General features: G+C 44.2%; 48 protein-coding genes and 1 tRNA gene. 27 read left to right on the top strand and 22 right to left on the bottom strand.

What is annotated here, in order from left to right; all coding sequences use genetic code 11:
• Positions 1–1,031: alkene reductase (locus tag GPLA_RS16045; RefSeq protein WP_040515084.1), on the bottom strand; the 1,031-nt coding region annotated here is incomplete at its 3' end.
• A gap of 335 nt (positions 1,032–1,366) precedes the next feature.
• On the opposite strand from GPLA_RS16045, the gene GPLA_RS23525 reads away from it, so the two are divergent.
• Complete coding sequence (locus tag GPLA_RS23525) at positions 1,367–1,537, top strand: DUF6435 family protein (RefSeq protein ID WP_007106003.1); 171 nt, start codon at positions 1,367–1,369, stop codon at positions 1,535–1,537.
• A gap of 64 nt (positions 1,538–1,601) precedes the next feature.
• On the opposite strand, the gene GPLA_RS16040 is transcribed toward GPLA_RS23525, so the two are convergent.
• Genes GPLA_RS16040 through GPLA_RS16030 form a run of 3 tightly spaced genes read right to left on the bottom strand, consistent with a single transcriptional unit; the run spans position 1,602 to position 3,670 of the window.
• Positions 1,602–2,285 (bottom strand): SCO family protein, encoded by a 684-nt coding sequence (locus GPLA_RS16040; RefSeq protein WP_007106002.1) that lies wholly within the window; start codon positions 2,283–2,285, stop codon positions 1,602–1,604.
• The gene (locus tag GPLA_RS16035; protein ID WP_007106001.1) at positions 2,260–2,772 is read right to left on the bottom strand and encodes a toxin-antitoxin system YwqK family antitoxin; all 513 of its coding nucleotides are present in this window, start codon (positions 2,770–2,772) and stop codon (positions 2,260–2,262) included. The genes GPLA_RS16040 and GPLA_RS16035 overlap by 26 nt, the downstream gene beginning before the upstream one ends.
• 52 nt (positions 2,773–2,824) lie before the next feature.
• Complete coding sequence (locus GPLA_RS16030) at positions 2,825–3,670, bottom strand: YHYH protein (RefSeq protein ID WP_007106000.1); 846 nt, start codon at positions 3,668–3,670, stop codon at positions 2,825–2,827.
• Between the two features lie 489 nt (positions 3,671–4,159).
• Here GPLA_RS16030 and GPLA_RS24075 point away from each other — a divergent pair, with 489 nt between their 5' ends.
• A complete protein-coding gene (locus GPLA_RS24075) occupies positions 4,160–4,510 on the top strand; it encodes a hypothetical protein (RefSeq protein ID WP_007105999.1) in 351 nt (116 codons plus the stop codon).
• The gene (locus tag GPLA_RS16025) at positions 4,486–5,244 is read left to right on the top strand and encodes a hypothetical protein (RefSeq protein ID WP_007105998.1); all 759 of its coding nucleotides are present in this window, start codon (positions 4,486–4,488) and stop codon (positions 5,242–5,244) included. The genes GPLA_RS24075 and GPLA_RS16025 overlap by 25 nt, the downstream gene beginning before the upstream one ends.
• A gap of 53 nt (positions 5,245–5,297) precedes the next feature.
• Here the strand turns inward: GPLA_RS16025 and GPLA_RS16020 are convergent, their stop codons facing one another.
• Positions 5,298–6,536 (bottom strand): LysR family transcriptional regulator, encoded by a 1,239-nt coding sequence (locus tag GPLA_RS16020; RefSeq protein ID WP_040515099.1) that lies wholly within the window; start codon positions 6,534–6,536, stop codon positions 5,298–5,300.
• Between the two features lie 239 nt (positions 6,537–6,775).
• On the opposite strand from GPLA_RS16020, the gene GPLA_RS16015 reads away from it, so the two are divergent.
• The 4 genes from GPLA_RS16015 to GPLA_RS16000 all read left to right on the top strand — a co-directional run bounded on the left by GPLA_RS16015 (position 6,776) and on the right by GPLA_RS16000 (position 10,264).
• Positions 6,776–7,867: a 4-oxalomesaconate tautomerase gene (locus tag GPLA_RS16015; protein WP_040515081.1), complete on the top strand. Its 1,092-nt coding sequence runs from the start codon at positions 6,776–6,778 to the stop codon at positions 7,865–7,867.
• A 3-nt stretch (positions 7,868–7,870) separates the two neighbouring features.
• Positions 7,871–8,569 (top strand): 4-carboxy-4-hydroxy-2-oxoadipate aldolase/oxaloacetate decarboxylase, encoded by a 699-nt coding sequence (locus tag GPLA_RS16010; RefSeq protein ID WP_007105994.1) that lies wholly within the window; start codon positions 7,871–7,873, stop codon positions 8,567–8,569.
• A 12-nt stretch (positions 8,570–8,581) separates the two neighbouring features.
• Positions 8,582–9,589 (top strand): amidohydrolase family protein, encoded by a 1,008-nt coding sequence (locus GPLA_RS16005; protein WP_007105993.1) that lies wholly within the window; start codon positions 8,582–8,584, stop codon positions 9,587–9,589.
• Between the two features lie 75 nt (positions 9,590–9,664).
• Entirely contained in the window at positions 9,665–10,264 is a 600-nt protein-coding gene (locus GPLA_RS16000; RefSeq protein ID WP_007105992.1) for a cysteine hydrolase family protein, read from the top strand.
• Here GPLA_RS16000 and GPLA_RS15995 read toward each other — a convergent pair.
• On the bottom strand, positions 10,261–10,914 hold the full coding sequence (locus tag GPLA_RS15995) for a TetR/AcrR family transcriptional regulator (RefSeq protein WP_007105991.1): 654 nt from the start codon (positions 10,912–10,914) through the stop codon (positions 10,261–10,263). The genes GPLA_RS16000 and GPLA_RS15995 overlap by 4 nt on opposite strands.
• Positions 10,915–11,155: 241 nt before the next feature.
• Between GPLA_RS15995 and GPLA_RS15990 the strand changes: the two genes are divergently transcribed.
• From GPLA_RS15990 to GPLA_RS15920, 16 genes are all read left to right on the top strand, one after another.
• Complete coding sequence (locus tag GPLA_RS15990; protein ID WP_007105990.1) at positions 11,156–12,721, top strand: efflux transporter outer membrane subunit; 1,566 nt, start codon at positions 11,156–11,158, stop codon at positions 12,719–12,721.
• 1 nt (position 12,722) lies between these two features.
• Positions 12,723–14,285: an MFS transporter gene (locus tag GPLA_RS15985; protein ID WP_040515093.1), complete on the top strand. Its 1,563-nt coding sequence runs from the start codon at positions 12,723–12,725 to the stop codon at positions 14,283–14,285.
• Between the two features lie 23 nt (positions 14,286–14,308).
• Positions 14,309–15,355 carry an HlyD family secretion protein gene (locus tag GPLA_RS15980; protein WP_007105988.1) on the top strand — a complete coding sequence of 349 codons (1,047 nt, stop codon included), beginning with the start codon at positions 14,309–14,311 and terminating at the stop codon, positions 15,353–15,355.
• A 43-nt stretch (positions 15,356–15,398) separates the two neighbouring features.
• Positions 15,399–16,154, top strand: coding sequence for an SDR family NAD(P)-dependent oxidoreductase (locus GPLA_RS15975; protein WP_007105987.1), 756 nt, complete (start codon positions 15,399–15,401; stop codon positions 16,152–16,154).
• 114 nt (positions 16,155–16,268) lie between these two features.
• On the top strand, positions 16,269–16,511 hold the full coding sequence (locus tag GPLA_RS23265) for a transcriptional repressor (RefSeq protein WP_083882094.1): 243 nt from the start codon (positions 16,269–16,271) through the stop codon (positions 16,509–16,511).
• A 364-nt stretch (positions 16,512–16,875) separates the two neighbouring features.
• Positions 16,876–19,191 (top strand): TonB-dependent receptor, encoded by a 2,316-nt coding sequence (locus GPLA_RS15970; RefSeq protein ID WP_007105985.1) that lies wholly within the window; start codon positions 16,876–16,878, stop codon positions 19,189–19,191.
• Between the two features lie 257 nt (positions 19,192–19,448).
• The gene (locus GPLA_RS15965; RefSeq protein WP_007105984.1) at positions 19,449–20,261 is read left to right on the top strand and encodes a glutathione S-transferase family protein; all 813 of its coding nucleotides are present in this window, start codon (positions 19,449–19,451) and stop codon (positions 20,259–20,261) included.
• 29 nt (positions 20,262–20,290) lie between these two features.
• Entirely contained in the window at positions 20,291–21,046 is a 756-nt protein-coding gene (locus tag GPLA_RS15960; protein WP_007105983.1) for an SDR family NAD(P)-dependent oxidoreductase, read from the top strand.
• 72 nt (positions 21,047–21,118) lie between these two features.
• Complete coding sequence (locus GPLA_RS15955) at positions 21,119–22,570, top strand: aldehyde dehydrogenase family protein (protein WP_007105981.1); 1,452 nt, start codon at positions 21,119–21,121, stop codon at positions 22,568–22,570.
• Positions 22,571–22,584: 14 nt separating this feature from the next.
• Positions 22,585–23,115: a redoxin domain-containing protein gene (locus GPLA_RS15950; protein ID WP_007105980.1), complete on the top strand. Its 531-nt coding sequence runs from the start codon at positions 22,585–22,587 to the stop codon at positions 23,113–23,115.
• A 331-nt stretch (positions 23,116–23,446) separates the two neighbouring features.
• Positions 23,447–23,839: a protocatechuate 4,5-dioxygenase subunit alpha gene (gene ligA, locus GPLA_RS15945; protein ID WP_007105978.1), complete on the top strand. Its 393-nt coding sequence runs from the start codon at positions 23,447–23,449 to the stop codon at positions 23,837–23,839.
• On the top strand, positions 23,839–24,684 hold the full coding sequence (locus GPLA_RS15940) for a class III extradiol dioxygenase subunit beta (protein WP_007105977.1): 846 nt from the start codon (positions 23,839–23,841) through the stop codon (positions 24,682–24,684). The genes ligA and GPLA_RS15940 overlap by 1 nt, the downstream gene beginning before the upstream one ends.
• Before the next feature lie 68 nt (positions 24,685–24,752).
• Positions 24,753–25,649, top strand: coding sequence for an amidohydrolase family protein (locus GPLA_RS15935; RefSeq protein ID WP_007105976.1), 897 nt, complete (start codon positions 24,753–24,755; stop codon positions 25,647–25,649).
• Between the two features lies 1 nt (position 25,650).
• Positions 25,651–26,592: a Gfo/Idh/MocA family oxidoreductase gene (locus GPLA_RS15930; RefSeq protein WP_007105975.1), complete on the top strand. Its 942-nt coding sequence runs from the start codon at positions 25,651–25,653 to the stop codon at positions 26,590–26,592.
• Positions 26,580–26,831 (top strand): nitrate/nitrite transporter NrtS, encoded by a 252-nt coding sequence (gene nrtS, locus GPLA_RS15925; RefSeq protein WP_007105974.1) that lies wholly within the window; start codon positions 26,580–26,582, stop codon positions 26,829–26,831. Before GPLA_RS15930 ends, nrtS begins: the two co-directional genes overlap by 13 nt.
• Before the next feature lie 77 nt (positions 26,832–26,908).
• Positions 26,909–27,232, top strand: coding sequence for a hypothetical protein (locus tag GPLA_RS15920; protein ID WP_007105973.1), 324 nt, complete (start codon positions 26,909–26,911; stop codon positions 27,230–27,232).
• 21 nt (positions 27,233–27,253) lie between these two features.
• Here the strand turns inward: GPLA_RS15920 and GPLA_RS15915 are convergent, their stop codons facing one another.
• Entirely contained in the window at positions 27,254–28,171 is a 918-nt protein-coding gene (locus GPLA_RS15915) for a histone deacetylase family protein (protein ID WP_040515077.1), read from the bottom strand.
• 78 nt (positions 28,172–28,249) lie between these two features.
• On the opposite strand from GPLA_RS15915, the gene GPLA_RS15910 reads away from it, so the two are divergent.
• The gene (locus tag GPLA_RS15910; RefSeq protein WP_007105971.1) at positions 28,250–28,963 is read left to right on the top strand and encodes a YceH family protein; all 714 of its coding nucleotides are present in this window, start codon (positions 28,250–28,252) and stop codon (positions 28,961–28,963) included.
• Positions 28,964–29,131: 168 nt separating this feature from the next.
• On the opposite strand, the gene GPLA_RS15905 is transcribed toward GPLA_RS15910, so the two are convergent.
• From GPLA_RS15905 to GPLA_RS15895, 3 genes are all read right to left on the bottom strand, one after another.
• The gene (locus GPLA_RS15905) at positions 29,132–30,004 is read right to left on the bottom strand and encodes a sugar phosphate isomerase/epimerase family protein (RefSeq protein WP_007105970.1); all 873 of its coding nucleotides are present in this window, start codon (positions 30,002–30,004) and stop codon (positions 29,132–29,134) included.
• Positions 30,005–30,057: 53 nt separating this feature from the next.
• Positions 30,058–31,785 (bottom strand): GMC oxidoreductase, encoded by a 1,728-nt coding sequence (locus GPLA_RS15900; RefSeq protein ID WP_007105969.1) that lies wholly within the window; start codon positions 31,783–31,785, stop codon positions 30,058–30,060.
• Between the two features lie 64 nt (positions 31,786–31,849).
• Positions 31,850–32,518 carry a gluconate 2-dehydrogenase subunit 3 family protein gene (locus GPLA_RS15895; protein WP_007105968.1) on the bottom strand — a complete coding sequence of 223 codons (669 nt, stop codon included), beginning with the start codon at positions 32,516–32,518 and terminating at the stop codon, positions 31,850–31,852.
• A gap of 385 nt (positions 32,519–32,903) precedes the next feature.
• Between GPLA_RS15895 and GPLA_RS15890 the strand changes: the two genes are divergently transcribed.
• Positions 32,904–33,650 (top strand): AraC family transcriptional regulator, encoded by a 747-nt coding sequence (locus tag GPLA_RS15890; protein WP_007105967.1) that lies wholly within the window; start codon positions 32,904–32,906, stop codon positions 33,648–33,650.
• 128 nt (positions 33,651–33,778) lie between these two features.
• Here the strand turns inward: GPLA_RS15890 and serA are convergent, their stop codons facing one another.
• The 10 genes from serA to GPLA_RS15840 all read right to left on the bottom strand — a co-directional run bounded on the left by serA (position 33,779) and on the right by GPLA_RS15840 (position 44,825).
• The gene (gene serA / locus GPLA_RS15885; protein ID WP_007105966.1) at positions 33,779–35,008 is read right to left on the bottom strand and encodes a phosphoglycerate dehydrogenase; all 1,230 of its coding nucleotides are present in this window, start codon (positions 35,006–35,008) and stop codon (positions 33,779–33,781) included.
• 132 nt (positions 35,009–35,140) lie between these two features.
• Positions 35,141–35,692, bottom strand: coding sequence for a TlpA family protein disulfide reductase (locus GPLA_RS15880; protein ID WP_226993135.1), 552 nt, complete (start codon positions 35,690–35,692; stop codon positions 35,141–35,143).
• Positions 35,693–35,840: 148 nt separating this feature from the next.
• The gene (ruvX, locus tag GPLA_RS15875) at positions 35,841–36,272 is read right to left on the bottom strand and encodes a Holliday junction resolvase RuvX (protein WP_007105964.1); all 432 of its coding nucleotides are present in this window, start codon (positions 36,270–36,272) and stop codon (positions 35,841–35,843) included.
• 72 nt (positions 36,273–36,344) lie between these two features.
• Positions 36,345–36,902 (bottom strand): YqgE/AlgH family protein, encoded by a 558-nt coding sequence (locus GPLA_RS15870; RefSeq protein ID WP_007105963.1) that lies wholly within the window; start codon positions 36,900–36,902, stop codon positions 36,345–36,347.
• Positions 36,903–36,935: 33 nt separating this feature from the next.
• Positions 36,936–37,898, bottom strand: coding sequence for a glutathione synthase (gshB, locus tag GPLA_RS15865; protein WP_040515076.1), 963 nt, complete (start codon positions 37,896–37,898; stop codon positions 36,936–36,938).
• A 207-nt stretch (positions 37,899–38,105) separates the two neighbouring features.
• Positions 38,106–38,936: a LytR/AlgR family response regulator transcription factor gene (locus GPLA_RS15860; protein WP_007105961.1), complete on the bottom strand. Its 831-nt coding sequence runs from the start codon at positions 38,934–38,936 to the stop codon at positions 38,106–38,108.
• A complete protein-coding gene (locus GPLA_RS15855) occupies positions 38,933–40,078 on the bottom strand; it encodes a sensor histidine kinase (RefSeq protein ID WP_007105960.1) in 1,146 nt (381 codons plus the stop codon). The genes GPLA_RS15860 and GPLA_RS15855 overlap by 4 nt, the downstream gene beginning before the upstream one ends.
• Before the next feature lie 27 nt (positions 40,079–40,105).
• Positions 40,106–40,825: a LytR/AlgR family response regulator transcription factor gene (locus tag GPLA_RS15850; RefSeq protein ID WP_007105959.1), complete on the bottom strand. Its 720-nt coding sequence runs from the start codon at positions 40,823–40,825 to the stop codon at positions 40,106–40,108.
• Positions 40,826–41,229: 404 nt separating this feature from the next.
• The gene (locus GPLA_RS15845; RefSeq protein ID WP_007105958.1) at positions 41,230–44,253 is read right to left on the bottom strand and encodes a TonB-dependent receptor; all 3,024 of its coding nucleotides are present in this window, start codon (positions 44,251–44,253) and stop codon (positions 41,230–41,232) included.
• A 257-nt stretch (positions 44,254–44,510) separates the two neighbouring features.
• Positions 44,511–44,825, bottom strand: a complete 315-nt coding sequence (locus tag GPLA_RS15840; protein ID WP_040515075.1) for a DUF3718 domain-containing protein — start codon at positions 44,823–44,825, stop codon at positions 44,511–44,513.
• Between the two features lie 253 nt (positions 44,826–45,078).
• Between GPLA_RS15840 and GPLA_RS15835 the strand changes: the two genes are divergently transcribed.
• Positions 45,079–45,756, top strand: coding sequence for a hypothetical protein (locus tag GPLA_RS15835; protein ID WP_007105955.1), 678 nt, complete (start codon positions 45,079–45,081; stop codon positions 45,754–45,756).
• Positions 45,757–45,808: 52 nt separating this feature from the next.
• Here the strand turns inward: GPLA_RS15835 and GPLA_RS15830 are convergent, their stop codons facing one another.
• Positions 45,809–46,138, bottom strand: a complete 330-nt coding sequence (locus tag GPLA_RS15830) for a hypothetical protein (protein ID WP_007105954.1) — start codon at positions 46,136–46,138, stop codon at positions 45,809–45,811.
• A gap of 604 nt (positions 46,139–46,742) precedes the next feature.
• On the opposite strand from GPLA_RS15830, the gene GPLA_RS15825 reads away from it, so the two are divergent.
• A tRNA-Ile gene (locus GPLA_RS15825) sits at positions 46,743–46,821 on the top strand.
• Positions 46,822–47,180: 359 nt separating this feature from the next.
• Here GPLA_RS15825 and GPLA_RS23625 read toward each other — a convergent pair.
• On the bottom strand, positions 47,181–47,737 hold a 557-nt coding region (locus tag GPLA_RS23625), incomplete at its 5' end, for a hypothetical protein (protein ID WP_040515074.1).

The raw sequence follows: 47,737 nt of genomic DNA, 5'->3' as shown, positions 1-47,737 counted from the left end.
TCCCCGCCTAAATAAAAGGTGTTGGGGTCAGCAGGTGCCAATGCAATATCACGGGCAAAACGTTGCGGTAAATCTGGATTACTAATGAAATCAGTACCAAATGCAATTGCATCTACACGGTTGTTTTGTATCGCAGTGGTTGCTTCACTTTCGGTGTATCTCATATTAGCAATCAAATTACCGTGAAAATGAGCACGTACGGTGGTTAAGGTATCGCCATGTTGTTTGTCATAGAAATCGGCACGCATCACATGAAAATAAGCTAAGTTACGTGTATCGAGCTCTTTACTAACAAAGGTTAATAGCCCAAGAGGATCATCATCTTGCATGCTGTTAAAACTGTTTAACGGTGACAAGCGCAAACCCACTTTTGTGCTACCGATTTCGTCACTGACCGCATCGATTACTTCTAACAATAAACGCGCTCGGTTTTCTACTGAGCCACCGTATTGATCTTCGCGTGTATTGGAACTGCTGCGCAGAAATTGATCGATTAAATAACCATTCGCACCGTGTATCTCCACCCCATCGAAACCTGCCAACATAGCATTGTGGGCAGCTTGTCTGAAGGCATAAACAACCATAGAAATTTCACTGGTTTCAAGCGCTCTGGGCACTTCGTAGGGTAATTTCCCCTGAGGAGTATGGATAACATCATCAATCGCAATAGCTGAGGGAGCTACTGGCTGCTGACCGTCGTTTAATACAGAGTGCGCAGCGCGCCCACCATGCCAAATTTGCAAATAAATTTTGCCCTCTTGTGCATGCACAGCATCGGTGACGGTTTTCCACGCTGATATTTGTGCTTGGTTATAAATCCCAGGCTCATTAACGAAGGCTGAATTGCCTTGGGTAATCATAGTCGCTTCAGAAATAATTAAACCTGCAGTAGCGCGCTGAGCATAGTAAGTCGCCATTAATTGATTCGGCATATGGCCTGTACTCGCCCGAGAACGGGTCAAAGGTGCCATAATAATGCGATTGTTAAGCTGTGTATCGCCTAATTGAATGGGGGAAAATAAATCACTCATGTGATCTCCTAGTGAGCCAAAAATATATTCGTACCACTGTTAATTGGGATGCAGAGTGAAATTACGAACGCAAAAAATGCGTCTATCCATTCGAAAAAATAGATTGGTCGAATTTAATTCAATTTGAGTGGGAATAAATTGGTCTTTTTAACGACCCAATCTAGTATTATCTATCGTCTAACGGTGCGGGTCCACAGATTAAGACTGGGGAATACGACTGGATATTTAGCTTGTCGGTAGCAAGAAAGTTGAATGCTAAACCTCTAAGCGGTGTGATCCAGCTTGACATATTTGATGTAGGATCCCCTCAATATAACATTCACAAAAGGTAGTCTATGTTCGGTTTTTTAAAGTCTTCACCAGTAAAAAAACGTCGTAAACAATATGACCAGAAATTAGAAGAAGCCATGCTCGCTCAGCGAAAAGGCGATATACGCAGCTATGCCAGGTTAACCGCTCAAGCAGAAGAAATGTGGCGCGAAATTGAGCGTCTTGAAAAGCAATAAGTAGATGGCAGTTGTTAGGTACCCAGCCAAAATACGACTATGGATCTGCCATTATCAAAGACGCTTACCGCTCACTTCTTAACGTTTTAATGTCTTCCATTAAATGCCCTACAGACGTGTTGTTTAAGCCGTTATATATGCCGCGAATATGGCGTTTAGTATCAACCAAAACCAAGTTTTCGGTATGTAAAAAATCTTTATCGCTCACATATTCTCCTAAATCTTCATTGGCAAAATAATCATTGCGTGCAACGCGATAAATACTGTCGCGGTCACCAGTAACTAAATGCCATTTACCTGACACGACGCCATTCTCATCTGCGTAGTCACGCAACACCTTAACCGTGTCATTATTTGGCTGAATAGAGTGCGAGATAATACTGACCTTATCATCATCCATAAATTTCGCCTGCACCTTGGAAAGTTGAGAGCGCATCCGTGGGCAAATTCCCGGGCAAGAAGTGAAGAAAAAACTAGCGACATAAACCTTGCCTTGCATATCAACTTGCGAAATATGCTTTGCGTCTTGGTCAATGAAAGTAAAATCCGAAACCCGATGAAAATCAATAAGCTCGACACTGTCGGGGCTAAACCAATGAGGGGTAAAGTCGGCACTTGCGTAATATGGCAATGACGACACTCGGGCAGAACTCTCTACTTCTTGCAGCTTTGCATGTGAATGTGTATTAATCAATACGATACTGGCAAATGCCACTACAAAACTAATCTGCTTTAACAACTTTTTCATCTTCTAATCCTACGCACATATTTGACCGTTTCAGACCAAATACACGACCATTGATGTACTGATAATTACTGTATAACTTGCCATTTTGACGCCAAGCTTGTTGCAAGCCCACTTCTTGCCCATCGAGGTAATGCATTTTTTTAAACAACTCGCCAGTGACGTACCATTGTTTAGATTCTCCGGTTACTCGCCCTTTTACATAAGGTGAGATAGAACGCAGATTTCCGTTGCTCCACCAACTTTTTGTCTCCCCTTCAAGACGTCCAGCAACATATTGAGAATCAAATGCCAACACCTTGTTTTCAAACCACTGCCTGAGGAAGCCCTCTCGACGCCCCTCTTTAAACTGTTGCAACTTTGCAATCTGTCCTGAAGCATAATATGTCACAGCTTCACCGGTGAAAGGCAACCCCAGATACATACGTAAACCAGTATTCATCGCAATATTGATTTCATTTGCAGCAACAGGTTTTACCTCAAGCTGCATCTGAGCGACTCCTGGCCAGCTAAAAGCACAACTTAGGACAAAGATTAAGTTTCTAACGGATAGCACTGGCACTGCCCTGATAATCCCCAGGGAACAAAATATAATATGACCCCAGATACACTTCATTTTGGATATGGTAGTGATACTCTGCGTCTTGTGCGTACTGAGTAATAGAGGTATGCCCACCAGATACATCTAAATCTGTCGGATACGTTCCCGTGGAATTACATTTGCGCCCATACAAAAAGAAACCGTCAGCAATGACACCAATGAGGTTGCTGTCATCTTCGGAAAATGAAATAGGCTCTAAATGATAGTGATAACTTTGTGGTCCCGTATGGGCGCCATTAAAGTCCAAGCTTCCCACCGCTCCATCAAGCGCAATCCCCGGACCTTCCTCGTCGTTATATATTACCGAGCCACTGACCGCGATACCTATCGCCCCTAGACCCGTCGCGGAGGTAGCGGCTGCTTTTTGCGGGGTATTATCCACGGTTAACGTATACGTACCGACAAATTCGTCAATGTTACCCGGCGCCATTTGCTCATAGGAGGTAACCGTCGGCTCAACAAACAGTGCGTGATCTGAAGACCAATAGGGAGACGTGTGATTGGGCAAACCATTGGTCTCAATGCTAACGGTATCGCCATTAAGCACGACTTCAACATGGTCGCTGTCAAATTCATAATAAGCTGAATGTAAAATACCCGTGCCGGTTACCCCATCATCACTACTTTCATCTGAATCTGCACTTGTGTCAGTTTCCGAGTCAGAGTTACCAGTCGTATCAACTGTATCCACGTCGTTATCCGTACTTCCGTTGCATCCTGTTAGCGCGAGCGTTAGCCCAATAGTGACAAGTGATGCAAAAAAGTATCGGCTTAAATTGATATTCATAATAGTGCTCATTAGTAGTGATGTAATAAGCAAAATTTAACAATAAAATGTGCAGAATTGGTGCACAAAGAAAGCAATATTCTAGGGGAATCGTTATTGCTTAATATATACCAGCCCTAACGCAGCTGAATGTTCATGCTGGTTTTAAACGTGCTATAAGTTCATGAGGAAACTGCCACTGCATTTACTAAAGTCAACGACAAGCAACAGGAACTCGGTTGTTCGTTGCCCCCTCATTCGTTTTTAGTTGGTTATCATTTCATCCACTTTCCTTGCAAGTAAAAAAGTGCTCATCCCCCTTACGGTTACTCGATTAAAACTAAGGACCTTTTTGATTAAAAAACGTATTTACAGACATCAAATGGAATCACAGCCAAGTGCACGTAAATGAAAAACTCATGCTTTGTTAAATAAAAGTAAATAGCGGCCTTTGCAAACCCCGTTCAATATAGCCCGAAGAAAAATTTATAATAAAAATGAGTTATCACTATGAGTACAGCAGTCAAAACCGCCCCCCTGAGTCAGGTGCTAATCACGGGTGTATTAGGATCATTATTCGTGTTTGCAATTACAGCCGCTATCATCGCCCCTTTCGGACATCACACATTTACCGATTGGGTCGGAACAGCATTTATGGCCGCCACTCCGGCCCAAGTTATTCTAGGCTTACTGTGGCACAACCAAAAACCGGCCTTCGTGGCAACGTTAAGCCAACCGCTCAAAGGAATGGTATTAACCCTCATTACCATAGCCAGTGGCGCCATAGTATTCGCTTTTTTGTTATGGGGCGTGGGCCAAAATCAGGGAATAACCCCATGCTTGTTCAATACGCGATCATGACCATTATCGCGATCTTGTTTTTGGTACCTATTTGGCAATGCTGGCCATTTAAATTACTCAGTAAAGATCCCATCAAAGTGGGAATTTATACCTTAGTTGGCGCCTATGTTATTGCGTATATTCTGTGGATTGTATTCTTTGATTATTCAATGCTGCAAAAAGTCGGACACCCTAAATATTTTGCCTCACTTGACCCGAGTGGGTTATTTGATATGTGGGATGCCATGACATTTTCCGTTACCGCTGTGGGCCTGGTTATCGTCCACATGTTATTTGATTTCTGGCCTATTGATAAACTCACCCGAGGTGCATCTCAGCCCATTCGTGGCATCATCGCAACAGTATATTTATTAATACTCTCTTGGGTATTGCGATGGGTTTTCGTCAGTGGGTTCGGCATGCAACAGGTCGAATACATGATACGTGTACCCGTATGCTTGATCCTAGGTACATTCTTAGTCAATAACATGATGCAGTTTTCGTTATTGACTAAGATAGCACAACCGATACGGGGCATTTTGTTAACTATTTGCGCTGCTATAATGGCCATCATTATGTACAAGGTGTATGCCTATGGTTCATACCTGCATACAGGTCATGAGTTGGGCATGGGACCACAAAATGGTTTTGCAAAAGAAATATGGATCGCATCAGCAATGTTGGGCGTAACCTTCCCTGTCATCTTCGTGGTCTCTGGATTTTTCAATTTTTGGCCGCTCAAGCGCCCAGCTTAGGCAATAGGACAAATGCAAAACCCACCTATGTGGGTTTTTGCATATACTGCAGTCTAACGACTAATTTCCAAAGCTGCCTGTTTCAGGTGCATTAAGAACAATTTGGCCGCTGGGGATGGCTGTGTGTGAGCACGCATTGTGACCCCAATAGGTCTGAATGTATTTTCCAGTTGAACCGGTAAGACATCTAATACATCAAACATTTTGTCGTAATGAATTTGATGCTCTGAAAGCAGCGCTATCCGATCGCTTCCCAGCAGTAAGCCCCTTACCATAGATAAAGAACTGGTTTGCACTGCATGTTCTGGTATTTCCATGCCATGACGCTTAAGTGTTTCTTCAAACAGTTGCCGTGATGGCGTTTGTTTTGATGGCAACACCCACTGAGCATGTTGCAAGTCTTGCATCTTTAAGTCCTTTTTATGGGCTAAAGGATGATCCTTACGTGCAATGATAGCCAGTTGATCTTCAAACAGTTTTATCGTTGCAATCTCAGGGCTATCACCGTCATCACGAATGGCCCCCACGATAAAATCAACGTCACCACTTCGCAGCGCAGTTTCCATCCCAGAATAAGGGCCTTCAACCGTCTCCACATCAAGTTGTGGGTGCTTGTCCAGCAGACTGTTTATTGCTCTTGGAGTTAAGAATGTTCGCGTATAGGGCAGCGTTCCAATAACCACTTGTCCTTTTGTCACCCCTTCCAAACTGGCAATATCCTCTATTGCATGACGTATCTGATAAAACGCTAGCTTTACGTGGCGCGCTAAAATAGTACAAAAATTAGTCGGAATTACCCCCATCGCCTCACGTTCAAACAGCGTTAAATCTAACAACTCTTCAATTTGCCGAATGGAGTTATATACTGCAGCCTTAGTGATATTCAATAACGAGGCTGTAGCATTAATATCATGGGTTTCGAACAAGGCAACAAATGCTGCAAGGCGCTTATGGCTGATTTCCATCGAAAAAATAGGAATAGCTCTAAACGGACGACATCCCACCTTATGTTTTTCGTACTCTACACCCGCTTTGCAAAATTCTTCTTCTGCTTGTTTGACCCTGTTCGTCAGGGCTTCACCGTATACCGTCGGCACCATCCCAGCAAACGTACGATCAAATAATTTAACACCTAATGTGGCTTCCAAATCACTTAACGCTTTTGTCACAGCTGTCTGTGAACGATTAAGCGATTCAGCTGCCCGAGTAACACTTTTTTCATCAGCAACATACAACGCGGCCTTCAATTGTCGCAGGCTCAACTCCGGTATACCTATACTTAAACGGCTCATATCAATATCCAAATAATAAATATTCATTTAATAATCTAGCATTCATTTTTTTTATTTCATACCAATTATTACATGACCACCTATCGCCCCACGTTAATTGGCGACTCCAGAGTACAAAAGCGCAATAGATAATTCGTTAACTAATTAATTTTATTTTTCACATGGCTGGCTAATTTTTTTCCATTAGTCGAGAAGCTTTCAAGTTCATAGAATATTGCCAACTGAACTAGGGGATGAATATGCAACAAACGGCTATCAATTTCATGCAACTGCGCGGTGGAAGCTCAAAAGGACTCTACTTTTTAGCCGACGACTTGCCATTGGACGAAGCAGTGAGAAATCAAGTGATCCTCACTGCAATCGGACGAGATGAGAGGCAAATTGATGGCTTAGGCGGGGCCGATGCCCTGACCAGCAAAGTAGCGATTGTTTCGCCCGCGTCACGTGATGATGCCGATATAGATTTTCTCTTTGTCCAAGTTGTGGTGGGTAAAAACCAAGTAGATATCACGCCAAATTGCGGAAATATTCTTGCCGGTGTAGGTCCTTTTGCGATTGAGGCGGGTCTTATTGCTGCCAGTGAAGGCAAAACCTTTGTGCGTGTCCATATGGTTAACAGCGGAAAAATATGCGAGCTGGAACTGTGTACCCCTAATAAGCAGATGCAATACGAGGGCAATGAATCCATTGACGGCGTCCCCGGCACTTCAGCCCCTGTGGTGTGTAATTACTTAGATGTCGCCGGTTCCATTTGCGGCGCCTTGCTGCCTACAACGAATCTTATTGATGACATTCAAGGCACGCTCGTTACCTGCATTGATAATGGCATGCCAGTAGTCATGATTAAGGCGCAAGCATTGGGTGTAACAGGTAGCGAATCCCCACAAACACTCAACGACAACGTTCCATTGCGGGAGAGGCTTGAACGTATTCGCATCGAAGCAGGTCAACGCATGAACTTAGGAGATGTTACGCACAAGGCTATTCCTAAGATGTGTTTGATTTCTCCAGCCCAAAATGGCGGCTTAATTAACACCCGCACGTTTATCCCCCATCAATGCCACTCGTCTATTGGCGTGCTGGGAGCGGTGACTGTCGCTACCGGGTGTATTCTGCCCGGCACTGTTGCAAGTGACTTAGTACACATATGTAGCGGCCAGAATAAACGTATTTCCGTTGAACACCCCAGCGGAAAATTTGACGTCTCATTACTCGTCGATGAACAAGGCTCGTTGCCATCCATCACGAAAGCAGGCGTGCTGCGAACAGCACGGCTACTCAGTAAAGGGACACTCTTTGTGCCCTCATCTTTATTCTGCCAGGAGAAGTAATTTATGAAGACAGTTGCCGTTAAAAACATTCCGCGAGCAAACACAGATATTGTCGATGCATTAGGCAAACTTGGGGCATCGACGGTGCATGAAGCGCAAGGTCGAATAGGTTTACTCAAGCCGTACATGCGCCCTATCTATTCGGACGCACGCATTAGTGGCAGCGTTGTAACCGTATTAGCCCAGCCAGGCGACAACTGGATGCTGCATGTGGCAATAGAATTATGCCAACCAGGCGATGTGCTGTTAGTCGCATGTACTACAGAGAACACCGATGGCATGTTTGGCGATCTACTCGCGACCTCGGCACAAGCTAAAGGTGTTCGCGGCTTAATTATCGATGCAGGCGTGCGGGATGTGGCCGATCTGAAAGAAATGAATTTTCCTGTTTGGTCTAAAGCAATTTCGAGTAAAGGCACGGTAAAAAATACCTTAGGTGCGGTCAATGTCCCCGTCGTATGCGCCGGTCAATATGTAATGCCGGGCGATGTGGTGGTTGCTGACGATGACGGTATCACCATAGTTCCCCGTAAAAGCGCCGAAAAAGTCTTATCGATTGCCCAAGCAAGGGAAGCCCATGAGGCAGAAAAGCGCGATAAATTGGCCACAGGCATACTCGGATTAGACATGTACAACATGCGCCCCGCACTGGAAAAGGCGGGCTTGGTTTACCTTGAATCACTTAGCGACTTGAACGACTAGGAATAATAAAAAATGATAATTGATTGCCACGGACATTACACCACTGGACCTGAAGAATTGGGGGAGTATCGCGAACAACAAAAACGTGAGTTAGCCCAAGATCCACAGTTTACACACAAAAAAGGTCAGCTAAACATCACGGATGATCAACTACGCGAAAGCCTAGAAAATAACCAACTTCGTTTGCAGCGTGAGCGCGGAACTGACATGACCATATTTTCTCCCCGTGCAAGTTGGATGGGACATCATATTGGTAACGAACTCACCAGCAAATATTGGTCTGAACATTGTAATGAATTAATCGCCCGTATTACCGAGCTCTATCCTGAGAATTTTATCGGTGGTTGTCAATTACCTCAAACCGAAGGCGCGCCGCTTGATAATGCCGTTGCAGAATTAAGACGTTGTGTGAGTGAATTCAATTTTGTCGGTTGCAATCTGAATTTAGATCCTAGCGGCGGCCATTGGAAATCCCCTCCTTTAGGTGACCGTTACTGGTATCCAATTTACGAAGCAATGTGTGATTTAGATGTACCCGCGATGATCCATGTCAGTGGTTGTTGTAATCCCGCTTTTCATGCTACTGGCTCGTACTATCTAAGCGCAGACACAGTTGCATTTATGCAGCTAATGACGTCTGACGTATGTAAAGATTTCCCTGACATTAAATTTATCATTCCCCATGGCGGCGGCGCGGTTCCTTATCATTGGGGGCGTTTTCGCGGCTTAGCCGACATGATGAAGTTGCCACCATTGGACGAGCTTGTCATGAATAATGTGTATTTTGATACTTGCGTTTACCACCAGCCGGGCATCGATTTATTACTCGACGTTATCCCGAATAAGAACATTCTTTTCGCTTCCGAAATGGTGGGTGCTGTGCGTGGAATCGATCCACAAACAGGTCAGTACTTTGACGATACCAAACGCTACATAGACAATGCCAACATCAGTCAAGCAGAAAAAGACGCTATTTTCGATGGCAACATTCGTAAGGTCTTTAGCCGCATTAAAGACTAATCATTATCCATTGCCAAGACCTGAAGCAGATAGCTGTTTCAGGTTTTTCGTTCTTCTGTCCAAAGGGATCCAATCATGACCTTTTCACAATCCTCTACCGCCCTTATATGCATTGACTTTATCAATGATATTGTCCATCCCGATGGAAAAGTTGCTAAACATGGCAACGCAGATTTCATAGCCCGAAACGACACCTTAAGCAAAGTAGAACAGCTGCAGACTTGGGCCAAGAATAAAGACTACTTGGTGATCCATGTTAAAATAGGCTTTTCAGATAACTACAATCCCCATCCGACGACCTCTCCATTATTTGGCTCAGCTAAAAAGAATAATATTTTTGTCAGTGACACGTGGGGCACCGAATTCATAGCGCAATTGGCCAATCAAGGGAATGACCTACTTATTGAAAAGCGCCGCGTAAATGCATTCTACAGTACGCCATTGGCTGACATCCTGCGCAGTCATAATATTTCACAGCTCATATTATGTGGTTGCGCCACCGATCTCGCTGTTCAAAGCACTGCCCGTGATGCCCATGACCGAGATTTTATTGTTACTGTAGTGAGCGACTGCTGCGTAGCCAAAAATGAAGACGTTCACAACTCTACTTTGCAGTTACTAACACGGATTGCTTCTGTCACCTCACTTGAGACCATATTAAAGCAAAAGATTTAATCTGCTTTACCGTAAGCGCGCATGAAGGTTTCAACCACTAGCCCAGACCATTGTTCTCTTTGTACCTTAGTTGGTTTTTCATTGGGATGGGTTAAATAGTGCAATTGCGGCTCGCTTCGCACTGCGCCGACAAATACTCGCGCCGCTTCTTCAGGCGTGAGCGTGCCTAACTCAATATCACCGGCGTCATGTGCCAATGACAACAACTGCGCAACTAATAAGATACAAGGTTTAGGACCCGCTTCGTAAAAAGTTTTTCCCAGACGGGGAAAACGCTCTACTTCAGCAATCACAATTCTTGCCAAAGATGCCCCTGATTTCGATAACACGATTTGCAGATATGCATCGGCAACTTCGTGCAGCGTTTCCTTAATTTTGCCGGGTATAAATTGAATACTGCGAATATGATTCGAAGTCGATAAACACTCAGCCTTCACCACCTCACTAAACAATGTTTCCTTATTCGTAAAGTGGGCGTAGACCGTAGATTTGGATACCCCGGCCTCTCGCTGGATCATATCCGTGGTAGCCCCCGCAAATCCATAGGTTAAAAATATGGTTCTAGCTGCCTGCAGAACCGTATTGGCTTTTGCCCCCAACCCTTTTTCAACACCTACATGACGATTCGGTGTGACAATTAATTTAGTCATAATGTTTTACCTAATAATGATCTTGATTGACAAGTCGTTTTCACAGCGATATAGTACCGAACTGAGCGGTACAGCACAACAGTAAGTTTCAGCGATCTTTATAGTCCGCCATACTCACAATATTTAGCTATCGACAATAACCTTATGCCCAGATAACAGCCGTTATAGGTTTTCTGACACCGTGAAACTGTACCGATAAGTTCGGTTCGATTTATGGGCATTTATACGAGATATCAAACACATGCGTAACAATACTCACAACACAGCCACTGCCACTGCCAGCCGAATGTTGAAAAAAATAGGTATCGCGGTAGGTATTGCGTTATTGACTGGCTGCACCGTGGGCCCTAACTTTACCTCTCCCAGCGCCACCGCGACACAAATTGATCTTGCCGCACGTGATGATCACAGCCATCAATACCCAGTATCCAACGCAGATATCTCATCTCAATGGTGGACTTTATTTAACGATCCTATCCTTTCAAATTTAGAAGCACGAGCGCGCTTGGCAAATTTAGACTTGAAAATAATGGCTAGCCGAGTCGAACAAAGCCGCGCAAATCTAGGGATAACCTCATCCAACTACCTCCCCAAAGTATCCACGAGTGGCAGTTACACTCGAGAAGACATCAGCGATAACAGTAAGTTTGCAGCGTTAGGCGCAAAAAGCAGCGGTAACGATTATTGGCAGGCTGGGTTCGATGCAAGCTGGGAAATTGATTTATGGGGGCATATAAAACGCACTGTAGAAGGCGCTCAAGCTGAGTTTGAAGTAACCGTTTTAGCGCGCGAAGCGTATCAAATCACCCTTGCTGCCGAAGTCGCTCGTAATTACTTACAGTTTCGAGGAATTCAGGCTCAGCTGCGCATCACCGAGCAAAACAAGCAAATTGCTGAACACAAATTGACGTTAGTCAAAAGCACAACAAAAAATGGTTTAACCAGCAAATTTGAAACATCAATGGCAAGCGCTCAACTGGCCGCAGTCACAGCGCAAATCCCCAAATTAGTCGAACGCAGAAATACGCAAATGAATAAATTAGCCTTGTTGCTAGGAGAAAACCCCAGAGCGTTAGACGAAGAGTTAATCAATGATGTGCCATTGCCGTCACTCCCCAAAACGATTCCTGTTGGCATACCTGCCCAACTCGCGCACAAGCGTCCTGATGTTTTAAAAGCAGAAGCGCAATTGCATCAAGCGACCGCCGCCATTGGTGTGGCTCAATCAAATTTCTACCCGCGTATCACGCTTGTTGGTCGTTCGGGATTTGAGGCATTCCAAAGTAGTGACTTAGCCAGTTGGGATTCCAGTTTTTTCTCAGTGGGACCAGCTGTGTACCTTCCAATATTTCAAGGAGGTGAGCTAAAACAGCGCCTCAAGTTAACCGAAGCGAAGCAAAAAAGCGCCGCGTTAGCGTACCGGCAAACCGTGCTTAACGCATGGCATGAAGTTGACAACGCCTTGGACGGCCTTGCCTCACAACGGAGTCAGTTTGATCACTTAAATGATGCTTACGAAAGCTACAAAATAGCGTTGCATTTCGCCCAACGAAACTATCAAGAAGGCGCAGGAAATTATCTAAATGTCCTCACTGCACAGCGTAACGTGCTCGACAGTAGAATGGCACTCAATGATAGCGCAACCAATGCCACTCTTAGTCTTGTTACGCTCTATAAAGCACTCGGTGGGGGCTGGGATGTGAGCAATAATGACCCAACCGCACCGGTTTTCGCTGCCACCGACGCAGCAACGATATCCAGACCGAATAATGCAGCAGCCATGTCTGAGGTGCGTGATGGCAAATAGTATGACAATAACCATTCCCACAAAGGCACCCGCTAATAGTGCGGCTGAGACGGCAACCGTGGCCAAACCCACGTCCCATCTCCCAGTGAAGGTCATGCTGGTACTGCTTGGCATATTTATCAGCGCCATGATGGCAGGCCTTAACAATCGGGTCGGCGCCTTGGGGTTAATCGATGTGCGCGGTGCGCTTGGGTTTGGCGTGGACGGTTCTTCATGGGTAACAACCAGCTACCTCGCCGGTGAACTGCTCATCACTCCCTTTGCCACTTGGTTCGCGATAACATTATCCATTAGACGCTTCCATACTTATACAGTCGCTCTGTGCGCCGTTATTGCGCTAATACTGCCATTTATTCATGACCTTTCACTACTGATTGCCTTACGTTTTGTGCAAGGTATGGCAAGTGGCGCATTAGTGCCCCTGTTAATGATGATGGCGTTAAAGGCGTTGCCCCTTCATCTGCGTCTTCATGGGCTTGCGCTGTACGCGATGACCGCTACATTTTCACCCAATATTGCCATTTGGTTGACTGGACAATGGACTGACGGTTTTAACGATTGGCGTCTTATTTATTGGCAGGTGATCCCACTTTGTGTGCTTGCTATCGGGCTTGTTAATGCAGGGCTGCCTAAAGAAGAGATTAAATATCCACGCTTTAGCCAAGGAAATTGGTTGGGAATGGCACTTGGCGTGGTTGGTATGGCGTTACTGACCATTGCTTTGACTCAAGGTGTACGTTTGGATTGGTTCAATTCTACTTTGATCACCCTGAGTTTGATAAGCGGCGTGATCTTGTTCTCCCTGTATTTACTCACTGAATGGTATCACCCTACGCCCTTTATTGATCTTCGACTGCTTGGGCGTAGAAACCTCGGCTTGGGCGCCATTATCTTTACTATCTTATTGATTGTATTGATGTCTGCGACTTCATTGCCGCTCAATTTTTTGGCTGCTTTGCAAGAATACCGAATCTACCAATCGGCTCAATTAGGCCTAATCGTCGCCCTACCGCAATTGGTGCTTGGTTCGCTCGTCGCTTTACTGTTGTATAAAAAATGGACGGATGCGCGCATTGTATTTTCAATCGGTTTGCTTTTAATAGCCTGCGCATGTTTCTTCGGCGCCGAACTGACCGCCCAGTGGAATAGAGAGCAATTTCTCATTGCCCAAGTTTTACAAGCCGTTGGCCAACCAATGGCTGTGGTTTCTATGCTGTTCTTGATGACGAGCATAGTGCATCACACAGAAGGCCCGTATTTCTCTGGCATCATTAATACGCTGCGCGTCCTCGGTACGCTTATTGGTGGCGCTTTAGTCGGTCACCTATTGGTTATCCGAGGGAACTTCCATACAGAAATGCTTATCGAGCACTCGACAAGCAGCAACACGGTATTTTCAGAACTGAGTGTCGCTGGGCTAGGTCAAGCCATTGCCCAGCAATCAATGACCTTATCGGTTGCTGACATATATCGCATTTTCGGCGTGGCCGCCTGCTTATTGATCCCTTTAGTTTTACGTATGACCCACATTCCTGCGCCCAGCGCACAATCCAATTCGAACTAACCTATTTAAAAAAGGAAACAAACATGGCTTTACCTACTCCCATCAAATTAACCGTAGCCACTGTGTGTATTGCGCTGGCAATCGGTTGCATAGCGTATATCAATCAACCGGATTCTAGCAGTGCATCACAGTCGACTAACGATGCTTATGTGCAAGCTGACTTCAGTGCTGTCGGGGCAAAAATCTCTGGAACCATTACAGATGTACTGATAGCGGAAAACCAACCGGTTCACAAAGGAGATTTATTGGTTGCTATTGATGATAAAGATTTTGTTTTAACGGTTGCTGCTGGCAAAGCGAAAGTAGGTAGTGCCCAGGCAACGTTAGCCAGTTTTGAAGCCCAGCTCACACAGCAACAAGCTGAGATTTTACGCGCAGAAGCCACTTTCAACGCGAATCAGGCATCGGTTACATTAGCCAAGGCCGATCAAACCCGTTTTAGTAATCTAGCTGACGATGGTTCAGGCAGTGTACAAGCACGCCAGCAAGCCAATGCCAAACTGGCCATCGAGCAATCTAATTTAACCAAAAGCTTGGCGCAAATTTCGTTCGCCAAGCAACAACTAAAGGTACTAAGTGCCAACGTAGACAATGCTGTGGCGGCGTTAGCTTTAGCCCGAGCGGACCTAAACACGCAACAATTAAAGTTGTCTTACAGTAAAGTTTATTCCCCCATTGATGGCGTGATCGGTAGAAAAACAGCTCGCGTAGGTGAATTTGTTAGCACTGGCAAACCACTAGCGGTGATCGTTCCCACATCTGCTATCTATATTTCTGCGAATTACCGTGAAACGCAACTGGCCAATGTGCAACCCGGGCAGTCCGTTGATATCGAGGTGGATGCCCTACCAGGGGTGAATCTATCCGGAAAAGTCGAAAGTCTAGGACCTGCCAGCGGCGTAAGCTATTCGGCTATTGCGCCACACAATGCAACAGGGAATTTCACTAAAATCGTCCAGCGTTTACCCGTGCGCATCAGCATTGATATGACTCAAAAAAACGCGAGCAAACTGCGGGTAGGCATGTCAGTCACCCCCACCATAAATACCGCAAACAGTGAAAAAATTTAAAACATCGGAATTGATTTACCTTAACCTAAAAAATGAGAATGAAATGAAAAGATTAGATGGAAAAGTAGCAGTAGTAACGGGGGCAGCCCAAGGTATTGGCGCTGCATATGCGATTGGTTTAGCTGCTCAAGGGGCAAAAGTAGTAGTTGCAGATATCGCCGATACGGCTTCAGTTGTCGCACAAATCGCCGCCCAAGGCGGCAGGGCAATTGGCTGCAAGGTTGACGTGACTAATAATGAATCGTTAAACGCAATGGTCAGCCAAACTGAAGCGCTATTTGGGCCGATAGAAATATTAATCAACAATGCCGCTATCTTCGCGACGTTAGCATTAAAGCCATTTACCCAAATCACTGAAGATGAATGGGATCTCGTCATGCGCGTAAATGTACGCGGGCCGTTTCAGTGCGCAAAAGCGATCGTGCCTAGCATGCGTAAAAATGGTCGTGGCAAAATTATTAATATTGCTTCAGGCACCTTTTTACGCGGCGCGCCCATGTTTTGCCATTACGTTTCATCCAAAGGCGCCATTGTCGGGCAAACCCGCGCCCTGGCCGCTGAACTAGGGGCTGATAACATTTTAGTTAATTGTATTTTGGTTGGTTTAACCGAAAGCGAAGGTGTTAAAGAGCATAAACAATTGGGCGCCGCTAAAGCACCTACCCTAGCGGCCAGATTGATAAAACGCGAAATGGTGCCAGAAGATCTGCTTGGCACTCTTTACTACTTAGCATCAGCGGATAGCGATTTTATCACGGGTCAATGTGTCAACGTTGACGGTGGCGCAATCAATTATTAGCAATGTGTCCCTAAGTCAGCATCGGAAATTGTCGATGCTGCCACTAGATACACACGCCCTGAATAACGAGGCCTCAAGAATGCTTTATTGGCAGCCCACACATATTGCAGAGCTATGATTAAGCACCAAGCATCAAAGACGTTTGCACTAAAAGTGACACACCCTAGGGTCACCATACTTCAACGCCTCATGCAGCCGTCATGCAAACATTCAAGGGCCGAAGACCTAGATGAAACCTTATTGGAGAAAAACCAACAAATACGATTGGCCTTTGTATATCGGGTACTCAACCATTTTAGTGAGCTTGCTAAATTAGCACGCATCGATTTGACGCAGGGAAGTCCGTTTTTAAACTAAGTAGCTCACACCGCCATAATCAATTGGTATGCATAACGTGTAGCAAGAGCACTGCACAACTGAAAGTTAGCCTACCGAACTAGCATGTATCAAATATGACTAGGCATTTGCCCTTGGCTGTTTTGCGCGATAGTAAAACAACCATGAAACGATTGTTAACCGAGTGTAAAAAATAATATTCATACGCTGAAAACAACTAGTCATTTCGTTTTCAGTGGTATCAAAGTTAACTTCTTAACACCAAGTTACCGCAGTCCACCAGCATCACTAAAATCTTAATGGGCGACATGCACCGAAAAAGCGGTAATGAAGGAAGACGTTCACACACTTGAGCGAATACATATTGGAACTAGGGGTTTACATCATGAGTTTGACAGAGAAGAAGAAAAATAATAAATATCTACGCAGCTTACATCACTGTTTTATTTTTTCCACATTAACGCTCGGTATTAATCAGGCTTTTGCACAAGAAAAAATGGAAAAAACCAAAGAGAGTGACGTAGAAGTTATTCTCGTATCTGCTACCAAACGCCCCGCAAGTATTCAGGATGTGCCCGTTTCAGTGGCAGCCGTTTCCGCAGATCTCATCGACAAGGTCGGCATTAGTGACATGGAAGACCTTTCCATCCTGATCCCCAATTTCGAAATTAACAGTGCTGGAATATTACCCAACCTTTACGTGCGTGGATTAGGCGGCGGCACATCACATTCTATTGAGCAATCGGTCGGCCGATTCGTGGATGACGTGTACATCAGCCGTGCTGCTATTAACTTACATCCATTTTTAGATATAGAAGCGGTGGAAGTGTTACGAGGCCCACAAGGGACATTATTTGGCAAGAACACAGCGGCAGGTGCCATGATTTTGCGCACCGCAAACCCGGACAGTAATTTTGGTTATGGTTTTGATGTATCCGCCAGTACATACAGCACGACTGGAGGCACAAAAGAAGTCTCAGGCTATGTGACCGGCGCACTCAGCGATACCGTGGATGCGCGTTTAGCCTTTATTTATCGTGACAAAGATGGCTTTTATGAAAATACCCTCAATGGTCCTGACGGCGCAAACCGCGAAGATACCGGCGTTAGAGCAAAATTTGCTTGGCGTGCCAGTGAAAACACCAAAGTTGGTTTGAAATTAGAGTACATGGAATTTGACGAGTATGGCTCTGATGCTGCCGAAATCAATGCGTTAGGTGGACCACCTTTAGCCGTTTGGCAAAACCTATCGACGGGATCAGGTGCTGACGGAAGTACAGTGACTGAGCCTAAATTAGACTGGGTTGTGCACTATAATTGCGGGCCAGCCACAGACCAAGAGGGCAATGACATCGGCTCTTTTTGCCCGTCAAGGGATCAGGATTCAACCAATATAACCTTTAATGTTGAACATGACTTCGAAGCTGGCGCATTAACGTGGATTTCAGCATACCAAGAGTATGAGTATGACCATAACTTTCAAGGTTTAGATATGGGGCTTGCTAACTTATTCAGAGCAAATCGCCATGAAAAATACGATGGGTTTAGTCAGGAAGTTCGCTTTACGTCAGAGGAAAGTGACACGTTCGACTACATTGTCGGACTTTACTACGAAGACAGTAGCTTAGCGCGTGGCCAAACCTCTCACTTCAATCTCACCTCATTAGCTGGCCCTAAAGTGACCGAAGAAGAGCCGTGGACTCAAGACACCGAAACCTTGGCACTGTTTGGACAAGCTCGTTATAAATTCAATGAAGATTGGACCGGCATTATCGGTGGGCGCTGGGCTACCGAAGATAAAGATTTCGCCTTCCGGCGTTTCTTGAAAGAGTACCAAACTCAGAACGTACTTGGCGAAGATGAAGTGAATCGTATCGAGAGCAGAAGTGAAAGTAAGTTCACTCCATCAGTCACTATTCAATGGCAAGCCCATGATGACATCAATCTTTATGGAACCTTCGCCCAAGGGCATAAAACAGGTGGATTCAGTGATCGTATTGATGAACAAGACGCCCAAATCGAGTTTGATGCGGAAGAAGTGGATTCACTTGAATTTGGTGCCAAGACGACTTGGTTAGAAGGCACGTTAAACGTTAATTTCACTGTCTTTAGTATGAATATAGAAGGGTTACAACTTGCAACCCAATTAGCCGGCTCTGTGGCGCAGTTTACTGTGGGTAACGCGGCTGATAGCACCAGTGAAGGCGTCGAGTTAGAAGTATTATGGCACGCCGCCGACAACTGGACTTTAGGCGGTAACTTTGCCTACACAGATGCAACCTATGACAAGTTTGTTGGCGCCGCCGATTGCGACCCTAAATTCCTCAATGGTGATGGCGTCTGTGATTTAAGTGGACAGCCCCTTATCTATGCCCCTGAAACGAAAGGCGCGTTATTCGCTGAATATTACTATGACGATCTTTTTGGCGAATGGGACTTCAGCGCACGCACTGATATTGCATTCAACGGTGCTCAATTCACTGATATTACCTACAGACCGACAGTGGAGCAAAAAGCCTATGAGACCTATAACGCCAGCCTGCGTGTTATTTCGCCTGATGAAAACGTTACTATCTCTTTAATAGGCAAGAATTTAACAAATGAGGAAATTTTGGCCTGGGGTGTTCCGTCAGGTCCAAATATTTTGGCCGCGATGGCGCCACCACGTGAAATCACCCTCAAGCTTAAATATCGTTATTAAGCCTCAGGATGCTTCAAGGCGGCATGTGCCGTCTTGAAGAAGTGAAGTTTATAAACAAAATAATAAGAATTGCTAAGCAATCAAGTAATTAACATTTCCCTAGAACGGGAGCAGGATTTTCATCAAGTGGTGAGAAAACGAATGTAAAAAAGCGTCAAACCTTAATAGGCAAAGCGTGAAAGCAGTCATAAAGAACATTTTTTCCAAACCAACGGCTGGGATACCGCCGTTATTTTTTCTAAGTAAAGGTAATAGATATGCTCGACTTATATCATCATGGTTCTTCAGTATGTGCCGCCAAAGTAAGATTCGCTCTGGCTGAAAAGCAAGTGCAGGTGGATAACGCACACTATATAGACATTCTTAAAGGTGAGCAGTTTACCGAAGATTATCGCAAGATAAATCCTAAAGCGGTTGTGCCGTCTTTGGTACATGACGGCCTGATTATCAACGAATCTACGGTTATCTGCGAATATCTTGATGAGGTGTTTCCTGGACCAAGTTTAAAGCCAGAGGGCGCCTATGAAAAAACGTTAATGCGCATTTGGACTAAAGCGGTTGACGAGCAACTTCACCCTGCGTGCGGCGAACTGACATTTGTCTGCTGTCATCGCTTTATTGTGCAGCGTCTAGGCAAAGAAAAAATGCAGGAATTTTTAAGCAGTACACCAGACCAGTCTGTTACCTCTAAGTGGAAAGAGCGTAAAAAACAAATCGTACTAATGGGATTTGACGCCCCTGGAATCGAAGACACAATTCGTCTTTATGATGGCTACTTATCGAAAATGGAAGAGACCCTTAAAAACCACACTTGGTTAGCGGGTGAAACCTTCTCTTTAGCAGATATTGGCTTAACACCGTACGTTAACCGGTTAGACATGTTGAACATGTCTGGTATGTGGGAAAACGGCCGTTTACCCCATGTGGCTGATTGGTTTAGCAGAATAAAACAGCGACCAGATTTTAAAGCCGCTTTTCTTGATTGGTGTCCAGCAGATTTAACCGAGGATCTTGCCACCTTTGGTGTGCAAACCTGGCCTGATGTGAAACGCATCATAGGTATGGCTTAACTTCCTCTTTATTTATAAGTGAGAATGAAATGAAAAGATTAGATGGAAAGGTCGCAGTCGTTACTGGTGCAGCACAAGGTATTGGTGCAGCGTATGCTATTGGCCTCGCTTCACAAGGGGCGAAAGTGGTCGTTGCTGATGTAGCGGATACATCCGCTGTGGTGGCTGAAATAAATGCCAGCGGCGGCATTGCAATCGGTTGCACCGCGGACGTAACAAACAATGATTCGTTAAATGCACTGGTTGCGCAAACCGAAGCTGAATTTGGGCCGATCGAGATTTTGGTCAATAACGCGGCCATTTTCGCGAGCTTGGAGCTAAAACCCTTCAGTCAAATCACTGAAGACGAATGGGATCTTGTCATGCGCGTGAACGTGCGTGGTCCTTTTCAATGTGCCAAAGCGATCGTGCCTAGCATGCGCAAAAATGGCCGCGGCAAAATCATCAATATCGCCTCAGGTACGTTTTTACGCGGCGCGCCGATGTTTTGTCATTACGTTTCCTCAAAAGGCGCGATTGTCGGGCAAACCCGTGCACTCGCTGCTGAACTAGGGGCTGATAAGGTATTAGTGAATTGTATTTTGGTCGGCCTGACTGAAAGCGAAGGCGTAAAAGAGCACAAACAATTAGGCGCGGCCAAAGCACCAACCTTGGCGGCTCGCGTTATTAAACGTGAGATGTTGCCAGAAGACCTACTGGGTACACTTTACTATTTGGCCTCAGAGGATAGTGATTTTGTGACCGGACAATGCGTGAACGTCGATGGCGGCGCAATAAATTATTAATAACTAGTTTGCATAGCGGTGCTCAAATTTGTGGTTTATCCGCAGTGAGTGCCACTATTGATGGAGAACGAGATGGCATTTTGTAACACAGGTAACCTTGGTCCCAATTTGGATGGAATTTGGATTGATAATAAGCCTACGGCAGCTTCGGACGGTGGCGTTTTAGCGGTATTAAATCCACTGGATGATAGCCTTTATCGCAACGTCGCAGAAAGTACCGTGGATGATGTCAATAGGGCCGTTGAGTCTGCACATAAAGCATTTCAAACTTATAAGCACACCACCACTAAAGAGCGTGAGAAGATGCTGTGTAAAGCAGCGGACTTGATGGAGCAGTACATAGATGAGTTAAAAGACATCTTGATAGATGAAGGCGGCTCAGCCTATCGAAAAGCCTCCTTTGAAGCGGAAAAGGCCGTTTCATTTGTACGCGCCTCTGCTGGTATGGTTAGGCAAATGACGGGCAAAACGTTACCGTCTGATTACCCCGATAAAATTAGCATGACCATCCGCGCCCCAAGAGGGGTTGTGGCCGTCATTACGCCCTTTAATGTGCCGCTAATTAAAGCTGCGCGCTTATGTGCTAACGCACTGGCAACAGGCAGCACGGTCGTTTTATTGCCATCAGAGCACACGCCTATTGTGTCTTTGCGTTTCGCAGAAATTTTAGCTGAAGCAGGCTTCCCCTCTGGAACCGTTAACGTTGTACCGGGTAACGGATACAAAATTGGCGATGCCTTGACGACACACAAATTAATTAAAACGGTGACCTTTACGGGTTCTACGGTTGTCGGTAAGCACATCCAGAAATTGTGTGCAGAACAAAACAAACACGTGACCTTAGAACTCGGCGGTAAAAACCCCCTCGTTATTATGGCGGATGCCAATATGAAAGATGCTGTGCAAGGTGCACTGCGTGGTATTTTCATGCATCAAGGGCAAGCCTGTATCGGCTCGAGTAGAATTTATGTAGAGAAGACGATTTACCCGAAATTTGTTGAAATGTACGTCGGAATTGCCAGCAAAATCGGTATGGGTGATCTACGGGATCCAGAAACCATCATTGGCCCGATAATCAGTGATCGCCAGCGAGACCGCATTAAACAACATATTGAAGATGCCGTATCAAAAGGTGCTGAACTGGCTACGGGCGGAGTGTGGACGGGTAATCGATGCGCACCGACTGTACTGCTCAATGTCACCAAGGAAATGGATGTTTGCCAACAAGAAACATTTGGCCCTGTGGTGAGTATCTATCCGGTTGATTCTTTTGACGAAGCCCTAAGCTGTGCAAATGATACCGAGTACGGACTCAGTGCCGCCATTTATACCGCTAACCTCAATAATGCTATGGCTTTTGCCAAAGGCATTGAAAGCGGCATGGTCCATATTAACAGCCCGTCTATTTCTGACGAAGCACACGTGCCATTTGGTGGCATCGGTGACAGTGGCTTTGGTCGTGAAGGCACAGAGGCAGATCTGGAAACCTTTACCGACCTTAAGTGGGTTACGATTCAAAGTTAATAGGTATGACCCAAATGCAGACAAACTACCCTAATCGTATAACAGGTACCGCCATTCCTGAACTGACATTCGAGTTGTTGTCTGGAGGCCAATGGAATAGCCAGGCTAAAATGCACTACGCTTTTACGCTATTGACTATTTATCGTGGCATGTGGTGTGGGCATTGTAAGCACCAGTTGATGGAACTGAACAGGCTTCATGATGAGTTCAGCGCCAGAAACGTAAACATGGTTGCAGTCAGTGCTGACACCTTGGAAAGGGCAAGTTCAACTGTGGTTGAGTTGAACTTGGATAAGCTTGAAATAGGCATTAATCTGCCTATTGAGCAAGCACGTCTACTGGGCGTGTTCGTATCAAAACAAGTTAAACCAATTGAAATGCCCCTGTTTTGCGAACCGGCATCGTTTCTCATTCGCGAGGATGGCACTGTATTCGCCGCATGGATAGCGTCAAATGCTTTTGCGCGAACAGAACCGGCAGATATTTTGGCATACCTTGATTTTGTAAAAGATAACGCAGCTCGTCCCCCTAGAGGTTCAGCGTAAAACTCGTTGAAAATAAGTTAATGTCAGATCTAAGCGGCGATAGCGAAACGACATTCGCCATGGTTAGATCTGGCATTTTACCTTTCGAAATAGCGCGTTATTCAGTGCTCTGTGCGTTAACGTTGCGTTTGCCCTAACAGCAGAGCATAGCCACTGTTACATTCAAACGTCTCCAAATTTGAAACTTGATGAGTACCATTTCTCATTAGCTTTTCACTTTTCTGAATTTGAATTCACCCACTCAATAGAACTAGACTTTAGCTCTATTAAGAAAAGTTTCAATAATATGCGTGTAGTAAACAAATAGGTTTCCCCCAAGAGAGTTAACTAAATGAGAACAGACAGAGATTACAGCGATATTCCCGGTACATACGTATTTGATCCGGAGCACTCCAGACAGGGTTATCATTTAAACATGTTCTGCATGTCACTGAACGAAGCAAAGAATCGCGATGAATTCCGTGAAAGTGAAACACACTATTTGGATAAGTTTCCAGTAACACCTGAACAACGCAAAGCGGTACTTGAGCGCAATTGGATTGATATGCTACGCCTAGGTGGAAATTTTTACTATACCTTCAAAATTGCGATTTTCGACGGCCTGACCATGCAAGAAGTTGGCGCAGCGATGTCAGGTGTTAGCAAAGAAACATTTCAGAAAATGATGCTGGACGGTGGAAGGCAGATAGACGGCAACAGATATACTTCAGAGTGGAAAAAATAATGGCGAAATTATTTGCAGGAATAGGCACATCTCACGTACCACCAATTGGTGGTGCAGTCGACCACGATGCAACACAAACCGATTATTGGAAACCACTGTTTGATGGTTATGAGCCAGTAAAAGCGTGGATGGAAAAAGAAAAGCCTGATGTGGCTATCATTGTTTACAATGATCATGCATCTGCTTTTTCTTTAAAACTTATCCCAACATTTGCGATTGGCGTTGCGGATCAATTCGCACCAGCTGATGAAGGATTTGGGCCACGTAAAGTGCCCGTTGTTCAAGGGCATTCTAAACTCGCTTGGCACATTGCTGAATCGCTTATATTTGACGAATTTGACATGACCATAGCCAACGAACTTCCCGTTGACCATGGTTTAACCGTGCCACTTTCCATCACCTGTGGAAAACCAGAAGAATGGCCGTGTAAAGTCATTCCATTGTGCGTCAATGTTATTCAATACCCCTCCCCTACCGGTAATCGCTGCTTCAATTTAGGCAAAGCGATTCGAAAAGCGGTTGAGTCTTTCGACGAAGACATAAAAGTCGCTATATTTGGCACTGGTGGCATGTCCCATCAATTACAGGGTGAACGGGCTGGCTTAGTTAACCCTGCGTTTGACAAAGCATTTTTGGATGATCTGACTAACGACGTGGATAGACTCATAAACATCTCACACGTTGAGTACTTACGAGAAGCAGGCTCTGAAGGTGCAGAATTAGTCATGTGGATGATTATGCGCGGGGCATTGGACGATAACGCAAAAGAGATTTATCGCCATTATCATGTGCCAGCGTCAAATACTGGTGCAGGTATTATTGTGTTAGAGAACGAAGACAAATAAACCTTTGTCAATTCATTACCTGTGCGGCTCTCGTCGCACAGGTATCATCTTTTTCAAGCGAGTAACCAATGGACAAAGACTGGATCCCTTTTCACCCCAATCCCAGCCAGCCAACTTTCATCCCCCCGGCAGGCGCGGTAGACGCTCATTGTCATGTATTTGGCCCAGCGGCGCAGTTTCCTTATGCACCCGAACGCAAATATACGCCTTGTGACGCGAGCAAAGATCAGCTGTGGGCATTAAGAGACCACCTAAAATTCAGCCGCAATGTGATTGTTCAAGCCACCTGTCATGGTGCAGATAACTCAGCGCTCGTTGATGCCTTAGCCCACGCCAATGACCTAGCACGCGGCATAGCAACGGTCCGTGGCGATGTAACAGACGAAGAGTTATTTAGACTGCATGAAGCAGGTGTGCGCGGCGTGCGCTTCAACTTTGTTAAACGTCTAGTTGATGCCCTGCCATTTGATGAATTAACGGCTATTGCCCAGCGTATTGCTAAATTAAATTGGCATATTGTCATTTACTTTGAAGCGAGCGACCTCGCCGAATATTTTGACTTTTTTAGTTCCCTGCCCACCACAGTTGTCGTCGATCACATGGGTCGACCTGACTTAAATAAAGACATTAATGGCGCGGAATTCGATTTATTTTTGAAATTACTCGATTACAACCCTAATTATTGGTCAAAAGTGACCTGCCCAGAACGGATTTCTATCTCAGGTCCAGATGGTTATGATGACTTTGTTCCTTTTGGCCGTAAAGTCGTTGAGACCTTTCCAGATAGAGTTTTGTGGGGCACTGACTGGCCGCATCCCAATATGAAATCGCATATGCCGGATGACGGAAAACTGGTCAATATGATCCCACGCATAGCGGTGACGCCAGCACTACAACACAAATTACTGGTGGATAATCCCATGCGTTTATATTGGCCAGAGCAGGTTAATGCGGGAGTTAAATAATATGAATGTGTGCGTGATCGGTGAAGGCGCGTTTGGCAGTAAACACATTGAAGCGCTGAAGAACATTGGCCAAGTGCGCAGCATTAGCTTGGTGGGGGCAGACCCAGCGACGACAAAAAGCGTCGCGAAAAAATATGCCATTGAGGATTTTAGCAATGATTATGCCCAAGCACTGGCGCGAGATGATATAGATGCCGTCATTTTAGCCACCCCCACACATATGCATGCGGAGCAAGCCATTCAGGCACTTACTGCGAATAAACACGTGTTAGTCGAGATACCTATGGCTGACAATATTATTGACGCCCAAGCACTGGTTGATGCAGCCACGCGTTCTAACAAGGTTGCTATGGTGGGGCATGTTCGGCGCTTTAATCCTAGTCATCAATGGATCCATCAGAAAATCCGCACGGGCACCTTATCTATTCAGCATTTGGTCGTGGAAACCTTCTTCTTACGCCGTAAGAACACTAACGCCCTAGGTGAGGCTCGTAGTTGGACGGATCACCTGTTATGGCACCACGCTTGTCATACCGTCGATTTGTTTCAATACCAAACGGGAGAAGTCGTATCACAGTGTTATGCGCTACAGGGACCTATTCACTCTGAATTGGGTATCGCCCTAGACATGAGTATTATCATGAAAGTGCCATCCGGAGCGGTTTGCACATTGGCACTATCCTTTAATAATGATGGTCCCTTAGGCAGTAATTTTCGCTATGTGTGCGACAACGGCACCTATCTAGCCCGCTATGATGACCTTTTCGACGGTCAATCAAACCCAATTGACCTAACCGATGTGGCGGTATCCATGAACGGTATAGAGCTTATAGACCGAGAGTTTATTAGCGCGATAAGCGAAGAGCGTGAACCTAACGCTAGTGTAATAACATGCTTTCGTGCCATGCAAACTTTAGACAGGTTAGCCCAATGCCTCAAGTGAAATTAACTACACGCGGGTTGCTGTTTCGCCCAGATATACGCAATAGAAGTATTAAAGTTGCTTTAGTCGTCGGTACGCTTTTAGGTTTAATTAATCATGGAGACAATATATTGATGGGTACGATCACCCTTGCAGACATACTCAAAATATTGATTTCTTATTTTGTTCCTTATTCGGTTTCTACCTGGTCTGCGATACAAACGGCTAAAGATGACTTCCAAAAACAACACATTTATTAGACGCTTTCCCCTGAAGACTTATCGCCTATGCTCTTAGCCATAGGCCTTTTATGCTTAGTAGACCAACTGAGAAGCGAATGAAATTTTTCACGTCCTTGTTAAACGCTATTTTTACCGGAAAAACGAGCGCCAAGAAAAATGTCATCATTTTGGGCACTGACTACCCTGAGTACAAACTTTCAAAAGCACTGAGTCGAGAGGGTGCCTGCCAAATTTTATTTTTCATTGAGAGTGACCCTTGGCGGCACAAAACACGTTTTGATAATGCCACCTGTAAGTATCTCACTGAATTAACTGCTTTGTGCGAGAAACACAATATTGAACACATTTATTACGTTGATAATAAGTGGTTGGATTTAGTCGACCCTGACCTTAGGAGTTTATTGCTAAAAGCGCCTTAATATCATTTGTTATACCCTGAGTTACATCACACCCGCCGCCCGATATAACTGAATATGTACCTCTACCAATGCGTTTATATCTCGTTGATACCCACCACCGATAACCGCGGCGACCGGTACCCTATGTTTTGCGCATGCATCGAACACCATACAATCACGGGCATACACACCTTGAGTAGAAATGTGCAGATGACCTAAATCATCGTTTATATGGATATCCACTCCAGCATCATAAATCACCGCATCGGGCTGAAACGCAGTAAAAGCCAAATTGAGGGCTGACTCAACCACTTCCAGATATTCGTTGTCACTTGTTCCTTTTGCCAGCGCAAAGTCCATATCTGAGATTTGTTTGCGCAAGGGGAAGTTCTTCTCACCATGAATTGACACCGTAAACACCTTGGGGTTATTTGCCGCTAATTTGGCCGTGCCGTCACCTTGATGCACATCACAGTCGAATATCAGCACCTTGTCGATATTAGGCGTTTGCAACATATTCAGCGCTGCCAAGTACAGATCGTTGAACAAGCAAAATCCAGAACCAAAATTAGCAAAAGCATGATGATAGCCGCCGGTTAAATTCAACGCTTTACCATGTTCAATAGCAAGGGACGATGTCAAAACTGTGCCCGCTACCGCTGTCAATGAACGCTCGATTAATTGTGCCGACCAAGGAAACCCAATTCGACGCATCGCCTTACTTTCAAGCACACCTTGGGTGAGCGCGTTGACATACTCTGGGCTGTATACCCTCGCTAATTGAGTTGGCGATAATGCTTGGGGTTGATGAAATTGACTACTGGGTATGCCTGAGTCGATTAATCGGTCGTAAATGGCCTGATATTTTTCGATAGGGAAGCGATGCCTATGAGGTAAATCAAGTTGACTATAAATAGGATGAAAAACTAAAGGTATCGACAAAAGATCTCTCTCATTCATATACTTAGGTGGCTATAATCACTATTGTCACGTTAGCGAAAAACAGCTGCAAGCCATTTTATTTTTTAAGGAGTTACCTTGTTAGTTACCTTAACTCAGTACCAAGCTCGTGTTATCGGCGTTTTATTAGAAAAAGAAGTTACCACACCCGAGCAATACCCGCTGTCACTCAATAGTGTAACCACAGCATGCAACCAAAAGAGTAACCGTGAACCTGTCATGGAACTTACCGAACACCAAGTGCAAAGTACGTTGGACGAACTGTACGCTAAAAATTTAATTTTCGAGCAAAGTGGTAGCCGCGCAACTCGTTATAAACATCGATTTTGTAATACAGAATTTAGTGATCTGAGATTTACTCCCCACCAGTTAGCCATTATCTGCGTGATGTTATTACGCGGTCCACAAACTCCGGGAGAGCTAAGAACTCGTGCCCAACGTATGGCAGGTTTTTCCAGCGTTGAAGAAGTAGATACAGCCTTACTGCAACTGATGGACTTTAACCAAGAGCAACTCGTTGTGCGCTTGGCAAGAGTGCCCGGCAAGCGTGAATCTCGCTATGCACAGCAATTTTATATCGATACTGATGAATCCGTCAGTCACGATAGTGAACTGGATAAAAACCCACAATCCATAACAGCGCAACGCCCGGTGGAAAGCAAAACAGACAATCAAAATAGCCAAGCAAGCACATCACATGAACATCGCTTAGCTGAATTGGAACTAACAGTGGCGGCGCTACGGGAGCAAGTGCAAGTTCTTCAAGCACGAGTAGATGAGTTAGCAGAGTAAACACCACAAACTTGATACGGTTTTAAAAACACCGGTTATTGTCTATTGCTCAAGTCACTGATCCCAAGGGAGCAGTTACCCACAAAAAAACCCGAGTTTATAATCGTTATGAACTCGGGCCACTTGGTCTATTTAGCAGCCAATTGTGATATTCACCTGCCTAGCGGTTTATTTTCGAGCCTCTAGATAAGTCTCTAAACCTTGCTTGGATATTTTCACTGCTTCCAGTGGTTTAAGGCCGTTCGGGTACTCTTCTTGCTCGACGACCAACCATTGCGTGCCCCCCACAGTGATATTTGCTTCAATTAGACTTGACCAGTCAATCGTGTCTTGGCCAATCAACGGCTGCTTTCCTTGCACCTCATCAGGGAGTTTCACCTTATAATGCGTGGTTAGCGTGCGTCCAGGATAGCGCTTAACATATTCCACGGGATCTTTACCTGCATAGGTTGTCCAGCCCACATCTTGCTGCAATACGACGTTTTCATCTGTGTGAGTGGCGATATAATCCCAAAACGTTGTTTGCTCAAAGCTATCAAATTCTTTTTCATGATTATGATAACCAATTTGCATTCCCATAGGCGCTAATTTCACTGCTAATCGGTTTAAATCTGCCACCACGTTTGTTACCTGCTGAGCGTCAAATGCTCGGGCATCGTAAGGTACGATTAAGGTGTCGCACCCAATCGCCTGATAAAATGCCACGGTAGCGGCAAAGTGCTCATCGTCTAACATCTCAAATGGAATATGTGCTCCGCTAACCTGCAAACCTAGACCCGCTAAAAAAGTTTTAAGTCCTTCAGGATTTTGTTGATAGTCACCAAAATCCCCGGCAAACTCAACTCCGTCAAAGCCCATATCAGCCAGCACGGTTAAGGTACCTTCAAAGTCACGTTTGACCTCATCTTTCACTGACCACAATTGTACGCTCACCTGTGGCTCTGTTGTTTCTGGCTGGGGTGTGCAGGCGATGATGGCAAATGCCAAACACACTACAACTGCCCGTGACACTGCTTTATAAATATTGCGACCTTGTACCATTTTATGCTCCTTGTACTGTAATTTATCTTGTCATTAACATCTAGGCCCAGCGCTTAAATGCGCCCTGCCTGCATTTCTTTTGTGGCGTAATCAACCGCTCTTGCTGTTAATGCCATAAAGGTTAACGATGGATTCTGCACCGCTGAACTACTGAAACTTGCACCATCGGTTACAAATAAGTTAGCCACATCATGGGATTGATTAAACCTGTTTAACACAGATGTTTTAGGATCGTGCCCCATGCGTGCCGTGCCAAGCTCATGAATGGCTAGCCCAGGCGGCCCTTGATTCACGTAACTGCTGACATTCTCTACACCTGCCGTTTTTAGCATTTCCTCTGCCGTGTCCGCGGCATCTTTCATCATATCCAACTCGTTATCTGACCACCGGCAATTAATCTCAAGCTGCGGGATCCCCCATTTATCTTTCAAGGTGTCATGCAACTGCACGGTATTTTCATAGCGGGGTAACATTTCGCCCTGAGCATACAAGCCAAAGCGCCATTTACCCGCTTGGGTGACTTGTTGCTTAAATTCGGCGCCAAAGCCTTTTTTGCTCGCGTTTTGCTGCCACCCTTCCCTATAAGCCCCACCGGCTAGGGCATAGCCCCGTAAGTAGTTTTTCTTACCGCGTTTAGGTTCGTATTGAAAATTAGGCACGTAAATACCACCAGGTCGCCGACCTTGGTAATACTCGTCTTCATAGCCCGCAACATCACCTGATGCCCCCGCGTTGTAATTGTGATCCATCAAATAATGACCCAATACCCCGGAACTATTGGCAATCCCGTCAGGAAACGATTTCGAGGTAGAGTTAAGCATGATTTGTGTGCTGCCTAAGGTAGAAGCGCACAAGAAGACAACTTTGCCGTAATACTCACGCTCAGCTAACGTATCGTTATCAATCACCCTGACGCCTTTAACACGCTGGCTTTTTTCATCATAAATTAGGCTATGCACCACACTGTTAGGTGCAATATGCAAATTTCCAGTGGCAGCAGCTGCGGGCAACGTTGAGCTTTGAGTAGAGAAATAAGCGCCAAATGAACAGCCTTTTTGACATTCGTTGCGCGCTTGGCACTGCACCCGTCCCTGTTCAATATGCAACTGCGTGGGCTGCGTTAAATGTGCCATACGCCCCATGATCATTTTGCGATCCGGATACGCTTTTTCGATGGCAGCTTTGATGTCAATTTCCGGTTTAGTCATTTCAAATGCAGGCAAAAACTCACTATCAGGAAGTTGCGCTAAGCCTTCTTTGGCGCCACTGATACCAGCATGGCGCTCTACATGGCTGTACCATTTTTCCAGATCAGCATAACGTACCGGCCAATCATTACCGTGGCCATCTAGACTATTAGCAGCGAAGTCATGATCGCTTAAACGATAAGACTGTCGATGCCACAATAGCGACTTACCGCCCAACTGATTGCCTCGGATCCAGCTAAAAGTGGTGCCAGGTTTGGTGGTATAGGGTAGATCTCGGTCATTCCCAAAAAAATGCTTGGTGGCATCATTAAAGGCATAACACTGCTTCTGAATGCGGTAGCGCTGCTCAAGTAAAATGTTATCCACTTTACCGCGCATGGGCATATCCCAAGGGGGAACCCCTTCACCAATATAATCTTTACGGTGTTCAACCACCCTTCCCCGTTCAATCATTAAGGTCTTCAAACCCCGCTCACAGAACTCTTTTGCTGCCCAGCCACCGGACAGTCCAGAACCAACAACAATAGCGTCATAGACTTGGTCAGTGTCTTTTATATACATTTGGTCACTCATTACATCATCCTATACTTAATACTTGTGCCTGCAGAATTACCTACTCAGTGGGATAAATTGGACGTTACAAACCACCGAGCCAAGCTTTGCCGATTGAAGAATACGGAATTGAACCCTTAAAACCGCCGGGCACAGGTAGATATGCCAGTTCTTTGGTCGCCCCAACCTCAGTGGTAAAATATCCAAAAACGATGAGTTGTTTTAAAAAGGCAAAATGCTCAGCGTCGTCATGGCCAAACTCCTTTTCCGCTTCTTCAATTGACGTGAGTAACGCCAATTGTTGCTGCTGACTGCATTGAGTGAATTGGCTGGTAAAGCGTTTTTGCGCAGCGCGATCGATACGATCCAACAAATCGACCACTTGAGTTTGCTGCCAAGGCGGGTGGCATCGCACCAACTGGTTGTCAATAAAACCATGGGTGTCTACATCAGCAGCCCCTGCTGTATCAGTTTTTGGGATCACTAATTGACAGATATCACGTAGCAACTGCATCTGCCCTTGGGTTAGTAGTCGTCCTGAGGACTGCCAACTTTGAGCGTTACCTTGATAAGCCATCGCCACATTTATCGCGTTACCGCCTAATAAACTCGCAGCGCTAGCGCTGCCAATCAATGCGCTGAGGCCCAATAAAAAAGAACGCTTGTGGGGATTGTCTACTTGAGCCGATTGCGCAGAATTATGCACCGGTTCATTTATCACCTGATGTGGAGGACGAGATGATGATTTATCCATGGAAACACCTTTTATCTTTGATAATGATTACAGACCCCTGATGAGAAAAGCCAAATACAGAGCATTAGGCGTTCAGCATTTAACTTGTCAGGGTGTGCGTCTTCTAGCTAAGTGTTTAATCCTAGGCATTAGTTCAACCATAAGCAGGATATGCACAAGCAATAGGAAATAAGGTTAACTGAATGTTAATTATTGTAAGAGATAAAGGTTAATCATTGATAATGTTAAATCGGTCATGACTAGGACTAAATCAGCGTATTGAAATAAAAAAGTGTCCTTATTAACCTAAATTATTAACCTCGAATAGATTTTAACTGTATACAGTGTCAGTTAATCTGCTTATATTAATCCTTAAAAATTCGACTAAAGAGCGAAATTTAGCACCATGACAACACACCATATTAGTAGCGAAGACAGCGCGCAATTTATTCGTCGTTGCAACATAAGCCAGTTGTTATCCATGTTTGATCTTCTACCCGATATTCTATTTTGGATAAAAGACACACAAAGTCGTTTAATCCATGCCAACCAATGTTTTTTAGAACACGTCGGTATTCATACCTTGGAACAAGCTTTGGGTCAAACCGACGCAGATTTCGCCCCCCGGCACATAGCTAAACAGTTTTTAAACGATGATCAGCGTGTCATCAAAGGTGAGACCGTTACCGAACGCTTAGAAATGAATGTACTCGAGTCAGGGGAAGTATGTTGGTTTACCACATCAAAGCGCGCTTTGTACGATGCCAATGGGGATATTATTGGCTCATATGGCACATCACGGCACTTAGAAAAAACCTCTGTCGCATTAAACAGTATGGATGCCCTGAAAACCCCCATGAGCCATATTCGTCAGCATTACATGCAAAATCTTTCCATGCAGGAACTTGCCGCCCTTTCCCATTTGTCGATCAGTGCCCTTGAACGACGTTTTAAGAAATACTTGGGACTCACCCCTAGGCATTACATCATTCAGGTGCGGTTGGAAAATGCCCGGCGGTTATTAGTAGAAACCACCCTACCGATTAACGTCATTGCCGCAGAAGTGGGTTTTCAAGACGCCAGTTATTTCAGTCGCAAGTTCTACCAACTATTTGAAACCAAGCCATCTGAATTTCGCCAGAGTTACCAGTAAATTCGCCTCTAACGACTTTGTATCTCCCGCTTTCCATAGGCACAAAAAAAGCGACAGGTGTTGAACATGTCGCTTTTTTAGTTTTATCAGCCTCTAAAAAATCACCCTAGAGGCTAGACACGATTTGGCTATAATAAAATACGTGACTTAATTGTGCCTTCAATCAAATTTAATTGTTCAAGTGCTTGATCCGCATCATCAGTTTCCACATCAATAACCACATAACCTATGGTGTCATCAGTTTGCAGATATTGCGCTGCAATGTTGATGTTTTTCTCGGCAAACGCTTGGTTAATTTGCGTTAGCACACCAGGGGTGTTTTTGTGGATATGTAACAAACGTGAACGCTGGGCATGAGACGGCAATGATACTTCAGGGAAATTAACCGCGGATAACGTCGAGCCATTATCACTGTATTTAGCCAGCTTACCCGCGACTTCAATACCGATATTTTGCTGCGCTTCTTGCGTGCTGCCACCCACATGAGGGGTTAAAATAACGTTGTCGAATTTACGCAGTGGTGACTCAAACTCTTCTGAATTTGATTTAGGCTCAACAGGGAATACATCCACCGCTGCGCCGCTTAGTTTACCACTTTCAAGTACGGCAACTAACGCTGGAATATCAATAACCGTGCCGCGGGCGGCATTCATCAGAATGGAGCCTTGTTTCATCCAAGATAACTCTGTGGCACCAATCATATTCTGGGTTTGTGCTGTTTCAGGCACATGTAAGCTCACCACATCAGACGTGCTCATTAACGTTTTGAGTGACTTAACTTGGGTCGAATTGCCCAAGACCAATTTGTCTTCAATATCAAAAAACTGTACCCGCATCCCCAAATGCTCAGCGAGAATACTTAACTGCGTACCGATATGACCGTAACCGACAATACCCAGTGTTTTGCCGCGCGCTTCATAAGAGCCCACTGCACTTTTGTCCCACTCGCCACGATGAGCCTTGGCATTGCGCTCAGGTACACCGCGCAATAATAAGATAAGTTGTCCAAGCACAAGCTCTGCCACTGAACGGGTATTTGAAAACGGGGCGTTGAAAACTGGGATCCCGCGTTTTTGGGTCGCTTTTAAATCAACTTGGTTGGTTCCGATGCAGAAACACCCTACTGCCACTAACTTGTTCGCAGCTTCGATTACCCGCTCCGTTAACTGGGTGCGAGAGCGAAGTCCGATGAAATGCACATCTTTGATTTTCTCAATCAGTTCGTCTTCAGGTAACGACGTTTTCACGTACTCAATATTCTCGTAACCATTTGCCTGCAGCGTGTCTAAGCTACTCTGATGTAGTCCTTCGAGAAGTAAAATTTTAATCTTGTCTTTTTGAAGCGAAACTTTGCTCATTGCGGTATCCAAGTTGATGAAGAGTAAGAAGACATCTGGACGTCTATTTGCCAACGCAAAATAGCAGAACTTGCGTCTATAAGGAAGTAGAACCCTTAAAAACTATGATAAAAAATGCGCATAAGTCAGACATTAATTAGGCAATAACGATTTCACCACTTGTTCTAAACGAGGATCGTTCGGATCCGACAGCCTAGTCGCCACCACCACTTGCCCTTGAGCATTAATAAAAAAGGTTGTGGGAGTACCGCTAACAAAGAATTTTTCCATGCCGACTTTGTCACCGTTAATTAAGGTTTTAAACGATATACCCCGTGCAGTGAGCTCTTCCTGTGGCTTTGCGTCCTCCTCTTCAAGCGAACTAATGGCGATCATCTGTAAGCCTTGCGCTTGGTATTTTTTATACAGTTTATCCAAGCCAGGTTGCAGTTTTTTACAATAGGGGCACCACGTTGCCCAAAAATGAATGACCAATGGTTTGCCTTTAAAATCAGAAGACTTAACTTCATTTCCTTGGGCATCAAACAGGCTCCATTGTGGTGCCATTTTCAGCTTGGCTTTGGTAGGAGCATCTGGCTCAGCGGCGTGAGCCAAAGATGAAATGAATATCATCACAAAAACGAGGACAATTATCTTAACGATTGAATGGTTTACCCTGATGGACTGACAAGATTGCATTGGCATAAGCGGTTATCTTTCAAAGAGTGATGTAAACAAGAAAGCGTTTAAGCACTTAATCTTTCAGAATTTATACCCACTGTTAATATGCCCTAACAGATCAATAGTGCAGGAGTGCAGGACTACAGGACTACAGGACTACAGGAGTGCAGCTTTAAGAATAAGACTGCTCTACCCAACTTTCGAAGATCAGGCACGCTGAGGCACTGTCAATTTTCTGTTTATCTAATTTTTTGAAGCCGCCCATCTCAAACAATCGTGCTTTCGCATCCACCGTAGTCAATCGCTCATCCATGGTTTCAATGGGCACTTTATATTTGGCATGCAGACGATTCGCAAACTTCTTAGCCGCAAAGGTTACCTGTTGGAATGTGCCGTCCATGTTAAGTGGTAAACCCACAACGGCTAAGTCAGGTTGCCATTGCTCGAAGACCTTGGCCACCACATCCCAATTAGGAATGCCATCAACCGCCTTAATAGCATCAAGGGGAGATGCCGTGCCAGTGACTTCTTGCCCAACGGCCACACCAATGCTTTTGGTGCCAAAATCAAATGCTAATACGGTGCGCTGTGCAGCCTTTGTCATAATAAAACTCTATAATATTGGCAATTAGCCACAGGGACGGCCCAATCTAATTTAATTGGCAGCAATGAAACATCAGGCATGCCCCACATCAGGACCAATTTGCCAGGTGTCGATACCCAATTTATGCACCGCTGCTTCCCACTTTTTATGAATAGGCGTATCGAATAGCAATTCACTATCGGCTTCAACCATGAGCCAAGAGTTTGCCCGCAGTTCTTCTTCTAACTGACCTGCTGACCAGCCCGCGTACCCTAAAGTCACAATGGATTTATCCGGTGCGTCACTATTCCCTAAGGATGATAAAATATCTTTCGACGTGGTCACCATGATATCAGAAGTAAGCGCTAGGCTCGCGCTCCAACCTGGTTGAGTGGTATGTAAAATAAAGCCACGATCTTGGCTAACGGGCCCCCCCGCTAAGACAATATTGTCAGCCTTATCATCATCAACCACGGCGTCTTCATCCGTCTGATTAATCAATTCTTTCAAGCTCATACCCGCCGGCTGGTTGATGACCAAGCCCATCGCTCCCTGCTCATTGTGCTCACAAATGTAAGTCACTGAACGAGAAAAGTACGGATCATCCATACTGGGCATAGCAATGAGTAAGTAGTTTTGAAAACTATTCATTGTGTCACCACAGAAATAATAACGGTCGGCATATTAATGACTGTCCCGAGCAGTTAAGCGTTTCTCGATAGCATCGAATAACATAGCAATAATATCAATGGGATAAGCGGCTTGTATTTCGCGTACGCAAGTAGGACTAGTGACATTGATTTCGGTGATGCGATCACCAATCACATCAAGTCCAACAAATATCAGACCTTTTTCAACTAACAAAGGCGCAATACTATTGGCCAACTTAAAATCACTTTCTGATAAAGGCTGTGCTCTTCCTGTACCGCCCGCAGCCAAGTTACCCCGTGTTTCGCCTTTTTGTGGCAGTCGTGCTAAGGCATAAGGCACCACCTGCCCATCAATAATGAGGATACGTTTGTCACCTTCTTTAATTTCCGGCAAATAGCGCTGGAACATGGCGTACTGCGTACCTAACTGAGTTAAGGTTTCAATGATGACACCCAGATTATTGCCATCAGGCTTGACCCGAAAAATAGAGGTTCCGCCCATGCCATCGAGTGGCTTGCAGATCATGTCTTGGTGAGTTGTATGGAATTCACGAATGAGTTTCGAGCTGCGAGTTACCAGGGTGTCAGGGATCAATTCAGGGAACCAAGACGTAAAAAGTTTCTCGTTAAAATCACGTAAGCTCTGGGCTTTATTTACCACCAAGGTACCTGTTTGCTCGGCCAACTCAAACATTTGCGTGGCATACAAAAATTCACTATCAAAAGGAGGATCTTTACGCATTAAAATAACATCTAACTCACCTAAGCCAATGTTCTCTTGCTCTTGTAAGTTAAACCAATTCTGCGGGTCTTCTTGTACGGTTAAGCGACGCATCTGCGCCATCGGCTTACCGTTTTGCAAATACAAGTCAGCCATTTCCATATAGAAAATTTCATAGCCCCGAGCTTGGGCCCCCAACAGCATGGCAAAGCTAGTGTCTTTTTTAATGTTGATCGATCCGATCGGATCCATTACTACGCCAAGTTTAATGGTCAAGGTAAGTCCTTAGATAACGTTAGAAGGCATTCGCTAGAAAGAGATGCCATAGATTAAGCTAATTTTGTGCTGATTATCGTAATTTCAAGTACGAGATAGGGAATGAGACACGATTTGTGGCATTTAGCTTACAACGGACAACAAAATAAACATCACGTTATAGATGATAAAAATCCACTGACGTGTGAACAACATAACAACAAGGCTCTATACACCTTTTGTCTGCGGCCTCAGCTCGTCAATACTGAACTTATATTTTCGCCCCACTTTGACTTGGATCTCGTTACTCAGTTGGGCGACATACTCGCCATTTGAGTTAGGTGTTAAGGTTGACAGTTTAGTAATATTGATGATGGCCGAGCGGCTCACGCGGGGGAAATGTACACTGTCTAATTCTTCTTCAAACTGCTTTAGAGTTTTACGAATAATATGCGTTTCACTGTTGGTATGCACACACATATAATCACCTGCGGCTTCAATCCAAACGATATCGTCCAGTTTCACTCTGATCCACTGTGAACCACTTTTAAGTGAAATAATTTGCCGTAACTCATGCAAGTCTTCGTTATGTGAAACCTCTAAGCTGTGCATGAAGCTATCAATTGAATTACCAGTTTTACGATTGAGTAACGCCCCCAGTTTTTTATGTTGACGCACAGTATCGGTAACATCACTTGCACTGCTTAACTTGTCTATGCACTCTTTGAGTCGTTCATCGGAAAAAGGCTTGAGTAAATAATCAAAAGCATCAAAATCAAACGCCTTGACGGCGAACTCTCGAAATGCCGTCACAAAAACAATCTTAGTCGGATGACCCTCTTCACGCAGTTGTTGGGCTAACTCCAACCCGGTTTGCCCCGGCATTTCGATATCTAAAAAAACCACCTCGGGCTGGTTTAACATCAGCATATCGTATGCTTGTGTGGCATTTTTACAGCTACCTAACACAGATATTTCACTGAATTCGCTTAAACGCAGCGCTAACCCTTCCCGAGCGAGTGGTTCATCATCAACAATGAGTACCTGAATATTACTCATGCGATGGTTTCCATAGGCAGCACAATATTCACCACACACCCACGGTTGGTGCCTTGTGTAATTGCGAACTGGTGATTATTCGTATAAAGCACATTTAAGCGCTCCACCACGTTTTTCAAACCGACCCCACCCCGTTGACTTTTTTCCAGCAATTGCGCTGTTGTTGTGGGGATACTATCTGAATTTGGACCGTTATCTGTAACCGTAAGATGTAACAAGTTGTTGTAAATTTGCGCGCTTACTTCAATGATCCCACCCGCTTCCATCTGGGCAATGGCATACTTTATTGAATTCTCCACTAAGGGTTGTAGCAGTAATCCAGGCACTAACAGTCGCTCAGCCTCAGGCTGTACAGTAAACTTCACTTCTAGACGATCGGCAAAACGCGTTTTTTCAATCTCCAGATATAACATCAACGCTTTTATTTCATCACATAGATGAATTTTTTGCTCAGGATCATTATCCAGTGAAAAACGTAAGAAGGTGGCTAAGCGGGCTAACATATTATTTGCTTTACTCTTGTCGCCGCGCAACACCAAAGTGGAAATGGCATTTAGGGTATTAAATAAAAAATGCGGATTGATTTGATAACGCAGCATTTTGATTTGGGCGATATGAGATAAGCGCAATGCCTCCAAATGGAGATGCTTTTCCCGCAATAATTTAAAGTGATAATTAATGCCGAAATACAGACAACTCCACACCATAATCATGAAAAAAGAATAGGTGATAGTCAGAAACAGCTCACCAAAATAAAAATCCTGGGGCTGGTTTCCTAAATACAAATCCAAAAGCGTTACATGATCAAAGAAATACATTAACAGTAGGTTTTTAATCGGTGTCCAAATACTGGCAACCAGTAAACTCATAGTAATGATAATAAGCAAAACTTGCAGCGGATTACCTTTGGAAAATTGTCGGTAAATACCCCGCAGCGGCCATGTTAATAGGCCTCCAACTAAGCCTGAAAACAATAATGGCAGCAAAATCAAATAATGCGTTTTTGCGGTATACGTATTAAACGCGGCATACTCAATGGTAAAAATAACCACGTAAAAAGCCCAGCCCAGTATATGCAAGAGCCAGAATTGAGGTTTAACGTCTGCAAAAGCAGATATTGTTTGTTTGATATTCAAGTTCAAATAAATTGCGCTCTTCGTAACAATGAATTAATCGTTTTCGACACCTAATGCAACGAGTAACTGCGCCTTGTACGACTGACCAATTTTCACTTCATCACCATTATCTAATTGCAGCAGCGAATACCGACCTAACTCACTGTTGAGCGAATGTATATAATCGATATTGACGATGGCGCTGCGATGAACCCGTATAAATTGTTCCGGATCGAGGAAATGCTCAAGGGCAGAAAGCGTTTCGCGATGCAAGTGCATTTTATCGGCACAATACAGTTCAACATAATTAGCCGACCCTTTTACCCAAACAATGTCCTGGATATTGATAAATTTCACACTGCCGACTGATTTAACCGGTAATTGACGACGTTTTTTATTTAAGTTGCTACTAGGCTTGGGCTTTTTATGTATTTTAGCGATGACGCTTGCTAACCGGCTATCGGCAAAAGGTTTCAATAAATAATCCGTCGCCTCAAGGTCGAATGCATCGAGTGCATACTCACTATAAGCCGTTGTAAACACCCAATGGCATGCAACGCTATTGCGCAGCGCTTTTGCCAATTCCACGCCGCTACCGCCAATGATCTGAATGTCCAAAAAACATATATCGGGTTGTTGCTCGAGTATTACTCGCTTGGCCGTTTCATAACTGCTCGCTTCGGCCACCACTTCGCACACGGTCGACTGGGTGAGATATTGGACAATGCGTTCCCGCGCTAAAGCTTCATCGTCTATGACAATACATCGATTCATAAGAGTCTCTCCGTGAACTCTACGAAAATAAGAATGGAATATACAAGGTACGGGCACACGACAGAACAGCGGTGAGATAAACGACGGTAGAAAAAGATGGAATGTAAAAAAGTGTAAAGAAAAAGGACAATGCCTACAGCAAAGTCCTTTGTCCAGGAAGCGATACATGTTTACAGAATGTATCAATCGGGTCACTACTCCGATAGACAAAAGTATAATGCTTATAATTGTATAATTAGTAAGCTTTGTGATGAATCTAGCATTTTTTGGGATAAACGCACTCAGTTACCCCAAGAAACACCTAGAAACATTTCGTTGTCGCTAATTATTAGAATAATTAGCGCGTTAAATAAAAACGGCAACCTTTGGTTGCCGTTTTTATAGTTTAGCTAAGCTAATTGCTATTAAAATCGAGCTTCAAAACCTAACTCAACATAACGCGGCGATTGCCATGTGTAAGCTGCACCGTAATATGAATTAAATGAACCTTCCGCTCGATTATTTTCATAATGTTCATTTCGTGACGTCTCGGCTTGACCATTTAACACGTTGTACACGTTCAATGTCGCGCGCATATCAATATCACTAAAGATGAAGTTGTAGTTTGCTGACAAATCAAGGTTGAATGTCCAAGGCGTGCGTCCCCTAGTACCACGAGGGCTGAATTGATAGATTTTCTCACTCTGTTCACAAGTGCCATTACCATTCGCATCAGGACACTCATTTGTGTAAAGGTAGAAAGTGTCGCCATAGCTACCATAAACTTTAGGATCATGAGAAGGGTACCCCTGACCAAAGGCACTTAAGGGGCGGCCACTAGAAAGTGTAGAGTTAAAGCCAACGGTTAAATCTTCAGTTACATCATAGGATCCAAAGAATTTAAATACGTGACGTCGATCATTAGGCTGGTAACCATCTGATCCATCCATTAGCGCTGGGAAATCGAAATCCTGCGTTACACCTGCGTCTGCTTGCCCTATGTCTGATTTAACGGCCCCTTCGAAGTTACCCACACTTCGACTCCATGTGTATATTAATGACATACGCATGTTATCACCACGATAATTAACTTGTGGTTGTAATGCCGTGTACTCGTTCACTGCATCAGGTAAACCAATCTCTTCAGCAGAGTAAGTTCTGCGGCTATCGGGATCGGTAACACTGTCAAAGTCATTATCTAATTGCCAAGTTGAAGAACTACCGGGATTAAGTAACGTACATGTCGCTTGAGATGCGAACGGCCCACAGTAATCATCTAATGCTGTAGCTACTTCACGATATATAGCGCGAACTGAGAACGAGAACTCATCGTTAATTGCCGTTTCATACCCTAGGATATATTCGTCTTTACTAAAGGGTTCAGCTTCTTCCGCTTGGAATGTTTCTTGAGTGGCAGGGTTAGGTACCGAGTTAACAATTTGCGAGTCAGCAATCGTACCTGATACCGGCGTAGTACCCGTAGGGGCGCCCGATGCATCAGAGCCACTAAAGGTATAATAAGTCGTGGTATCACTTAATCCTGACGCTGCACGATAGTTAGTATTGTTTGCTACCGGTAGATAGTAGGTACCGTATGTACCGTATATTTTAGACTCGCCTGCACCGGTAGGATCCCAGCTGAAACCTAAGCGCGGTGCAATATCCGTTTTAAACGAGGAGAAAACCTTGCCGGTCACGCCTGAGTTTTCAAACTCATCACGGCGCACGCCTAACGATAACATCAAGTCATCTGCCACTTGCCATTCATCTTCTACGTACCAGGCACTTAAGTCAGTACTGAAACCACCACCACCTGTGAATATACGATCAGCGACAACATCAAATAAAGCACCGGTAGTATTAGTGAATAAAGGACCATCGTTATTGTTTATTACAGCGTTCGGTTCAATCGAAGAATACGTCCAGCTGTGTCCAGTGAGCGGTGCTGAAGTGTGAAAAGTTTCGCGTTCCTGTTTATCGTAGCCCACTCTGACGAGATGATCTTCGAACGCATACTCAATATCAATACGAGTTTGCTTGTTTTTATCTTGATTCGTACCTGTGTTTCCACCGGCCCCACAGCTGTTTATCTTCTGATTTGCAGGAACGCTTCTGGTATCTAGTACTGTCGGGCAGTCCAAATTACTTGGCGTGTTGGTGTAATCCGTTTCAATTTCTCCGTACATAGCAGATACCGTTAGCTCGTCAGTGAAGTTACCCGTGTAGCTGATACTTTTAAGATCGCCACCACGCTCTCTGATTGTGCTTTGTGAAGCCTCTCCAATCTCTCCCGTCTGTGGATCGAATGCATACGAGGTAGACTGAGTATTACTCTTGTTCGAATAGCCAAATAAGCTGATTTTGTGATCGTCATTAACAAACCAATCGACCTTGGCACCCCAGAACATATTGTCTGAACCACTTGAATCACGTTTGATGAAAGTATCATCAGGTGCGTATTGCGAATTACCGCTAGACTGTGAAGCAAAATTATTCTCAACATCCCGAGGGTTAACTAGCGCATAGAAAAACAAGGTATCTTCAATTAATGCACCAGATGCGGATAAAGTGAATTCACTTTTGCTGTAATCATCTTGCGTTTGGTTGCGAAAAACGTCTTGGCCACCCGCCCCACCAGCAGAATAAGAAACCTGACCGTCCTCGCGCAGTGATTTAGGGGTGAATAACGCAGTGGCAGCAAATTCCCATTCGTTCGAGCCACTCTTTGTCACCGCATTTAATACGCCACCAGTTGTTCTACCAAATTGAGCGGAATAACCACCGGTTTTAACTTGGAATTCTTTATAGAATTCAAAAGGAACCGTACCACAGCCTAAACCTTGACTGGTGTTGGTAACTTCCATACCATTGATATAACAAGAGTTTTCAGCAACCGAAGCGCCACCAAACGAAGCCGTACCACCTGAATTAGGCGAGCTAAAGCTTGAGTCGCCCATTACCGTGCCAGGAGCAAGTAAGGCGACTGCGGTAATGTTACGAGATACCGGCATTCTATCTAGCTCAACCTCGTCAATGACTAAGCCCGAATCAGTTGAGCTCAAGTCAATGGCAGAGATCCTCGCGCCAGTCACTTCAATGCGCTCAGTACCATCGTTGTTGATAAAATCGAAAGCCAGTGATGTATTAGAGCCTAAACTTATACGTGTTTTTTGCTCAGCAACGACTTTGCCATCCTTCATGACTGAAATGTCATAGACACCAGTTGGTAACTTAGCGAAACGGAAGCTTCCTTCGTCGCTGACAGAGATTTCTCGCTCTAATCCAGTGGCAGGATCCTTAGCCGTCACGGTATATTCTGAATAATTGTTTGCGTTGATTGAACCTGAAATATTTGCTGTCGTGTTATCTGCTAAAGCAGGTAAGGCAAAACCAAGTGACGCGGCCACTGCGAGTGCAGTAATACTGCGTCTAAATGATGTATTTTTCATGCATAACTCCCTGAAATTAATTTTAATTGTTATCAACCGGTAAATTGCATACGCAAGAACCCGATATTTTTAAGCTAACAAAAAGTTCAATCAGGGATATAAATTAGGGACGAACCACACGTATGGTGGTGCAGAATGGCCAATCAAAACCGTGTGAAACGCTATTTAAGCGACGGGTATTAACAGGATCATTAAATAGTAAAAATACTGCCAGCGTTAACCTTTGATTAACACTGCCAGTACATTGCATTTTTCTATTATAATTTTGCCAATAACTCTTGATAATCAACATTCAGTCTTTTAGCCATTACCAGACCCGTATTGTTGGCATTGTTAAGCGCAGCAAAAGTAACCGGATCGTATCCGTTACACACTAAGCCTTTAGCCACATTGCTTGCTCTTAGGCCGCTGTTTTTAATGGCCATATATAGCTTGACTCGACTGTCACTCTTAATGGCGTGGCAAATTTTCACTAACTTATTCTCCAAGGCCGGATCCATATACTCTGCGTTTGCTGATCCTGCACAAAACCCACTTACCGCTAAGATACTGGCAATAATTGTATTTCTCATGACATTCCCCTGTTCCTGTAGAAAGCCAAATATTTGGCTGGTTCAGCTAATAAGTAGATCACCAAGATGACAAAGTTATTCGAATATCGCTCAAACACGGAAGAATGCGGTAAAGCGTTTAACACCTGAATTGATAGGCTAAATCATCCCAGATTTAGCCTGTTTGAGCGGAAAAGAGAATTATTTTGTTACTGGTAAAAAGTTAGCTAAGATACAAAGCATACAAGGACGTAGATATGATAACGGGATAACAATGGATGTTTGCCAGCAATACCAACAAAGAAGTTACGCACAAATCCGCGAAAGAATGCAACCGGGCGATATCATCGCTTTTGGCGGCAACAGCCTGTTTTCAAAATGGGCTAAACTGACCACTCGCTCCGTCGTGACACACGTGGCGGTTGTTATTAAAACGAAAGTACTAGATGAGCGTAACGGACATTATTTCAACCAAGCGATTGAAGCCACCAGTTACAATGGTAAGTGCGGCGTGATGCTCACACGATTAAGCGAACGTGTGGCTACCTACGACGGCGACATGTGGTGGCTACCGTTAAGCAATAACGCAAGAATCAGTCTAGAGAGCAATAAAAGCGCGTTTTTTGACTTCCTACTTAAGCAAAATCATAAACCCTACGATATTTGGCAACTCTTTGGTTCTACCGTTGATGCAACGGACAACATCCCGCTGTTAAAAAAAATAAGTTTAAACTCCGAGGATTTTTCCAGCTTGTTTTGCTCTGAACTTGTGGCAGAAGCCATGGAGCGAGGAAAAATAATTGGGCCGGTGAATGCATCAGAAGTGACGCCAATTGATATTTGTCGGTTCAATGTATTTGATGAGCAGTACGTACAATTCAGAGGGAAGTCAAAAACCATTACCGGTTACAACTCATTGCCGTTTAACACGTGGCAGTGCGTTAGCCATTAGGTGCTAATGGCCGATAAGGCACACGAGAGATGCGCCATACTTAAAAAACTAATTAAAAAGCACTATCTTGATGAACTTTAATGAATAAAGGCGTTCCATACTTACTGTAATCAATTTTATATTCTTTGCCGTTAATCGTTTGTACAAACAGTAAGGTCTTTTCTTCACCGAAAACATCCCCTACTGTAACATCCACTAATTCCATATCTAGCTGTTTTGCTTCTCGTTTATTTTCCGGTATTGCGCCAGTGAATTCCTTTATATTCTTGTGAGTCACAAGAATGACAGGATTATCTTCACCATTTGTTACCAACAGATCGAGCTTTCTAATTTTATGTATAAGGGTGTTACGCCCACTGACTAAGAATGGTTTTTCGGTCATATTGTTCTCCACATGCCCTTTGTCTATTGCTAAGGCTCATTTTATAAATAGCAAGATAACAAAGTTTATATATCCTTGCACACCTTTGTTATGTCATTGTTAAGTTTATAGTTACGCAAACATTTAGCCACTCAAGTAAGTGTTCAAAAAACACCCACCTTGCATATGTGTAAACTTGCAATCCATGCTGCGATAAGGCGTTAACAAACAAGAAAATGAGCGTTATGTGGTGCTGACTCATGGAGGAAATGGCATATATTTTCTTCGCCATTGATGAAAAACCCCTCAACTTGCGCGTTTTTCCAGCAAACCGTCACTCAATGCTATGCAAACAGATGACAAGCAAAAGAAAACTGCTTATACTGCGCGTCGTTTTATACCTTTGCTGATTTCTTTAGCGAATAAAACCAGTATCTAAATGGCCCAATAGCTCAGTTGGTTAGAGCATGTATATCACCTGTAATTGTTACAACATGGTGAGTGAGTGAGTGAGTACGTGGGTTGTAGTAGTTGTAAGGTTACAACATTAACATTTTTACTTACAACAATAGGTATTGATTGACAACGATACTCAAAGCATAGAAAATACAAATTATAACATATAGGCCCCTTAGCTCAGTTGGTTTAGTAGCACTCGACTCATAATCGATAGGTCGCTGGTTCAAGTCCAGCAGGGGCCACCATTTTTAAAAATAGACTGAAATGGATGCTTTTAAATTATTAATGATTCATTATTTGAGTGATTCAAAATTTACCTTGATATTTGATTGACGTTTTCACTCTAACAACTCTTGCAAATAATCCAATATTTTTTGACCTCTAATTCCCAAAAAACTGGATTCAGCCTTCAGAACTCCACTATTTTTATGAAAACTGGATATCATTGTTATTGAAATTTCTGATAGCTTTATAACCAAAATGATATTTAACTGCTATTTAATGGCGAGTCATAGGAATTTAGATATTGGTTAACTACATTTATATTTTGTCAAATGCAAACAAGTATTTGTTCCCATGAATTTACGAGCAATATAATTAAAAACTAACTAGTAATACTGCTGTGCCCATTACTAACCTTTATGACAGTGGCATTGATGATTTCGTTCAACTCAGGAACTGAATTGAAGTCTATATATTTTGCAACAAACTGCCGTCCCTTCGGATATAAAATCATATCACTTCTCCTTTCTTTATCAGACAAGGCAGGACTAATAACCGAGAAATAAAATCCTTCAAAAACAAAATCTACTTGTACTTTTTTATCCTCTCCGTATGGATGATGAAATGGAGTTACAATTAAATTCTTCAAATCACTAAGGCTCCAAGTGCCTGTAGAATCCTTCAATCTTCTGATTTTAACACTGAATAATAAACTCGGTATTTTTGTATCATTAAAAAGACATAATCTTAATTTTTCATCTCCATTTTTACTTAATAAATCTCGGTGCATTACTGCTCCTTTGTAACTTTCGTGGGTAGACGTTGCAGCCCTCCAGTAAATTGCTAAAATAAATTTAATAAATTTAATAAATTTATCAACATCAACGACACTAAAATGAACACCATCCTCTTCTTTTTTGACGTTATTAAAAACATTTT

This window comes from Paraglaciecola polaris LMG 21857 (genome assembly GCF_000315055.1).
Taxonomy (GTDB): Bacteria; Pseudomonadota; Gammaproteobacteria; order Enterobacterales; family Alteromonadaceae; genus Paraglaciecola; species Paraglaciecola polaris.
This window is presented reverse-complemented; position numbering and strand designations above follow the sequence as displayed.

Bases quoted from the DNA above. Each gene is read 5' to 3' on its own strand.
- GPLA_RS15955 (WP_007105981.1), top strand. From the start codon at position 21,119: ATGGCATTTTGTAACACAGGTAACCTTGGTCCCAATTTGGATGGAATT.
- GPLA_RS16000 (WP_007105992.1), top strand. From the start codon at position 9,665: ATGACCTTTTCACAATCCTCTACCGCCCTTATATGCATTGACTTTATC.
- GPLA_RS15850 (WP_007105959.1), bottom strand. From the start codon at position 40,825: ATGAATCGATGTATTGTCATAGACGATGAAGCTTTAGCGCGGGAACGC.
- GPLA_RS15835 (WP_007105955.1), top strand. From the start codon at position 45,079: ATGGATGTTTGCCAGCAATACCAACAAAGAAGTTACGCACAAATCCGC.
- GPLA_RS15830 (WP_007105954.1), bottom strand. From the start codon at position 46,138: ATGACCGAAAAACCATTCTTAGTCAGTGGGCGTAACACCCTTATACAT.
- GPLA_RS24075 (WP_007105999.1), top strand. From the start codon at position 4,160: ATGAGTACAGCAGTCAAAACCGCCCCCCTGAGTCAGGTGCTAATCACG.
- GPLA_RS16040 (WP_007106002.1), bottom strand. From the start codon at position 2,285: ATGAAAAAGTTGTTAAAGCAGATTAGTTTTGTAGTGGCATTTGCCAGT.
- nrtS (WP_007105974.1), top strand. From the start codon at position 26,580: ATGCCTCAAGTGAAATTAACTACACGCGGGTTGCTGTTTCGCCCAGAT.
- GPLA_RS15980 (WP_007105988.1), top strand. From the start codon at position 14,309: ATGGCTTTACCTACTCCCATCAAATTAACCGTAGCCACTGTGTGTATT.
- GPLA_RS23525 (WP_007106003.1), top strand. From the start codon at position 1,367: ATGTTCGGTTTTTTAAAGTCTTCACCAGTAAAAAAACGTCGTAAACAA.
- GPLA_RS16015 (WP_040515081.1), top strand. From the start codon at position 6,776: ATGCAACAAACGGCTATCAATTTCATGCAACTGCGCGGTGGAAGCTCA.
- GPLA_RS15965 (WP_007105984.1), top strand. From the start codon at position 19,449: ATGCTCGACTTATATCATCATGGTTCTTCAGTATGTGCCGCCAAAGTA.
- GPLA_RS15890 (WP_007105967.1), top strand. From the start codon at position 32,904: ATGACAACACACCATATTAGTAGCGAAGACAGCGCGCAATTTATTCGT.
- ligA (WP_007105978.1), top strand. From the start codon at position 23,447: ATGAGAACAGACAGAGATTACAGCGATATTCCCGGTACATACGTATTT.
- GPLA_RS15940 (WP_007105977.1), top strand. From the start codon at position 23,839: ATGGCGAAATTATTTGCAGGAATAGGCACATCTCACGTACCACCAATT.
- GPLA_RS15845 (WP_007105958.1), bottom strand. From the start codon at position 44,253: ATGAAAAATACATCATTTAGACGCAGTATTACTGCACTCGCAGTGGCC.
- GPLA_RS15860 (WP_007105961.1), bottom strand. From the start codon at position 38,936: ATGAGTAATATTCAGGTACTCATTGTTGATGATGAACCACTCGCTCGG.
- GPLA_RS15900 (WP_007105969.1), bottom strand. From the start codon at position 31,785: ATGAGTGACCAAATGTATATAAAAGACACTGACCAAGTCTATGACGCT.
- GPLA_RS15905 (WP_007105970.1), bottom strand. From the start codon at position 30,004: ATGGTACAAGGTCGCAATATTTATAAAGCAGTGTCACGGGCAGTTGTA.
- GPLA_RS16010 (WP_007105994.1), top strand. From the start codon at position 7,871: ATGAAGACAGTTGCCGTTAAAAACATTCCGCGAGCAAACACAGATATT.
- GPLA_RS15930 (WP_007105975.1), top strand. From the start codon at position 25,651: ATGAATGTGTGCGTGATCGGTGAAGGCGCGTTTGGCAGTAAACACATT.
- GPLA_RS15880 (WP_226993135.1), bottom strand. From the start codon at position 35,692: ATGCCAATGCAATCTTGTCAGTCCATCAGGGTAAACCATTCAATCGTT.
- GPLA_RS15870 (WP_007105963.1), bottom strand. From the start codon at position 36,902: ATGAATAGTTTTCAAAACTACTTACTCATTGCTATGCCCAGTATGGAT.
- GPLA_RS16025 (WP_007105998.1), top strand. From the start codon at position 4,486: ATGCTTGTTCAATACGCGATCATGACCATTATCGCGATCTTGTTTTTG.
- GPLA_RS15975 (WP_007105987.1), top strand. From the start codon at position 15,399: ATGAAAAGATTAGATGGAAAAGTAGCAGTAGTAACGGGGGCAGCCCAA.
- GPLA_RS16035 (WP_007106001.1), bottom strand. From the start codon at position 2,772: ATGCAGCTTGAGGTAAAACCTGTTGCTGCAAATGAAATCAATATTGCG.
- GPLA_RS16030 (WP_007106000.1), bottom strand. From the start codon at position 3,670: ATGAATATCAATTTAAGCCGATACTTTTTTGCATCACTTGTCACTATT.
- GPLA_RS15840 (WP_040515075.1), bottom strand. From the start codon at position 44,825: ATGAGAAATACAATTATTGCCAGTATCTTAGCGGTAAGTGGGTTTTGT.
- ruvX (WP_007105964.1), bottom strand. From the start codon at position 36,272: ATGACAAAGGCTGCACAGCGCACCGTATTAGCATTTGATTTTGGCACC.
- GPLA_RS15970 (WP_007105985.1), top strand. From the start codon at position 16,876: ATGAGTTTGACAGAGAAGAAGAAAAATAATAAATATCTACGCAGCTTA.
- GPLA_RS15915 (WP_040515077.1), bottom strand. From the start codon at position 28,171: ATGAATGAGAGAGATCTTTTGTCGATACCTTTAGTTTTTCATCCTATT.
- GPLA_RS15950 (WP_007105980.1), top strand. From the start codon at position 22,585: ATGCAGACAAACTACCCTAATCGTATAACAGGTACCGCCATTCCTGAA.
- GPLA_RS15990 (WP_007105990.1), top strand. From the start codon at position 11,156: ATGCGTAACAATACTCACAACACAGCCACTGCCACTGCCAGCCGAATG.
- GPLA_RS15895 (WP_007105968.1), bottom strand. From the start codon at position 32,518: ATGGATAAATCATCATCTCGTCCTCCACATCAGGTGATAAATGAACCG.
- serA (WP_007105966.1), bottom strand. From the start codon at position 35,008: ATGAGCAAAGTTTCGCTTCAAAAAGACAAGATTAAAATTTTACTTCTC.
- GPLA_RS16020 (WP_040515099.1), bottom strand. From the start codon at position 6,536: ATGAGCCGTTTAAGTATAGGTATACCGGAGTTGAGCCTGCGACAATTG.
- GPLA_RS15920 (WP_007105973.1), top strand. From the start codon at position 26,909: ATGAAATTTTTCACGTCCTTGTTAAACGCTATTTTTACCGGAAAAACG.
- GPLA_RS23265 (WP_083882094.1), top strand. From the start codon at position 16,269: ATGATTAAGCACCAAGCATCAAAGACGTTTGCACTAAAAGTGACACAC.
- GPLA_RS15960 (WP_007105983.1), top strand. From the start codon at position 20,291: ATGAAAAGATTAGATGGAAAGGTCGCAGTCGTTACTGGTGCAGCACAA.
- GPLA_RS15985 (WP_040515093.1), top strand. From the start codon at position 12,723: ATGACAATAACCATTCCCACAAAGGCACCCGCTAATAGTGCGGCTGAG.
- GPLA_RS15935 (WP_007105976.1), top strand. From the start codon at position 24,753: ATGGACAAAGACTGGATCCCTTTTCACCCCAATCCCAGCCAGCCAACT.
- GPLA_RS15995 (WP_007105991.1), bottom strand. From the start codon at position 10,914: ATGACTAAATTAATTGTCACACCGAATCGTCATGTAGGTGTTGAAAAA.
- GPLA_RS16005 (WP_007105993.1), top strand. From the start codon at position 8,582: ATGATAATTGATTGCCACGGACATTACACCACTGGACCTGAAGAATTG.